The 45,584-nt window shown below is 73.6% G+C and carries 4 protein-coding genes (1 of these 4 only partly in view); all 4 read right to left on the bottom strand.

Going from position 1 to position 45,584, the window contains the following annotated elements:
* On the bottom strand, positions 1–9,016 hold a 9,016-nt coding region (locus ABZ479_RS29605; protein ID WP_500464413.1), incomplete at its 3' end, for a type I polyketide synthase.
* A 414-nt stretch (positions 9,017–9,430) separates the two neighbouring features.
* On the bottom strand, positions 9,431–14,470 hold the full coding sequence (locus tag ABZ479_RS29600) for a type I polyketide synthase (RefSeq protein ID WP_500464412.1): 5,040 nt from the start codon (positions 14,468–14,470) through the stop codon (positions 9,431–9,433).
* 100 nt (positions 14,471–14,570) lie between these two features.
* Positions 14,571–39,113, bottom strand: a complete 24,543-nt coding sequence (locus ABZ479_RS29595; RefSeq protein WP_500464411.1) for a type I polyketide synthase — start codon at positions 39,111–39,113, stop codon at positions 14,571–14,573.
* 21 nt (positions 39,114–39,134) lie between these two features.
* Positions 39,135–45,584: the 3' portion of a type I polyketide synthase gene (locus tag ABZ479_RS29590; protein ID WP_500464410.1), read on the bottom strand. 4,725 nt of this gene lie beyond the right edge of the window; the window shows 6,450 of its 11,175 coding nt (coding positions 4,726–11,175); its start codon lies off the right edge, out of view; its stop codon occupies positions 39,135–39,137.

Here is a 45,584-nt window from a genome sequence, read left to right as displayed (position 1 = left end):
CGCCGCGCCTGCCGACGAGCAGCAGCCGCCGCACACCGTGGCGGCCGGCCAGGTGCCGGGCGACCAGGCCGCCGAGCGCGCCGGTGGCGCCGGTGACGAGCACCGTGCCGTCGGGCCCGAAGGCGGGGCCCCGGTCGCGGGCGGCGTCGTCCCCGCCGGTCGTACGGTTCTCGACGCGGGCCAGGCGCGGCACGAGTACGGTGCCGCCGCGCAGGGCGAACCGCTCCTCGTCACTGGTGAGGGCCGCCTGCAGTGCCTGGCGGGTGCTGTCGTGTCCGTCGGCGTCGATGTCGACGAGGGCGATCCGGCCCGGGTTCTCGGTCTGCGCGGAGCCGAGCAGGCCCCACACGGTCGCCGCGGCCAGGTCGTCCACGCCGACCGTGTCGCCCGTCGTGTCGCCGTCCGGGGCGGTGGCCGCCGCGCCCCGGGTCACGACCACGAGGCGGGAGGCGGCGAAGCGGTCGTCCGCCAGCCAGGCCTGGGCGAGGGCGAGCGCGTCGTGCGCGGCCTCGTGGACGACCGGCGCGGGGACGGTCCCCGGGTGGGCGGCGAGGACGGTGACGACCTCGTCCGGGACGGCCGCCCCGGCGTCGACGGCCGCGGCCAGCGCCGCGAGGCCGGGGTGGGTGTCCGCGTCCGTGCCGGCGAGCAGGGCGCGGGCCGCGTCGCCAAGGGCTGCCCAGCGGACCGGGGAGCCGTCGGTGAGGGCGGCCGGGCCCGGCAGTTCGGTCCACCGGGTCCGGAAGACGGACTCGTGGTGGGCGGGGCGGGCGGCGAGCTGACCGGCCGTCACGGGGCGCAGCCCCAGGGACTCGACGCTCGCTACGGGCGCGCCGGAGGCGTCCGCGATCTCCAGCCGGACGCCCTCGGCGCCGGCCGGGGTCAGACGTACCCGCAGCGCGGCGGCGCCGCCCGCGTGCAGGGACACCCCGCTCCAGGCGAACGGCAGGCGTCCCTGGCCGTCGGCGGCGCCGATGCCGCCGAGGCCGATGGCGTGCAGGGCCGCGTCGAGCAGGGCCGGGTGCAGGCCGAAGCGGCGGGCCTCCTCCTCGACGCCCTGGGGCAGCCGTACCTCCGCGAAGACCTCGTCGTCGCGCTGCCACGCGGCGTGCAGGCCGCGGAAGGTGGGCCCGTAGGCGAAACCGATGGCGTCGAGTCCCTCGTACCGGCCGTCCAGGTCCAGCGGGCGGGCTCCGGCCGGGGGCCAGGCGGTGAGGTCGGCGGCGGACTGCGGCCGGCCCCCCTCGCCGAGCACACCGGCGGCGTGCCGCGTCCACGTTTCGTCGGCGGCGGCGCCCTCGGGGCGCGAGTGCAGGGCGAGCGGACGGCGTCCTGCCTGGTCGGCGGCGCCGACCCACAGCCGCAGTTGGACGCCGCCGGTCTCGGGCAGCACCAGCGGCGCCTCGAGGGTCAGTTCCTCCAGCAGGTCGCAGCCGAGCTGGTCGCCGGCGCGGATCGCGAGCTCGACGAAGGCCGTGCCGGGCAGCAGGACGCTGCCGAGGATGGCGTGGTCGGCCAGCCAGGGGTGGGTGGCCAGGGCGAGCCGTCCGGCGAACACCATCCCGTCGGACTCCGGGAGGGCGACCCCGGCGCTCAGCAGCGGGTGCGCGGTGTCGTCGAGGCCGATCGCCTCGACGTCGCCGAGGTAGAGGGAGGGCAGGGCCGGCCAGTAGCGCTGCCGCTGGAAGGCGTAGGTAGGCAGGTCGACGCGCCGGGCGCCGGTGCCGGCGAAGTACGCCTGCCAGTCGACCGTGACGCCCCGGGTGTGGGCGACGGCGATTGCGGTGGTGACGGTCTCGGCCTCAAGGCGGGTGGAGCGCAGGACGGGGACGAAGGCCGCGCCTTCCCCGGTCACGCACTCCTGGGCCATGGCGGACAGCACGCCGTCGGGGCCGAGTTCGAGGTACGTGGTGACGCCCGCGGCCTCCAGGGCGCGGACGCCGTCCAGGAAGCGGACGGCCTCACGGACGTGGCGGACCCAGAACTCGGGCGAGGCCATCCCGTCGGTGACCACGGCGCCGGTCAGGTTCGAGACGACCGGGATGCGCGGCACCTCGAAGGACAGCCGGGACACCACGTCGCGGAAGGCGTCGAGCATGCCGTCCATGTGCGGGGAGTGGAAGGCGTGGCTGACCGTCAGCCGCTTCGACCTGCGGTCCGCGAACAGCTCCACGACCGCCGTGGCGGCGTCCTCGTCGCCGGCGATCACCACCGACCCCGGTCCGTTGACGGCGGCGACGCTCACCCGGTCCGTCAGCAGCGGCAGGACCTCGTCCTCCGACGCCTGCAGCGCGATCATCACACCGCCCGTGGGCAGCGCCTGCATCAAACGGCCGCGAGCCGCCACCAGCGTGCACGCGTCCTCCAGCGAGAACACCCCGGCAACGTGCGCGGCGGCGATCTCGCCGATGGAGTGACCGGACAGGACGTCCGGCTTCACCCCCCAGCTCTCCAGCAGCCGGAACAGCGCCACCTCGACGGCGAACAGCGCGGGCTGCGTGAACTCCGTCCGGTCGAGAAGCTCCGCGTCCTCCCCGAACAGCACGTCCCGCAGGGGTGCTTCGAGGTGCGGGTCCAGATGGGCGCACACCGCGTCCAGCGCGTCCGCGAACACCGGGTGCGAGGCGTACAGCTCCCGGCCCGTGCCGAGCCGCTGGCTGCCCTGGCCCGTGAACAGGAACGCGAGCTTGCCGGCCGCCGGGGAGTCCGTCACGACCTGCGCGGCGGACCGGCCGTCCGCCAGTGAGGCGAGCCCGGCGAGCAGTCCCGCACGGTCGTCGGCGACGACCGCCGCGCGCCGTTCGAAGGCGGTGCGGCCCGTGGCGAGGGACAGTCCCAGGTCCTCCGGGCGCAGAGCGGGGTCGGCCTCGGCGCGGGTGTGAAGGCGTCGCGCCTGGTCGCGCAGTGCCTCGTCGTCCTTGGCGGAGAGCACCCACGGCACCGCGCCGGGACGGTACGTCGCGGGGGCGGCGGACTCCGCGGTCTCCGGGGCCTGTTCGACGATGGTGTGGGCGTTGGTGCCGCTGATGCCGAACGACGAGACGCCGGCCCGCCGGGGCCGCCCGGTCTCGGGCCACTCCCGTGCGTCGGTGAGCAGGCTGATGTCGCCGGTCGTCCAGTCGACGTGCGGGGTGGGCTCGTCCACGTGCAGGGTCGCGGGGAGCACGCCGTGCTCCATGGCGAGCACCATCTTCATGATGCCCGCGACGCCGGCCGCGGCCTGCGTGTGCCCGAGGTTGGACTTGACTGACCCCAGGAACAGGGGCTGTTCGGGCGAGCGGTCCTGGCCGTAGGTGGCCAGCAGCGCCTGGGCCTCGATGGGGTCGCCGAGCGTGGTGCCGGTGCCGTGCGCCTCGACGGCGTCCACGTCGCCGGCCGCCAGGCCGGCGCTCGCCAGGGCCTGCCGGATCACGCGCTGCTGCGACGGGCCGTTGGGCGCGGTGAGGCCGTTGCTGGCGCCGTCCTGGTTCACGGCCGAGCCGCGCACCAGCGCGAGGACCGGGTGGCCGTTGCGCCGCGCGTCCGACAGGCGCTCGACGAGCAGCATGCCGACGCCCTCGCCCCAGCCCGTGCCGTCGGCCGCGGCGGCGAACGCCTTGATCCGGCCGTCCTCGGCGAGCCCGCGCTGGCGGCTGAAGTCGATGAAGGAGGCGGGCGTGGACATCACGGTGACGCCGCCCGCCAGCGCCATGGAGCACTCGCCGGCCCGCAGTGCCTGCATCGCCCAGTGCAGGGCGACCAGCGACGACGAGCAGGCGGTGTCGACTGTCACCGCCGGGCCCTCCAGCCCGAGGACGTAGGAGATGCGGCCGGAGACCACGCTCGCGGTGTTGCCGGTGCCGATGAAGCCCTCGGCGCCGCCGGGGGCGGCCAGGATGACGTTCAGGTAGTCCTGGCCGTTGGTGCCGGTGAAGACGCCGATCTGCTCGCCGCGGACGGTCGTGGGGTCGATGCCGGCCCGCTCGAAAGCCTCCCAGGAGGTCTCCAGCAGCAGCCGCTGCTGCGGGTCCATGGCCAGCGCCTCACGCGGCGAGATCCCGAAGAACGCGGGGTCGAAGTGGCCCGCGTCCTGGAGGAACCCGCCCTCGCGGACGTAGCTGGTGTCGCCCGCGGCCTCGGGGTCGTAGAGGCCGTCGAGGTCCCAGCCGCGGTCGGCGGGGAAGCCGGTGATCGCGTCGCGGCCGCCGGCGAGGAGCTGCCACAGGTCCTCGGGGCTGCGGACGCCGCCGGGGAAGCGGCAGCTCATCGCGACGATGGCGATGGGGTCGTCGCCGGCGGCCGGGGCGGTGGTGACGGGGGCGCGGCGGGCCGCGTCCGTGACCTGGCCGCCGAGCACCTCGCCGCGGAGGAAGTCCGCGAGGGTGTGGGAGTTGGGGTAGTCGAAGATCAGTGTGGCGGGCAGCCGCAGGCCGGTGCGGGCGGCCAGGCGGTTGCGGATCTCCACGGCCGTCAGCGAGTCGAAGCCGAGGTCGCGGAAGGCGGTGCCGGGGTCGACGGACTCCGGTCCGGCGTGGCCGAGGACGGCCGCGACCTGGGCGCGGACGAACTCCAGGGCGAGGGCGTCGCGTTCGCCTTCCGGGGCGTCGGCCAGCCGGTGGGCGAACGTGTCGGTGTCGCCCGCGGGGTCGGCGGCCGTCCCGGGCGCGGCGGCGAGGGCCTGCGCGGCCTCGGGGAGGTCGGCGATCAGCGGGCAGGGGCGTACGGAGGCGAGGCCGGGGGCGAGCCGTTGCCAGTCGATGTCGGCGACGACGGCGGAGGTCTCGTCCAGGGCGAGCGACGAGCGCAGCGCCGCGACGGCGAGGTCGGGCGGGAGCGCGGGCAGGCCCGCGAGGCGCAGCCGCTCGGTGACGAGTTCGCCGGTGGCCATGCCGCCCTCGGCCCAGGCGCCCCAGGCGAGCACGGTGGCGGGCAGGCCGTCGGCGCGCCGCTGCTCGGCGAGGGCGTCCAGGTGGGCGTTGGCGGCGGCGTAGTTGGCCTGGCCCGCGGCGCCGAAGGTGGAGGCGACGGAGGAGAACAGCACGAACGCGGACAGGTCGAGGTCGCGGGTCAGCTCGTGCAGGACCTGCGCGGCGTACGCCTTGGGCCGCAGGACGTCCGCGAGGCGGCGCGGCGTCATGGCGTCCAGGACTCCGTCGTCGAGGACGCCGGCGGCGTGGACGACGGTGGTCAGGGGGTGCTCGGCGGGGATGCCCGCGAGCAGGGCGGCGACGGCCTCGCGGTCGGCGACGTCGCACGCGGCGAAGGTGACCTCGGCGCCCAGGGCGCCCAGCTCGGCGGCGAGTTCGCCGGTGCCTTCGGCGTCCGCGCCGCGGCGGCTGACCAGCAGGAGGTGGCCGGCGCCGGCGCGGGCGAGCAGGCGTGCCACATGCCGGCCGAGGGCCCCGGTGCCGCCGGTGACCAGGGCGGTGCCGGAGGTGGTCCACTCGGCGGCGGGGGCCTCCTGGCGGGCGGCGCGGGCCAGCCTGCGGACGAGGACCCCGGTGGAGCGCACGGCGAGGTGGTCCTCGGTGCCCGCGCCGCCGAGGATGTCGGCGAGCCGGCCGGCGGCGCGGTCGTCGGCCGTCTGCGGCAGGTCGACCAGGCCGCCCCAGCGGCCGGGCAGTTCGAGTGCGGCGGTGCGGCCGAGGCCCCAGACCGCGGCCTGGGCGGTGCTGGTGAGGCGGTCGGAGCGGCCGGTGGAGACCGCGCCCCGGGTGGCGTTCCACAGCGGCGCCTCGGCGCCGGCGTCGCCGAGCGCCTGGACGAGGGCCGCGGTGGCGGCGAGCCCGGCGGGCAGCGCCGGGTCCTCGGGGTGCGGCCGCTCGTCGAGGGCGAGCAGGGACAGGACGCCGGCGAACTCGACGGAAGCCGTGCCGTCCTCGTCCAGGCGCCGGGCGACGGCCGCGCGGTCGTCGGCGGCGGGGTCGAGGACGAGCGTGCGCACGCCGGCGCCGCGCGCGGTCAGGATCTCCCGGGCGGCGCGCGCCCACGGGTCGTCCTCGTGCGCTGCGGGCAGCACGAGCAGCCACTGCCCGGTGAGCCGTCCGGGCGGCAGGCCGGTCAGCGGCTTCCACTGGACGCGGTAGCGCCACTGGTCGATCCGGTCGCTGTCGCGGTGGCGGCGGTGCCAGGCCGACAGGGCGGGCAGCACGGCGCTGAGCGGCTGGTCGCCGTCGATGCCGAGGGTGTCGGCGAGGGCGGCCAGGTCCTCGCTGTCGACGACCTCCCAGAACCTGGCGTCGGTGGCGGAGGGCCGGCCGTCCTCGGGGAGTTCGGTCAGGTAGGAGAAGGCGTCGCGCGGCCAGTACGCCTCGCGCTGGAAGGCGTACGTCGGCAGGTCGACGCGGTGGGCGCCGGTGCCGGCGAACAGCGCCGTCCAGTCCGGGGAGTGCCCGCGCGCGTGGGCGCCGGCGACGGCCGCCACCAGCGACCGGGCCTCGGAACGGCCGGTGCGCAGCGCGGGCAGGAAGGCCGCGGCCCGGTGCCCGGTGGCGGTCCGGCACTCCTCGCCGAGGGCCGACAGGACTCCCCCGGGGCCCAGTTCGAGGTAGGTGGTGACGCCCCGGCCCTCCAGGCGGCGGACGCCGTCGAGGAAGCGGACGGCCTCGCGCACGTGGCGCACCCAGTAGTCGGCGGAGGCCATGTCCTCGCCGGCCAGGTCGCCGGTGACGTGGGAGACGACCGCGATGCGGGGCGCCTGGAACGTCAGCCGCGCCACGACCTCCCGGAAGGCGTCGAGCATGCCGTCCATGTGCGGGGAGTGGAAGGCGTGGCTGACCGTCAGGCGCTTGGACCGCCTGCCCTCGAACCGCGCCACGACGGCGTCGGCCGCGTCCTCGTCACCGGCGATGACCACAGCGCGGGGGCCGTTGACGGCGGCGATGCCCACCCGGTCGGTGAGCAGCGGCAGGACCTCGTCCTCCGACGCCTCGAGCGCGACCATCACGCCGCCGCCCGGCAGGGCCTGCATCAGCCGGCCGCGGGCGGCGACGAGCGTGCACGCGTCCTCCAGCGAGAACACCCCGGCCACGTGGGCCGCGGCGATCTCGCCGATCGAGTGCCCGGCCAGGTAGTCGGGCCTCAGGCCCCAGGACTCGACGAGCCGGAACAGGGCCACCTCGACGGCGAACAGCGCCGGCTGGGTCCACTCCGTCCGGTCGAGCAGGTCCGTGTCCTCGCCGAACAGCACGTCCTTCAGCGGCCGGTCGAGGTGCGCGTCCAGGTGCGCGCACACCGCGTCGAGCGCCTGCGCGAACGCCGGGTACGTCTCGTACAGCTCCCGGCCCATGCCGAGCCGCTGGCTGCCCTGGCCGGTGAAGAGGAAGGCGAGCTTGCCCTCGCCGGCGCTCCCCTCGACGACGTCGGCGGAAGTGCCCGCTTCGGCCAGCGCCGCAAGCCCGGCGAGCAGTCCGTCGCGGTCCTCGGCGACGACCGCGGCGCGGCGGTCGAGGGCGGCCCGGGTGAGCGCCTGCGAGTACGCGACGTCGGCGACGCGGACGTCCGGGCGGGCGGTGACGTGGGCGTGCAGCGCGGCGGCCTGCGCGCGCAGGACGGCCTCGGTCCGGCCGGACAGGACGACGGGCAGGACGGCCGGCGCGGTCGTCTGGCGGATGGGATCAACGGGTTCGGCCGCCTCCGGCCGGTCGGACGCGGTCTCGGCGCCCTCCAGGATGATGTGCGCGTTGGTGCCGCTCATGCCGAAGGACGAGACACCGATGCGGCGCGGCCGGTCGCCCTCGGGCCAGGGGCGCGCCTCGGCGAGCAGCGACACCTCTCCCGCCTCCCAGTCGACGTGCGGCGTCGGCTCGGTCAGGTGGAGGAGGCGCGGCAGCACGCCGTGCCGCATCGCCATCACGCTCTTGATGACGCCCGCCACGCCGGCGGCGGCCTGGGCGTGGCCGATGTTCGTCTTGAGCGAGCCGACCCACAGCGGCTCGCCGTCGGCGCGGTCCTGGCCGTAGGTGGCGATCAGCGCCTGTGCCTCGATGGGGTCGCCGAGGCTGGTGCCGGTGCCGTGCGCCTCGACGGCGTCGACCTCGTCGGGCGTGAGCCGGGCGTTGGAGAGCGCCTGCAGGATGACGCGCTGCTGCGACGGGCCGTTGGGCGCGGTGAGGCCGTTGCTGGCGCCGTCCTGGTTCACGGCGGACCCGCGGACCACGGCGAGGACGGGGTGGCCCTTGCGGCGGGCGTCGGACAGCCGCTCCACCAGGAGCACGCCGACGCCCTCGGCGAGGCTGAAGCCGTCGGCCTCCGGGGAGAACGCCTTGCAGCGGCCGTCGTCGGCGAGGCCGCGCTGCTTGCTGTAGTCGACGAACGTGCCGGGGGCGGACATCAGCGTGGCGCCGCCGGCGAGCGCGAGCGTGCACTCGCCGTTGCGCAGCGCCTGGACGGCCAGGTGGAGGGCGACCAGCGAGGACGAACAGGCGGTGTCGACGGTGAGCGCCGGTCCCTCGAGGCCGAGGGTGTAGGAGAGCCGGCCGGACGCGACGCTCGCCGCGTTGCCGATGCCGATGTAGCCCTCGATGTTCTCCGACGAGCTGAGCAGCGCCGCCAGGTAGTCGTGGTTGCTGGTGCCGACGAAGACGCCGACCTGCTTGCCGCGCATGGACGTCGGGTCGATGCCGGCCCGCTCGAACGCCTCCCACGACGTCTCCAGCAGCAGCCGCTGCTGCGGGTCCATGGCCAGCGCTTCACGCGGCGAGATCCCGAAGAGCGACGGGTCGAAGCGGGCGATGTCGGAGACGAAGCCGCCCTGGTCGGCGTAGCTGGTGCCCGGGTGGTCGGGGTCCGGGTGGAACACCGCCTCCAGGTCCCAGCCGCGGTCCGCGGGGAAACCGGAGATCGCGTCGACGCCCTCGGCGGCGATCCGCCACAGGTCCTCGGGGGAGGTCGCGCCGCCGGGGTAGCGGCACGCCATGCCCACGATGGCGATGGGTTCCTGGCTCTTGGCCTCGGCCTCGCGCAGCCGCTGACGCGTCTGATGCAGATCCGCCGTCACCAGCTTCAGGTAGTCCCGCAGCGTCTCTTCGTTCGCCATTTAACGCAACCACCTATTTGCCGCGGGCGCCGTCAGAAAATTATCGGAAAGCCGGGAATCGCATCTGGTATTCAGCCGCCTCTTTGGTGATCAAATCGGCTGGCCAGCGGTCAGAATATTCAGCTCGCGATTCCGCGGACAACCCCTAACGGCCCCCTACACACCCCTGCATCGCAGGTTGCACGGGTCATGGCCACCGTGCGGCAATTCAAAGGGTGTCGACCATGGTGACCGGCGGAGGACACCGCCGTCAATAATGCTCCGCCATCTGTTCCGTAATTCCCGGGCCGGGCGGGACGGCGACGGCCCCGGATTCGGGAATTCAGGGCCCCCGAAGGGGCCGGGGGGCGCTGCACCGGGGAACTCCGGGGGGCGGGCCGCCACTGGGCGGCGGCCCGGCCCCCGGACCGCGGTTCAGGCGCGGCCGAGCCCCTTGTTGATGAACGCGAACAGCTCCTCGTCGCTGGCGTCCTGGAGCTGCGCCACCTCGTCCAGCACACCGTCGGACGAGCCCGCCCCGGCACCGTCCTCGGCCTCCGCCGCCACCGGCACCGCCGGACCGGCCGGCTCCGGCTCGTCGCTCTCGTTCCACTTGGCCAGCAGCGACTGCAGCCGCATCGTCACCCGGGCCCGTACGACGTTGTCGCCGGTCCCCCGCTGCAGCACGGCCTCCAGCCTGTCCAGTTCCTCCAGCAGCGGAGCCCCGCCCGCCGCGGCGTCGGGGACGACACCGGCGCGCAGGAAACCGGCGACGGCGGCCGGCGTCGGGTGGTCGAAGACCAGGCTGGCGGGCAGCTTGAGCCCGCTCACGGCCCCGAGGCGGTTGCGGAGTTCGACCGAGGTGAGCGAGTCGAAGCCCAGTTCCTTGAACGCCCGGTTCGCCTCCACGGCCGACAGGTCCGCGTGGCCCAGGACGGCGGCGACGGCGGTGCGGACGAGGTCGAGGAGCAGGCGCTCCTGCTCGGCCTCGGGGAGACCGGCGAGCTGCTTGGCGAGCGGCACGCCCCCCGCCAGGTCGTCTGCGGACTCGCGCTCGGCGGACTCGATCACACGCCGGGCCTCGGGCAGTTCACCCAGCAGCGGCCGGTCGCGGTCCGCGGTGAAGGCGAGGGTGAAGCGCTTCCAGTCCATGTCGGCGACGGTCAGCGTCGTCTCGTCCCGGTCCAGCGCGTGCTGCAGGGCGGACAGCGTGCGCTCCGGCGCCATCGTCAGGATGCCGTGGCGGCGCATGCGGTCGCCCACCGCGCTGCCGTCGCCCTCGCCGCTGCCCCAGGGGCCCCAGGCCACGGACGTGGCGGGGAGACCGGCCGCCCTGCGGTGCTCGGCGAACGCGTCCAGGAAGGCGTTGCCCGGCGCCTGGTTGCCCTGGCCGGGCGCGCCGAAGGTCGCGGCGAAGGAGGAGAAGAGCACGAACGCGGACAGGTCCAGATCCCGGGTCAGCTCGTGCAGGTGCAGCGTCGCGTCGACCTTGACGCGCAGCACCGCCTCCACCTGCTCGGGGCTCAGCGCCTCGATGACCCCGTCGTCCACCGCCGCGGCCGCGTGGACGACGGCGGTCAGGGGGCGGTCGGCCGGGACGGTTTCGAGGAGCGAGGCAAGGGCGTCGCGGTCGGCGACGTCGCAGGCGGCGACGGTCACCTCGGCGCCCAGCGCGGTCAGTTCGTCACGCAGCTCGGCGGCACCGGGAGCGTCGACGCCCCGGCGGCTCGCGAGCAGGAGGTGGTCGGCACCATTGGACGCGAGCCAGCGGGCGACGTGCGCGCCGAGCGCGCCCGTACCGCCGGTCACCAGCACCGTCCCCTGCGGTCGCCACTCGCGCACGGCGCTGGTCTCCGCGAGGCGCGCACGCACCAGACGACGGCCGAGGATCCCGGAAGCCCTCAGCGCGACCTGGTCCTCCGCGCCGTCACCACCGAGGACACCCGCCAGGCGCGCCAGCGTACGGTCGTCCGCGATGTCCGTACCTGGTAGGTCGACGAGGCCGCCCCAGCGGCCGCCCTGCTCCATGGAGGCGACCCGCCCGAGACCCCAGACGAGTGCCTGCGCGGGATCGGTCACCTGCTCGGAGCGGCCGGTGGCGACCGCGCCACGGGTGACGCACCACAGCGGGGCGGTCACCTCGGCGTCGCCGAGTGCCTGGACGAACGCGAGTTCACCGGCGAACGCGCCCTCGCCGCCGAGGGCGAGGAGGGAGAGGACGCCACTGGGCGCGGTGTCGTCGAGTGCGGCCTTCACGGTCGCCGCCAGCTGCTCGCGCTCGGCCGTGCCGTGCTCGACGCGCACGGCACGCACCTGCGCCCCGCGCTCGGCGAGCGTGCGCTCGACGGCGCCCGCCCACTCCTGCTCCGGGCCGGTGAGCGTGTCGGGTACGGCGAGCAGCCATACGCCGGTGAGGTGGGCAGAGGCGGGCTCGGGCACCGGCTTCCACGTCACGTGGTAACGCCAGCCGTCGACGGTGGACTGCTCACGGCTCTGCCGGCGCCACGAGGACAGGCCGGGCAGGACATCGCCCAACGAACCGATCGCTTCCGGCGTGTCCAGAGCGAGGGTGCCCGCGAGGGCGTCGAGGTCCTCGCGTTCGACGGCCTCCCAGAAGCGGGCGTCGACCGTGTTCTCCACCGGCGCGTCGGCCTCGGAACGCGCGGTGATCTCGGGCCAGAACCGCTGCGGCTGGAAGGCGTAGGTGGGGAGGTCGACGTGGCGGGCGCCAGTCCCAGCGAACACCGCCTGCCAGTCCACGGACGCGCCGTGGACGTAAGCCTCGCCAAGGGAGAGCCAGAACCGCTCCAGACCGCCTTCATTGCGGCGCAACGAGCCCAGGACGGCAGCCTCACGGCCCGCGTCCTCGACGGTCTCCTGAAGCCCGACCGTCAGGACGGGGTGGGGGCTGGACTCGATGAACACCCCGAAGCCCTGCTCCAGCAGGGTGCGTACCGCCTGCTCCAGCTCCACGGTCTGACGCAGGTTGCGGAACCAGTAGCCGCCGTCCAACTCCGGGCCGGTCATCCACTCGCCGGTCACCGTCGACAGGAACGGCACCTGCGCCTCACCAGGGGTGATCGGCGTCAGAAGCTTCCCGAGTTCTTCTTCGAGGAGGTCGACCTGCGCGGAGTGCGACGCGTAGTCCACCGCGATCCGCCGCGCCCGCACCCCGTCCGCCTCGCACGAGGCCAGCAGCTCGTCCAGCGCCTCGACCTCACCCGAGACCACGACCGAGGAGGGGCCGTTCACCGCGGCAACGGAGATCCGCTCCTCACCCCACGCAGCGATCCGCTCCCGTACCTGCTCCGCGGGCAGCGCCACCGACACCATCCCGCCCAGACCCGCCAGCACCCGACCGATCGCCTGACTCCGCAACGCGACCACGCGAGCCGCGTCCTCCAGCGGCAGGATCCCCGCCACGCACGCGGCGGCGATCTCACCCTGCGAATGCCCGATCACCGCCGCCGGACGCACCCCCGCGGCCTTCCAGACCTCCGCCAGCGACACCATCACCGCGAACAGCGCAGGCTGGACGACATCCACGCGCTCCAGCGACGGAGCGCCCTCCACACCACGCAGCACATCCACCAGCGACCAACCGGTCAACGGCTCCAGCGCCCGCGCACACTCCCCTATCCGGGCAGCGAACACCGGCGAGGAATTGAGCAGTTCCTCGGCCATGCCGACCCACTGCGAGCCCTGGCCCGGGAACACAAACACCGTCTTGCCACCGACGACACGCCCGGTCACCACACCCGCCGCCGGCACACCCTGCGCCACCGCGGACAACCCCGCCGCATGGTCACCCAGCACCACCGCACGGTGCTCCAACGCCGCCCGCGACGACGCCAACGACCACCCCACATCAGCCACCGACGCCGCCGAACCAGCCTCACCCGCAAGCCAGCCCGACAACCGCTCCGCCTGGCCCCGCAACGCCACCGCACTCTTGCCCGACAGCACCCACGGCACCACATCCGAAGCAAACGACGCGCCCGCGACCTCGGGCTCGGTCGCCGGCTCGGCCTCGGCCCCGGGCTCCGGCGCCTGCTCCACGATCACGTGCGCGTTCGTCCCACTGAACCCGAACGACGACACACCCGCCCGCCGCGCACGCCCCGACTCCGGCCACACCACCGCGTCCGACGCCAACGCCACCGCACCCGACGTCCAGTCCACATGCGGCGACGGCTCGTCCACGTGCAACGACTTCGGCACCACACCATGCCGCATCGCCAACACCATCTTCATCACGCCCGCCACACCGGCCGCGGCCTGCGTGTGACCGATGTTCGACTTCACGGAACCCAGGAGCAAGGGCCGCTCCGCGGGCCGGTCCTGGCCGTACGTGGCCAGCAGCGCCTGCGCCTCGATCGGGTCGCCCAGCGCCGTGCCGGTGCCGTGCGCCTCCACGACGTCCACGTCGGCCGCCGAGAGGCGCGCGTTGGTGAGGGCCGCGCGGATCACCCGCTGCTGCGAGGGACCGTTCGGCGCCGTCAGGCCGTTGCTCGCGCCGTCCTGGTTGATCGCCGAACCCCGCACCACCGCCAGCACCGGGCGGCCGTTGCGCCGCGCGTCCGACAGCCGCTCCAGCAGGAGGAGTCCCACGCCCTCCGCCGGGCCGAAGCCGTCGGCGCCGGACGAGAACGCCTTGCAGCGCCCGTCCGGCGCAAGGCCGCGCTGCCGGGAGAACTCTATGAACAGGCCCGGCGTCGACATCACGTGGACGCCGCCGGCCAGCGCCAGCGAGCACTCCCCCGCCCGCAGCGCCTGCACCGCCAGGTGCAGCGCCACCAGCGAGGCCGAGCAGGCGGTGTCGACGGTCACCGCCGGCCCTTCGAGGCCGAGGGTGTACGAGATGCGGCCGGACATCACACTGGCCGCGTTCCCGGTGCCCAGGTGACCGGCGTAGTCCTCGGCGGCCTCGAGCAGCGGGGTCAGGTAGTCGGATCCGTTGACCCCGACGTACACGCCGGCCTGGCTGCCGCGCAGGGTGCCCGGGTCGATGCCCGCCCGCTCGAACGCCTCCCATGCCGTCTCCAGCAGCAGCCGCTGCTGCGGATCCATGGCGAGCGCCTCACGCGGCGAGATCCCGAAGAACCCGGCGTCGAAGGAGGGGGCGTCGGCGAGGAAACCGCCCTCGCGGGTGATCGACGTGCCGGGTTCGTCGGGGTCGTCCGAGAAGAGCCCCTCGAGCTCCCAGCCCCGGTCCGCGGGGAACGCGGTGAGCGCGTCGCCGCCGGCGGCGAGCAGGTCCCACAGGTCCTCGGGGGAGCGTACGCCGCCCGGGAAGCGGCAGCTCATCGCCGTGACGGCGATCGGCTCGTGAGCCTGGCTCTCGATGTCCCGCAGGCGTCCGTACGCCTCGTCGAGATCGGTCGTGACCTTCTTGAGGTACTCGCGGAGCTTCGCTTCGTTCGCCACTGGCGCTTCACCTATTCGCGTGGTCGAGACCGTGGAGTCTTCTCGCACGTGCTCGGGATCTCGGGATGTCTCGGTTCGGGGGTCGAGGGTTCGGGGGTCGTCGCGGACGCACCGCCGGAGGGCGGCGGTGCGTCCGCGACGTGTCGGGTCAGGCCTTGCCGAACTTCTTGTCGATGAGCGCGAACAGCTCGTCGTCGCTGGCCTCTTCGATCTCGTCGGCCCCGGACTCGCCGGCCGTCCCGCGGGCCTCGTTCCACTGCGCCAGCAGTGCTTGCAGACGCACCGCCACGCGCGCGTGCGCGGCGTCGTCCGACGCCGCCTCGGACAGTTCCTCCGGGGTCAGCGAGGAGAAGGTGCTCTCCAGCCGGCCGATCTCCTCGAGCACCGACAGCCCGCGCTCGGCCGGCTCCGGGGCCATCTCCCCCAGGAGGTGTCCGGCGAGGGCCGCCGGGTTGGGGTAGTCGTAGACCAGGGTGGCCGGCAGTCGCAGGCCGCTGGCGGCGCTCAGCCGGTTGCGCAGCTCCACCGCCGTGAGCGAGTCGAAGCCGAGCTCCTTGAACGCCTGCCCGTCGCCGACGAGATCGGCCGACCGGTACCCGAGGACGGCGGCCACCTGGGTACGCACCAGGTCCAGGACGGTCCGCTCCCGCTCCGCCGCGGGGAGCCCGCTGAGGCGCTCGGTCAGCATGAGCTCGTCCGCACCACCGTCCGTGGCCGTGGCCGCCGCGCTCCCCGCAGCCTGCACCGTCCTGCGCGCGGGGGTGCGCACCAGACCCCGGAACATCGGCAGGAGCGCGCCGTCCGCGGCCCTCGCCCGCAGCGTCGGCAGGTCGATGCCGACCGGTACGAGCACGGGCTCGCCCGCCGTGAGGGCCGCGTCGAGGAGCGCCAGCCCTTCCGCGGCCGAGAGCGGCACGATGCCGCCGCGGGCGACCCTGCCCCGCTCCGCCTCGGTGAGCCGGCCCGCCATGCCGCGCTCCTCGGCCCACATGCCCCAGGCCAGGGACAGCGCGGGAAGACCGTCCCGGCTGCGGTACCGCGCGAGCGCGTCGAGGAAGACGTTCGCCGCGGCGTAGTTGGCCTGCCCGGCGCCGCCGAGCGTGCCCGCAGCGGCCGAGAAGAGGACGAACGCCGACAGGTCGAGGTCCCGGGTCAGTTCGTGCAGGTGGAGGGCGGCCTCGGCCTTGGGCCGCAGCACCCGGTCCATCCGCTCCGGGGTGAGCAGGTCCACGATCCCGTCGTCCAGGACGCCCGCGGTGTGCACGACCGCCGTCAGCGGATGCTCGGCGGGTACGCCCGCCAGGACCGCGGCGAGCGCGTCACCGTCGGCCACGTCGCACGCCGCCCATGTCACCTCCGCACCCGACGCCGTCAGCCGCGCGGTGAGCTCGGGGGCGTGGTCCGCCGCCGCGCCGCGACGGCTGACCAGCAGCAGCCGCCGCACCCCGTGCGCTTCCACGACATGCCGGGCGACGAGCCCGGCCAGGCCGCCGCCGGCGCCGGTGATCAGGACGGTGCCGTCGGGGTCGAAGGGGCGAACGGCGCTGTCCGTGCCCGTCGCCTCGGTCCTGGCCAGGCGGGAGGCGAACACCGCTCCCCCGCGTACGGCGAGTTCGGGCTCCGTGGACGCGAGGGCGGCCGGCAGCGCCCGGCCGGAGGCGTCGGTCCCGTCGACGTCGACGAGGACGAAGCGGTCCGGGTTCTCCGTCTGCGCCGTACGCACCAGGCCCCACACCGGCGCCTGCGCCAGGTCCTCGGCCTCGCCGGCGCCTACGGCCACCGCGCCCCGGGTCACGACGACCAGCCGCGCCCCGGCGAACCTGCCGTTGCCCAGCCAGTCCTGTACCAGTTCCAGCGCCCGGTGCGCCGTGTCGCGCACCTCGCCCGTGAGGCGTGCGACGCCGTCGGCCGTGTCGATGCCGTTCTGCGCGCCGGTCGTCCCGGTCAGCGGCACGAGCACCGTCCTCGGCATCGTCCCGCCCGCCGCGACGGCCGCGTCGAGCGCCGCGAGGTCGGCGTACGTCTCCGTGGCGACGCCGGCCTGCTGCAGCGCGCCGGCAAAGTCCCCGACCACCGCGAAGGGGACGGCGACCGCGGTCGGCGAACCGGTCGTCGGCACCGGGGTCCAGTCGAGCCGGAACAGCGACTCGCGCACACCCACCGGGGCCTGCGTGAACCGGGCGGGGTCGGGCCGCTCCGTCACCAGCGCGTCGACCGTGGCGATGGGCACGCCCTTCAGGTCGGCCACGACGACCGAGACGGTGTCCTCACCGGCCGGTGCGACGTGCAGCCGCAGGGCGTCGGCGCCGACGGCGTGCAGGTGCACGCCGCGCCACGCCACGGACGTCCGGCCCGTGCCGGCGGGGCCGGCCGCCAGCGCCTGCGAGGCGGCGTCGAGCAGCGCCGGGTGCAGCGCGTACCGCCCGGCCGACGCCTGCTGCTCCTGCGGCAGCCTGGCCTCGGCGAAGACCTCCCCGCCCCGCACCCAGGCCCGGGTCAGGGACCGGAAGGCGGGACCGTGGTAGAGCTCGGCACCCGACAACCGCTCACGGACATCGTCCAAGGAGACCTGCTCCGCACCGGCGGGCGGCCACTGCGTCGTCCCTTCTCGGTCCGTGGTGACGGTCGCCGGCAGGTCCGTGACACCGGAGAGGAGACCGTCGGCGTGCCGGGTCCACGCCCCGTCCGCGCCTCCGCCCGTCCCGGTCGCCGCGTCGATCCGGCTGTGCACCTGCACGGGACGCCGCCCCCGTTCGTCCGCGCCGCCCACGGTGACGCGCAGCTGCACGGCGCCCTTGTCCGGGAGGACCAGCGGCGCTTCCAGCGTCAGCTCCTCCACTCCAGGGCACCCGGCCTCGTCGCCGGCGCGCAGCGCCAGCTCGACGAAGGCCGCGCCGGGGAGGACGACCGTGTCGGCCACCACGTGGTCGGCGAGCCAGGGGTGTGTCCGGGTGGACAGCCGCCCGGTGAAGACGAAGCCGTCCGAGCCCGGCAGCTCGACCGCAGCCCCCAGCAGCGGGTGTCCGGCCGCGCCGATGCCGACGGACGCCACGTCCTCGTATTCGGGGAGGTATTCCGCCCAGTAGCGCTCGCGCTGGAAGGCGTAGGTGGGCAGGTCGACGTGGTGGGCGCCGGTCCCGGCGAAGAACCGGGCCCAGTCGACCGTGACGCCCCGGGTGTGGGCGTGGGCGAGGGCGGTGGTGACGGTCTCGGCCTCGGGGCGGGTGGAGCGCAGGACGGGAACGAAGGCGGCGCCCTCTCCGGTCACGCAGTCCTGGGCCATGGCGGAGAGCACGCCGTCGGGGCCGAGTTCGAGGTACGTGGTGACGCCCGCGGCCTCCAGGGCGCGGATGCCGTCCAGGAAGCGAACGGCCTCACGGACGTGCCGCACCCAGAAGTCGGGCGACGTCACCTCGTCGGTGACCAGGGCGCCCGTGAGGTTGGAGACCAGCGGGATGCGCGGGGCGGCGTAGGACAGACCCTCGGCGACCTTGCGGAAGTCCGCGAGCATGGCGTCCATGTGCGGGGAGTGGAAGGCGTGGCTGACCGTCAGGCGCTTCGACTTGCGGTCCTCGAACGACGCCGCAATGCCGACCGCGGCGTCCTCGTCACCCGCGATAACCACCGACCGCGGACCGTTGACCGCGGCGATGCTCACCCGCTCGTCCAGCAGCGGCAGGACCTCGTCCTCAGCCGCTTCGAGGGCGATCATCACACCGCCGCCCGGCAGTGCCTGCATCAACCGGCCACGAGCCGCGACCAGCGCGCACGCGTCCTCCAGCGACAGCACCCCGGCCACATGCGCGGCGGCGATCTCACCGATGGAGTGGCCGGAGAGGTAGTCCGGTCGCACACCCCACGACTCGACGAGGCGGAACAGCGCCACCTCGACCGCGAACAGCGCCGGCTGCGTGAACTCCGTGCGGTTCAGGGCATCGGCGTCGTCCCCGAACAGCACGTCCTTGAGCGGCACTTCGAGATGCCGGTCCAGGTGCGCACACACCGCGTCCAGTGACTCGGCGAACACGGGGTACGTGTCGTACAGCTCGCGGCCCATGCCGAGGCGCTGGCTGCCCTGCCCCGTGAACAGGAACGCGACCCGTTGTTCCGTGTCCGCCACGCCCCGGACCGCCTGCGCGGTGGAGTCCCCGGCCGCCAGGGTGGCGAGTCCGTCCACGAACGCCTCGCGGTGATCGGCGACGATCGCGGCGCGGTGGTCAAGCGCCGCGCGTCCGGTCGCCAGCGCGAAGGCGACGTCGAGCGGACGCGACTCCCCGTGGGCGGCGAGATGGTCGCGCAGGCGTTCCGCCTGGTCGCGCAGGGCGGCCTCGGTCCTGCCGGACAGCACCCACACCGACGGCGTCGCGGCGCCCTCCTCGTCCGTCCGGTCGGGCTCCGCGTCAGCGACCTGCGGGGCGGGCGGGGCCTGCTCCACGATGGTGTGCGCGTTGGTGCCGCTCACGCCGAAGGACGAGATGCCGGCGCGGCGGGGGCGACCGGTGTCCGGCCACTCCCGCTGCTCGGTCAGCAGGGCGATCTCGCCGGCGGACCAGTCCACGTGCGGGGTCGGCTCGTCCACGTGCAGGGTCTGCGGCAGCACGCCGTGCTGCATCGCGAGCACCATCTTCATCACACCGGCGACACCGGCCGCGGCCTGCGTGTGGCCCATGTTGGACTTGATCGAGCCGAGCAGCAGCGGCTGCTCCGGCGAGCGGCCCTGCCCGTAGGTGGCCAGCAGGGCCTGGGCCTCGATCGGGTCACCCAGCCGGGTGCCCGTGCCGTGCGCCTCGACCACGTCCACATCGGTGGCCGACAGACCCGCGCTGGCCAGGGCCTGCCGGATCACCCGCTGCTGCGACGGGCCGTTCGGCGCCGTCAGGCCGTTGCTCGCGCCGTCCTGGTTGACCGCCGAGCCCCGGACGAGGGCGAGGACCGGGTGGCCGTTGCGCCGGGCGTCCGAGAGGCGCTCGACCAGCAGCATGCCGACGCCCTCGGCCCAGCCCGTACCGTCGGCGGCAGCGGCGAAGGCCTTGACCCGGCCGTCCGCCGCCAGACCGCGCTGACGGCTGAACTCGACGAATGCGCCCGGCGTCGACATCACCGTCACACCACCGGCCAGGGCGAGCGAGCACTCGCCGTTGCGCAGCGCCTGCGCCGCGAGGTGCAGCGCCACCAGGGACGCGGAGCACGCCGTGTCGACCGTCACGGCCGGCCCCTCCAGGCCGAAGACGTACGAGATACGGCCCGACACCACGCTCGCGGAGTTGCCGGTGCCGAGGAAGCCCCCGTCGCGATCGGCGGAGTTGAGCACGAGGGAGAGGTAGTCCTGACCGTTCGTGCCGACGAAGACGCCCGCCTGGCTGCCGCGCAGCGAGGCCGGGTCGATCCCGGCCCGCTCGAACGCCTCCCACGACGTCTCCAGCAGGAGCCGCTGCTGCGGGTCCATGGCGACGGCCTCGCGCGGGGAGATCCCGAAGAAGCCGGGATCGAAGTCCGCCACGTCGTAGAGGAATCCGCCCTCCTGGGCGTACGGCGGCACCTCCTCGCCGGCCGTCTGCGAGCCGAACAGCGCCTCCGCGTCCCAGCCGCGGTCCGCCGGGAACTCCCCGACCGCGTCCGTTCCGGTCGCCAGCAGGTGCCAGAGGTCCTCCGGGGTACGGACGTCGCCCGGGAAGCGGCAGCTCATCGCCACGATCGCGATGGGGTCGTCGTCGACCGGTACGGAGGCGACGACCGGGCCGGGCACCACGGGCTGCGTGCCGAACAGCTCCCCGCGCAGGTAGTCGGCGAGGGCCGCCGACGTCGGGTAGTCGTAGACCAGGGTGGCCGGCAGCCGCATCCCGGTCGCCGCACCCAGGTGGTTGCGCAGCTCGACGGCGGTCAGCGAGTCGAAGCCGAGCTCCTTGAACGCCCGCTCCGCACCGACGGTCTCCGTTCCGGCATGACCGAGGACCGCCGCCACCTCCCCGCGCACGAGGTCGAGCAGCGCCCGCTCCCGCTCCGGCTCGTTCAGCTTCCCCAGCCGTTCCGCGAGCGAGTCGGAACCGTGTGCCGCGTCCCGGTCGCCCCGGGCGTCTCCTGCCTCGCCCGTACGCAGAGTGAGGGCTCGCTGGGCCTCGGGCAGATCGGCGAGGAGCTTGCTGTCCCGGACGGAGGTGAAGCCGGGGGCGAACCGCTCCCAGTCGATGTCCGCGATGGCGACGGCCGCATCCCCCGCCTCCAGCGCACGCCGCAGGGCCGAGACGGCAAGCGCCGCGTCCATCGGAGGAATGCCGCCGCGGAGCATGCGGGCGGCCATCGCCTCGTCGGCCGCCATGCCGCCCTGAGCCCACGGACCCCACGCGATCGATGTCGCGGCCAGGCCGTCGGCCCGGCGCTGCTCGGCGAGGGCGTCGAGGTAGGCGTTGGCGGCCGCGTAGTTGCCTTGGGCGGCAGCGCCGATCGTGCCGCTCGTCGAGGAGAAGAGGACGAAGGCGTCGAGGGTGATGCCGAGTTCGGTCGTCAGCTCGTGCAGGTTGAGCGCCGACGTGGCCTTGGCCCGCAGGACGGTCTCGAGACGGTCCGGGGTCAGGGAGTCGAGGACGCCGTCGTCCAGGACGCCCGCCGTGTGCACGATGGCGGTCAGCGAATCGGCGTGCTCGGCGAGCAGTGCCCGCAGCGCATCGCGGTCGGAGGCGTCACAGGCGACGACGGAGACGCCGACGCCCAGCTCGGCAACGAGTTCCGCGGCACCGGGTGCGTCCATGCCGCGCCGGCTGGTCAGCACCAGCCGCTCGGCACCCGCACCCGCCAGCCACCTCGCGATGTGACGTCCGAGCGCCCCCGTCCCACCGGTCACCAGCACCGTGCCCGACGGGATCCACGACGCCGTGCCCTCCGGCAGCGCAGCGCGGACCAGCCTTCGCCCGAACACCCCGGAGGAGCGCACGGCCACCTGGTCCTCACCGGAGGCGGTCAGGACACCGACCACGCGCGAGAGCGCGCGCTCGTCCAGCACCTCAGGCAGGTCGATCAGACCACCCCAGCGCTCCGGCACCTCCAGGGCGGCGACCCGGCCCAGACCCCACAGCTGAGCCTGCTCCGGCGCGGTCAACCTGTCCGACCGGCCGACCGAAACGGCGCCACGCGTCAGGCACCACAACCGGGCGTGCACCCTGGCATCACCCAGCGCCTGGATCAGGCTCACCGTGTCGACGAGCCCCAGCAGCGAGACCACACCGGCGTACTCGCCGGCGACGAGACCCGCCAGCGCCGCACGATCCGTGCCCGGCTCGACCTCGACACGGCGCACCTGCGTACCACGCCCGGCCAGCGCGCCCACGACCGCTGCATCATCAGCGCCCCCGGTCGGCACGACCACCAGCCACGACCCGGAAAGGCGCGCGCCGGGGACCTCGGTCAGCGGCTTCCAGACTGCCCTGTAGCGCCAGCCGTCCACTTCCGACCGCTCCCGGCCCTGCCGGCGCCACGCCGACAGCGCCGGAAGCACCTCGACCAGCGACGCATCGCCGGTGACGTCCAACTCCGCCAGCAGGGAGGCCAGATCCTCGCGCTCGACGGCGTCCCAGAACCGGGCATCGATGGTGTCCACGGTCCCGCCGCCGTGAGCGTTGACGGTCAGTGCCGCCTCCGGCCAGTAGCGCCTGCGCTGGAAGGCATATGTCGGCAGATCGACAAGTCGTCCGCCGGTCCCGGCGAAGAACCCGGCCCAGTCCACCTCCACGCCTCGGACGTACGCCTGCGCGAGTGCCGTGACGGCCGTCTCCGCCTCGGGGCGACCCTTGCGCAGCACCGGGGCGAAGGCCGCGCCCTCGCCCGTGACACACTCCTGCGCCATCGCGGACAGGACGCCGTCCGGGCCGAGCTCCAGGTAGGTCGTGACGCCTTCGGCCTCCAGCGTGCGGACGCCGTCGAGGAAGCGGACGGCCTCGCGGACGTGCCGCACCCAGAACTCCGCCGAGGACATCTCGTCCGTGACGACGGCGCCCGTCAGGTTGGAGACCACGGGGATGCGCGGGGCCTCGAGCGACAGCCCCGTCACCACCTCGCGGAACGCGTCGAGCATGCCGTCCATGTGCGGGGAGTGGAAGGCGTGGCTGACCGTCAGGCGCTTCGACTTGCGGTCCGGGAAGGACTCCACGATCGCCGTGGCGGCGTCTTCATCACCCGCGATGACCACCGAATCCGGCCCGTTGACGGCCGCGATGCTCACGCGGTCGTTCAGCAGCGGCAGAACCTCGTCCTCCGACGCCTGCACCGCGATCATCACGCCACCACCAGGCAACGCCTGCATCAGCCGACCGCGCGCCGCTACCAGCGTGCACGCGTCTTCCAGCGACAGCACCCCTGCCACATGCGCAGCGGCGATCTCGCCAATGGAGTGGCCGGACACGAAGTCGGGCTTCACGCCCCACGACTCGATGAGCCGGAACAGCGCGACCTCGACGGCGAACAGCGCCGGCTGGGTGAACTCCGTCCGGTCCAGCGCCTCTGCGTCGTCCCCGAACAGAACGGTCTGCAGGGGCCGTTCGAGCTGGGTGTCGAGGTGAGCGCTGACCGCATCCAGGGCTTCGGCGAATGCCGGGTAGGTGTCGTAGAGCTGCCTGCCCATTTCCAGGCGCTGGCTGCCCTGGCCCGTGAACAGGAAGGCGAGTTTGCCCGCCACCGGGGATCCGGTCACGGTGCCGTGCACGGGGGTTCCCTCGGCCAGCGCCTCAAGCGCGGCCAGCACATCGTCACGGCCCTGTGCCGTCACCACCACACGCCGTTCGAGAGCCGAACGGCCCGTCGTCAGCGTCCGCCCCACGTCGGACAGCCGCACCTCGGGAGCCGCGACCAACCGCGCACGAAGATTCCCGGCCTGCTCACGCAGGGCACTGTCACTCTTCGCCGAGAGCACCAGGGGGAGGTAGGGCTTCTCCTCGTCCTGCGGAGCTACCTGCTCCACGTCGCCGTTCAGCGGTGCCTGTTCGATGACGGTGTGGGCGTTGGTGCCGCTGAACCCGAACGACGAGATGCCGGCCCGACGCGGGCGACCGGTCTCCGGCCACTCCTGCTGCTCGGTGAGCAGCGCGATGTCGCCCGCCGTCCAGTCCACGTGCGGCGTCGGCTCATCGATGTGCAGGGTCTGCGGCAGCACCCCGTGCTGCATCGCCAGCACCATCTTCATCACACCGGCGACACCGGCCGCGGCCTGTGTGTGACCGATGTTCGACTTGATGGAGCCCAGCAGCAGCGGCCGGTCCTCCGGCCGATCCTGGCCGTAGGTGGCCAGCAGTGCCTGGGCCTCGATCGGGTCACCCAGCCGGGTGCCGGTGCCGTGCGCCTCCACCGCATCCACATCCGTGGCCGACAGGCCGGCACTCGCGAGGGCCTGGCGGATCACCCGCTGCTGCGACGGGCCGTTCGGGGCCGTCAGGCCGTTGCTCGCACCGTCCTGGTTGATCGCCGAACCCCGCACCAAAGCCAGCACCGGGTGGCCGTTGCGGCGGGCGTCGGACAGGCGCTCGACCAGCAGCAGGCCGACACCCTCACCCCACCCGGTGCCATCAGCAGCAGCAGCGAAGGCCTTGACCCGGCCGTCCTCCGCCAGACCGCGCTGACGACTGAACTCCACAAAGGTGCCGGGCGTCGACATCACCGTCACACCACCGGCCAGCGCCAGCGAACACTCACCATTACGCAGCGCCTGCACCGCCCAGTGCAACGCCACCAACGAGGCCGAACACGCCGTGTCGACCGTCACCGCCGGGCCTTCCAGCCCGAACACGTACGACAACCGACCCGACACCACACTCGCCGCGTTGCCCGTGCCCAAGTGGCCTTCCAGGCCCTCGGAATCCTCCAGCAACACCGACAGGTAGTCCTGGCCATTCGTGCCGACGAACACACCGGTCTGACTGCCCTGCAGCGTCACAGGATCAATACCGGCCCGCTCGAACGCCTCCCACGACGTCTCCAACAGCATCCGCTGCTGCGGATCCATCGCCAACGCCTCACGCGGCGAGATCCCGAAGAAGTCCGCATCGAAGTCCGCCGCGTCATAAACGAAGCCACCCTCACGCGCATACGACGTCCCCTGCGCACCAGGATCAGCGTCATACAACCCCGCGACATCCCAACCACGGTCCAACGGCAACCCCGAAACAGCATCCGTCCCCGACGCCAGCAACTCCCACAGATCCTCAGGAGACCGCACACCACCCGGGAACCGGCAACTCATCGCCACAATCGCGATCGGATCATCATCCGCAACGATCACCGCCGGCAAATCCGCATCCGCAACACGGACCGTCCCCAGCACCTCACCCCGCAGATAATCCGCAAGCGCCGCAGACGTCGGATAGTCATAAACCAGCGTCGCCGGCAACCGCAGCTCCGTCGCCGCACCCAACCGGTTCCGCAGCTCGACGGCCGTCAGCGAGTCAAAGCCCAACTCCTTGAACGCACGACCCGCCTCGACATCACCCACACCCCCATGCCCCAGAACCTCGGCAACCAGCCGACGCACCAACTCCAGGACAAACGGAGCACGATCGCCCTCCGCCATCCCCCGCAACCGCACAGCAAACGACGAACCGTCTGCCTGAGAGGACTCATCCGTGTCCTCTTCAGTACGGGCGACCGCCATCGCCTCCGGCAGCTCGGCGAGGAGCCTGCTGGGACGCGCGGACGTGAAGCCGGGAGCGAAGCGCTCCCAGTCCATGTCCGCGACGGCAACGACGGTGTCCTTGGCACCCACCGCGCGGTGCAGGGCGGTCACCGCCGTGGCCGCGTTCATGGGCGATACACCGCCTCGGCGCATCCGGGCGGCCATCGCCTCGTCGGCCGCCATGCCACCCTCGGCCCACGGACCCCACGCGATCGACGTCGCCGCCAAACCATCGGCACGACGCTGCTCGGCAAGAGCGTCCAGGTAGGCGTTCGCGGCCGCGTAATTGCCCTGACCCGCCGCTCCCCATACACCGGCGGCAGAAGAGAAGAGGACGAAGGCGTCGAGGGTGATGCCCAGCTCGATCGTCAGCTCGTGCAGGTTGAGCGCCGACGTGGCCTTCGCCCGCAGAACACCGTCGATGCGCTCCGGCGTCAGGGATTCCAGCACGCCGTCGTCCAGGATGCCCGCCGTGTGGACGACGGCGGTCAGGGAATCGGCGTGCGCGGCGAGCAGCGCCCGCAGCGCGCCACGGTCGAAGGCATCACACGCCACAACGGAGACGTCAACGCCCAGCTCGGCAACGAGTTCCGCGGCACCCGGCGCGTCCATGCCCCGCCGGCTGGTCAGCACCAACCGCTCCGCACCAGCCTCGGCCAACCACCTCGCAACCCGGCCACCCAGCGCACCCGTACCACCCGTCACCAGCACCGTGCCCGTCGGAGTCCACGACGCCGTGCCCTCCGGCAGCGCAGCGCGGACCAGCCGTCGCCCGAACACCCCGGACGAACGCACAGCCACCTGGTCCTCACCGGAGCCGGCCAGCACACCGACCACGCGCGACAGCGCACGCTCGTCCAGCACCTCGGGCAAGTCGATCAGACCGCCCCAACGCTCCGGCACCTCCAGCGCGGCGACCCGCCCCAGACCCCACACCTGTGCTTGCACCGGCGAGGTCAATCGGTCCGACCGGCCGACCGACACAGCACCCCGCGTCAGACACCACAACGAGGCATCCACCTGGGCATCGCCCAGAGCCTGCAGCAGCGACACCGACTCCACAAGCCCGAGCAGGGACACGACACCCGCGTACTCACCGGCAACCAGACCCGCCAGCGCCGCACGATCCATGCCCGGTTCGACCTCGACCCGGCGCACCTCCGCGCCTCGATCCGCCAGTGCGTCCGCCACCAGCGAGTCGTCCCCGGTCGGCACGACCACCAGCCACGTCCCGGACAGACGCGCGCCGGAAGCCTCGGCCAGCGGCTTCCACACCACCCGGTACCGCCAGCCGTCCACCTCCGACCGCTCCCGGCCCTGTCGACGCCACGCCGACAGACCAGGCAGGACGCTCGCCCAAGCAGTGTCGTCATCGGCACCGAGGGTGGTGACCAGTGACGTGAGGTCCTCGCGCTCGACGGCGTCCCAGAAGCGGGCGTCCACGGTGTCCACGGCCCCACCGGCCAGAGCGTTGCCCGGCAGCGCCGCCTCCGGCCAGTAGCGCTTCCGCTGGAAGGCATACGTCGGCAGGTCCACCCGCCGCGTACCGGTCCCGGCGAAGAACTTCCGCCAGTCGACCTCGACGCCTCGCACGTGCACCTGCGCCAGAGCCGTGACGGCCGTCTCCGCCTCCGGGCGGCCCTTGCGCAGCGCCGGAACGAAGACCGCGCCCTCGCCCGTCACGCACGCCTGAGCCATCGCCGACAGCACACCGTCCGGGCCCAGCTCCAAGAACGTGCTGACCCCGGCCGCCTCCAGCGCACGGACACCGTCCAGGAAGCGGACAGCCTCACGGACGTGCCGCACCCAGAAGTCGGGCGAGGCCATCTCGTCGGTGACGACGGCGCCCGTCAGGTTGGAGACCACGGGGATGCGCGGGGCCTCGAACGAAAGCCCTGCCACGACCTCCCGGAAGGCGTCCAGCATCCCGTCCATGTGCGGCGAGTGGAACGCGTGACTGACCTGCAGCCTCTTCGACTTCCGCCCCTCGAAGCGCGCGACGACCGCAACCGCCGCGTCCTCGTCACCGGCGATGACCACCGACTCCGGCCCGTTGACCGCGGCAATGCTCACGCGGTCGTTCAGCAGCGGCAGGACCTCGTCCTCCGCCGCCTGCAACGCGATCATCACACCGCCACCCGGCAGCGCCTGCATCAACCGCCCACGAGCGGCGACCAGCGCGCAGGCGTCCTCCAGCGACAGCACGCCAGCCACATGGGCAGCGGCGATCTCACCGATGGAGTGACCGGCCAGGAAGTCGGGCTTCACGCCCCACGACTCGATGAGCCGGAACAGCGCGACCTCGACGGCGAACAGCGCCGGCTGGGTGAACTCCGTCCGGTCCAGAACCTCGGCGTCGTCCCCGAACAGCACGTCCCTCAGCGGCACATCAAGGTGAACATCCACATGCGCACAGACCACGTCCAAGGCGTCCGCGAAGGCCGGGTACGCGCCGTACAGCTCACGCCCCATCCCCAATCGCTGGCTGCCCTGGCCCGTGAACAGGAAGGCGAGCTTGCCCGCCACCGGAGATCCGGCCACCACACCAGGTACCGGGGCCCCGTCGGCCAGCGCCTCGAGCGCGGCCAGCACATCCTCACGGCCCTGTGCCGTCACCACCACACGACGTTCGAGTGCCGCGCGACCCGTCGTCAGCATCCGCCCCACATCGGACAGCCGTACCTCCGGAGCCGCAACGAGCCGGTCCCGGAGATTCGCCGCCTGCTCACGCAGGGCGATGTCGGTCTTCGCAGACAGTGCCAGCGGCAGGAACGGCATTTCGTCGACGGGCAGTTCCGAGTCATCGAGCTCGGCGGCCTCCGGTGCCTGTTCGATGACGGTGTGGGCGTTGGTGCCGCTGAACCCGAACGACGAGATGCCGGCCCGCCGGGGCCGTCCGGTCTCCGGCCACTCGGCGGCCTCGGTCAGCAGGGAGACAGCTCCGGCCGTCCAGTCCACGTGCGGCGTCGGCTCATCGACGTGGAGGGTCGACGGCAGTACGCCGTGCCGCATCGCCAGCACCATCTTCATCACACCCGCGACACCGGCAGCGGCCTGCGTGTGCCCGAGGTTGGACTTGATCGAGCCGAGCAGCAGCGGCCGGTCCTCGGGCCTGTTCTGGCCGTAGGTGGCCAGCAGCGCCTGGGCCTCGATCGGGTCACCCAGCCGGGTGCCCGTGCCGTGCGCCTCGACCGCGTCCACATCGGTCGCCGACAGGCCGGCACTGGCCAGGGCCTGGCGGATCACCCGCTGCTGCGACGGGCCGTTCGGGGCGGTCAGGCCGTTGCTCGCACCGTCCTGGTTGATCGCCGAACCCCGTACCAAAGCCAGCACCGGGTGGCCGTTGCGCCGCGCGTCGGACAGGCGCTCGACCAGCAGCAGGCCGACACCCTCACCCCACCCCGTGCCATCAGCAGCAGCAGCGAACGCCTTGACCCGGCCGTCCTCCGCCAAACCGCGCTGACGACTGAACTCCACAAACGTGCCCGGCGTCGACATCACCGTCACACCACCGGCCAACGCCAGCGAACACTCACCCTGCCGCAACGCCTGCACCGCCCAGTGCAACGCCACCAGCGAGGCAGAACACGCCGTGTCGACCGTCACCGCCGGGCCCTCGAGGCCGAAGGTGTAGGAGATGCGACCCGAGACCACGCTCGCCGCGTTGCCGGTCCCGAGGTGGCCTTCCAGGCCCTCGGAATCGTCCAGCAGTACCGACAGGTAGTCCTGGCCATTCGTGCCGACGAACACACCGGTCTGACTGCCCTGCAGCGTCACAGGATCAATACCGGCCCGCTCGAACGCCTCCCACGACGTCTCCAACAGCATCCGCTGCTGCGGATCCATCGCCAACGCCTCACGCGGCGAGATCCCGAAGAAGTCCGCATCGAAGTCCGCGGCGTCATAAACGAAGCCACCCTCACGCGCATACGACGTCCCCTGCGCACCGGGATCAGCGTCATACAACCCCGCGACATCCCAGCCACGGTCCAACGGCAACCCCGAAACAGCATCCGTCCCCGATGCCAACAGCTGCCACAGGTCTTCCGGAGACCGCACACCACCCGGGAACCGGCAACTCATCGCCACGATCGCGATCGGATCATCATCCGCAACGATCACCGCCGGCAGATCCGCATCCGCAACACGGACCGTCCCCAGCGCCTCACCCCGCAGATAATCCGCAAGCGCCGCAGACGTCGGATAGTCATAAACCAGCGTCGCCGGCAACCGCAGCTCCGTCGCCGCACCCAACCGGTTCCGCAGCTCGACGGCCGTCAGCGAGTCAAAGCCCAGCTCCTTGAACGCCCGACCCGCCTCGACATCCCCCACACCGCCATGCCCCAGAACCTCGGCAACCAGCCGCCGCACCAACTCCAGCACAAACGGCGCACGGTCGCCCTCAGCCATCCCCCGCAACCGCACAGCAAACGACGAACCAGCAGAATCGGAGCCGTCGTTCGCGTTCTCCTTGTGCGCAGCGGTGGCCGCCTCTTGGAGTTCTACGAGCAGCCTGCTGGGACGCGCGGAAGTGAAACCGGGCGCAAAACGCTCCCAGTCGAAGTCGGCGATCAGAAGGGCCGCCTCCGCAGATCCGGCGGCCTGGTGCATCGCCACCATGGCGAGGTCGGCCCGCATCGGCGGCACCCCGCCACGCCGCATCCGGGCGGCCATCGCCTCGTCGGCCGCCATGCCGCCCTCGGCCCACGGACCCCAAGCGATCGACGTCGCCGCCAAGCCATCCGCACGCCGCTGCTCGGCAAGGGCGTCCAGGAAAGCGTTCGCGGCCGCGTAATTGCCCTGGCCGGCAGTGCCGATCGTGCCGCTCATCGACGAGAACAGGACGAAGGCATCCAGCTCCACGCCGAGTTCGATCGTCAGCTCGTGCAGGTTGAGCGCGGAGGTCGCCTTCGCCCGCAGCACGGTCTCGAGAAGGTACGGCGTGAGGGAGTCGAGGACGCCGTCGTCCAGGACGCCCGCCGTATGGACGACAGCGGTCAGTGAATCGGCATGCTCGGCGAGCACAGCGCGCAGTGCTTCACGGTCAGCGGCGTCACACGCGACGACCGAGACGTCGACCCCCAGCTCGGCCACCAGCTCTGCCGCACCCGGGGCATCCATGCCACGCCGACTGGTCAGCACCAGCCGCTCGGCACCAGCCTCCGCCAACCACCGCGCGACACGACCACCCAGCGCACCCGTGCCACCCGTCACCAGCACCGTGCCCGACGGCGACCAAGACCCCGCGCCCTCCGACAGCACGGCCCGAACCAGCCGCCGTCCGAACACCCCGGACGACCGAACCGCCACCTGGTCCTCACCCGAACCAGCCAGCACGCCTATGAGCCGAGACAGCGCCCGCTCGTCCAGCACCTCCGGCAGGTCGACCAGACCACCCCAGCGCTCCGGCACCTCCAGCGCCGCCACCCGGCCCAGACCCCACACCTGCGCCTGCACCGGCGACACCAGCCGATCCGACCGGCCAACGGAAACAGCGCCTCGCGTCAGGCACCACAGCGGTGCATCCACCCTGGCATCGCCCAGAGCCTGGATCAGACCCGTCGTGTCGACCAGCCCCAGCAGCGACACCACACCCGCGTACTCACCGGCAACCAGACCCGCCAACGCCACACGATCCGTGCCCGGCTCGACCTCGACCCGCCGAACCTCCGCACCACGCCCCGCCAGTGCGTCCACCACCGGCCCGTCAACGTCACTCCCAGCCGGGAAGGCCACCAGCCACGCCCCGGACAGACGCGCGCCGGAAACCTCGCCCAGCGGCTTCCACACCACCCGGTACCGCCAGCCGTCCACCTCCGACCGCTCCCGGCCCTGCCGACGCCACGCCGACAACGCCGGAAGCACCTCACCCAGCGACGCATCGCCGGAGACGTCCAACTCGGCGGCCAGGGAGGCCAGGTCCTCGCGCTCCACCGCATCCCAGAACCTGGCGTCCACCGCGCTCGCCTGGTCCGGCGCCGTGGCCTGCGGGGCCGCCCAGAGGACGGTCTCCGGCCAGAACCTCCGCCGCTGGAAGGCATACGTCGGCAGGTCCACCCGCCGCGCACCCGAGCCGGCGAAGAACCCGGCCCAGTCCACCTCGACACCCCGGGCGTACGCCTGCGCCAGAGCCGTGACGGCAGTCTCCGCCTCCGGACGATCCTTGCGCAGCACCGGAACGAAGGCCGCGCCCTCGCCCGTCACGCACTCCTGCGCCATCGCCGACAGCACACCGTCCGGACCCAGCTCCACAAACGTCGTGACGCCCGCGGCCTCCAGCGCACGCACACCATCCAGGAAGCGGACAGCCTCACGGACGTGGCGCACCCAGAACTCTGCCGACGCCATCTCATCGGTGACGACCTCACCAGTGAGATTCGAGACGACCGGGATACCCGGCGCCTCGAACGACAGCCCGGAGACAACCTCGCGGAACGCTTCCAGCATCCCGTCCATGTGCGGGGAGTGGAACGCGTGACTGACCGTCAGGCGCTTCGACTTCCGGTCCCCGAGGGAATCCACGATCGCGACCGCGGCATCCTCGTCACCCGCGATCACCACCGACGAAGGCCCGTTCACCGCAGCAATGCTCACCCGGTCGGCGAGAAGCGGCAGGACCTCGTCCTCCGACGCCTGCAGCGCGATCATCACACCGCCACCCGGCAGCGCCTGCATCAACCGCCCACGGGCCTCGACCAGCGTGCACGCATCCTCAAGCGACAGCACCCCCGCCACATGCGCGGCAGCGATCTCACCCACCGAATGCCCGGACACGAAGTCCGGCCGCACTCCCCAGCTCTCCAGCAGCCGGAACAGCGCCACCTCCACCGCGAACAACGCCGGCTGCGCGAACTCCGTCCGGTCCAGCGCCTCCGCATCGTCCCCGAACAGCACATCCAGCCCGAGCCGCTCACCCACCGCGTCCAACACCCGCGCGAACACCGGATAGGCCGCATACAACTCACGCCCCATCCCCAGCCGCTGGCTGCCCTGCCCCGTGAACAGGAAGGCGAGCGCGCCGGTCGTCACGGCGCCCTGCACCAGGCCCGGTGCGTGGTCGCCGCGGGCCAGGGCGGCGAGGGCGTCGAGTCGGGCGGCCGGGTCCCCGGCGACAATGACGGCGCGGTGTTCCAGGGCCGCGCGGCTGGTGGCGAGGGAGTGGGCGAAGTCGAGCTCGCCCGTGTCCGCGATGCCGGCGGCCGTCGGGTGCAGGCGCTCGGCTTGGGCGCGCAGGGCCTCCGAGGTCCGGCCGGAGACGAGCCAGGGCACGACGGGCAGGTCGCGGGCCGGTTCCTGCTGAGCAGGTACGACGACATCGGGCGCCTGCTCGATGATCGCGTGGGCGTTGGTGCCGCTGTAGCCGAACGACGAGATGCCGGCGCGGCGCGAGCGGCCGGTCTCCGGCCAGTCGACGGCCTCGGTCAGCAGGGCGATGTCGCCCGCCGTCCAGTCGACGTACGGCGTCGGCTCGTTCACGTACAGGGTCCGGGGCAGGACGCCGTGCCGCATCGCCATGACCATCTTGATGACGCCTGCGGCTCCGGCGACGGCCTGGGTGTGGCCGATGTTCGACTTCACGGAGCCGAGCCACACCGGCCTGCCCTCGGGTCGGCCCTGGCCGTACGTCGCCAGCAGCGCCTGCGCCTCGATCGGGTCGCCCAGGGTCGTGCCGGTGCCGTGGGCCTCCACCGCGTCCACGTCGGTGGCCGAGAGGCCGGCGTCGGCGAGGGCTTCCCGGATGACGCGCTGCTGGGACGGGCCGTTCGGCGCGGTGAGGCCGTTGCTCGCGCCGTCCTGGTTGACGGCCGAGCCGCGCATCACCGCGAGCACCGGGTGCCCGTTGGTGCGCGCGTCGGACAGGCGCTCGACGAGGAGCAGGGCGACGCCCTCGGACCAGCTGGTCCCGTCGGCCGAGGCGTCGAAGGCCTTGATGCGGCCGTCGGCGGCCAAGCCGCGCTGGCGGCTGAACTCGGTGAACGCGCCCGGGGTGGACATGATGGTGACGGCGCCGGCCAGTGCCATCGAGCAGTCGCCGCGGCGCAGTGCCTGCGCCGCCAGGTGCAGGGTGACCAGGGACGACGAGCAGGCGGTGTCGATGGTGACGGCCGGGCCCTCGAGGCCGAAGGTGTAGGAGATGCGGCCGGAGACGACGCTGGCGGCGTTGCCGGTCCCGAGGTGGCCTTCCAGGCCGTCGGCGTCGTTGAGCCACAGGTGCAGGTAGTCCTGGGCGTTGGAGCCGACGAAGACGCCGGTGCGGCTGCCGCGCAGCGTGGTGGGGTCGATCCCGGCGCGCTCGAACGTCTCCCAGGTGGTCTCCAGCAGCAGGCGCTGCTGCGGGTCCATGGAGAGCGCCTCGCGCGGCGAGACGCCGAAGAAGTCGGCGTCGAACTCGGCGGCGTCGTGGAGGAAGCCGCCTTCGCGGGCGTAGCTGGTGCCCTCGCTGTCGGGGTCGTCGCTGTAGAGGTGGTCGAGGTCCCAGCCGCGGTCGGCGGGGAAGCCGGTGATGCCGTCGCGCCCGGCGGCCAGGAGCTCCCACAGGTCCTCGGGGCTGCGGACGCCGCCGGGGAAGCGGCAGCTCATCGCGACGATGGCGATGGGGTCGTCGTCCGCGCCCGATCCGGTCGCTCCGGCGCGCGAGCCGGCCGGCGCCGGGTCGCCGGCCCGGTGGGTGGTGATGGAGGAGCCGTCCGTCAGGTCGCCGACGAGTTCCTCGCGCAGGAAGCCGGCGAGCGCGGTGGCCGTCGGGTAGTCGAAGACGAGGGTCGCGGGCAGGCGTCGGCCGGTGGCGGCGCCGAGCAGGTTGCGCAGCTCGACCGCCGTCAGGGAGTCGAAGCCGAGCTCCTTGAACGAGCGTCCGGGCTCGACGGAGGCCGGTCCGGGGTAGCCGAGCGCGGTGGCGACCTGCTTACGGACGAGGTCGAGCAGGGCGCGGTCGCGTTCGGCCGGGGCGAGCCCGGCCAGCCGCTGCGGCAGGCCGTCCTCTCCTGCGGTGCCGGTGGTGGCGGCTGCCCGGCGGGCGGGCACTCGGACGAGGCCGCGCAGGAGCGGTGACAGGGCGCCGGACCCGGCCTGGTTGCGCAGCGCGGCCAGGTCGGCGTGCATGAGGACGGGTGTCGCCTCGTCGACGCGGTGCGCGAGGTCGAAGAGTTCGAGGCCTGCTGCGGTGGTCAGCGGGGGCAGGCCCGCGCGTCGCATGCGGCTGATGTCGGCCTCGTCCAGGGTGCCGGCCATGCCCGCGCCGCCAGTGGCGTCGTCGGCGTCGCCGGCCCACAGGGCCCAGGCCATGGAGGTGGCGGGGAGGCCGTGGGCGCGCCGGTGGTGGGCGAGGGCGTCGAGGAAGACGTTGGCGGCCGCGTAGTTGCCTTGGCCGGGGCCGCCGAAGACGCCGCCGATGGAGGAGAAGAGGACGAAGGCCGAGAGGTCGAGGGCCCGGGTGAGCTCGTGCAGGTTGAGCGCCGCGTCGGCCTTGGGACGCAGGACGGCGGAGAGCCGCTCCGGGGTGAGGGACGTGATGACGCCGTCGTCGAGCACACCCGCGGTGTGGACGACCGCGCCCAGCGGGTGTGCGGCGGGGATGCCGCGCAGGACGTCGGCGAGCGCGTCGCGGTCGGCGACGTCGCACGCCGCCCAGGTGACGGTGGCGCCGAGCGCGGTCAGTTCGGCGCGCAGCCGCTCGGCCTCGGGGGTGGTACCACCCCGGCGTCCCACGAGCAGCAGGTGGCGTACGCCGTGCTCGGTGACGAGGCGGCGGGCGACCAGGCCGCCGAGCATGCCGCCCGCGCCGGTGATGAGCACGGTCCTGTCCGGTGCGTAGGCGGTGACGGCGGCGTCATCGTCCAGCCGGGCAACGCGGGCCAGCCGCAGGGCGTGCACGGAGCCCGCGCGCAGGGCGAGTTGGGGTTCGTCCGCCGCGAGGGCCGCGTCGAGGGCGTACGGGAGGGCGCGGGCGGAGTCCTCGTGTCCGTCGGTGTCGACGAGCAGCAGCCGGTCGGGGTACTCGGACTGCGCGGAGCGCAGGAGGCCGACAACGGCGGCGTGCACGGGGTCGGTGCTCCCGGCGCCGTCTCCGGTGCTGACCGCGCCCTGGGTGACGACGACCAGACGGCAGCCGGCGAAGGCCTCGCCCGCGAACGGCTCGTCCGCGCACCACGCCTGGGCGAGCGCGAGCGCGTCGTGGGCGGCGGCGTGCACGGCCTGGGCCGACAGCTCCTCCGCCGGGCCGTATCCGACGACCACGGCGTCCGGCATGGGCGCCCCGGCTTCGACGGCAGCGGCGAGGGCGGCGAGGTCCGCGTGCACGTCGACCTCGCCGGGCAGTGCCCCCGGCAGCGAGGCGACAGCGGCGGCCCCGCCCACGACGGCCCAACGGCGCGGCGCGGAGGCGGTGTCGGGGATACCCGGCAGGGGGGTCCACTCGGCGCGGAACATCGACTCGTGGTGGGCGGTGCGGGCGGCCCGCACCTGCTCGGCGGAGACGGCGCGCAGCACGAGGGCGTCCACGGTGGCGACGGGCGCGCCGGAGGTGTCGGCGATCTGAAGCCGGACGCCGTCGGTGCCCGCCGGTGCCAGGCGGACGCGCACGGCCTCGGCGCCCGCGGCGTGCAGGGTCACCCCGGTCCAGGAGAACGGGAGGCGTCCTTCGCCGTCGTTGCCGCCCAGCTCGCCGAGGGCGAGCGCGTGCAGGCAGGCGTCGAGCAGGGCGGGGTGCAGGCCGAAGTCCCGGGCGGCCGTGGCGTTCCCCTCGGGCAGTTCGACCTCGACGTAGACGCTCTGCCCGTCCCGCCACGCGGCGGTCAGTCCGCGGAAGACGGGGCCGTAGGCCATGCCGAGCGCGGAAAGCTCCGCGTACAGGTTCTCCGTCGGAACGGCCTCGGCGCCCGCCGGGGGCCACTGGGCGAGCTCGAAATCCGGGCGTGCCGCGCCCTGGGCGAGGACGCCGTCGGCGTGCCGCACCCACGACTCGTCGGCCGCGCCGCCTTCGGCGCGGGAGGAGAGCGTGAAGGTGCGGCGGCCGGTGCCGTCCGCGTCCGGCGCGGACACGTGGATCTGCACCTGCACGCCGCCCCGCTCGGGCAGCACGAGCGGTGCCTGGAGGGTGAGTTCCTCCAGTACGTCACAGCCGACCTGGTCACCGGCGCGTACGGCCAACTCGACGAAGGCGGTACCGGGCAGGAGCACGGAGCCCATGACGGCGTGGTCGGCGAGCCAGGGGTGCGTGTCGAGCGAGAGGCGGCCGGTGAAGAGGAAGCCGTCGGAGTCGGCGAGCGCAACGGTGGCGCCCAGCAGCGGGTGGCCCACGGGCTCGAGGCCGACGGCGCGCAGGTCCCCGGCACCGCGGCACGACTCGATCCAGTAGCGCTGCCGCTGGAAGGCGTAGGTGGGCAGGTCGACACGGCGGGCGCCGGTCCTGGCGAAGTACCCGGCCCAGTCCACCGGCACCCCGCGGACGTGGGCGTGGGCGAGCGCGGAGGTGACGGTCTCGGCCTCGGGCCGGCCCTTGCGCAGGACGGGCACGAAGGCGGCGCCCTCGCCGGTCAGGCACTCCTGCGCCATCGCCGACAGCACGCCGTCCGGGCCGAGTTCGACGTACGTGGTGACGCCCGCGGCCTCCAGCGCGCGCACACCGTCGAGGAAGCGGACGGCCTCGCGCACATGCCGCACCCAGAACTCGGGCGAGGACATCTCATCCGTGACGACGGCACCGGTCAGGTTCGAGACCACAGGGATGCGCGGAGCCTCGAACGACAGCCCGGACACCACCTCGCGGAACGCGTCCAGTATCCCGTCCATATGCGGGGAGTGGAATGCGTGACTGACCGTCAGGCGCTTGGACTTCCGGTCCGCGAGGGAATCCACGATCGCAACCGCGGCATCCTCGTCACCGGCGATGACAACCGACGAAGGCCCGTTGACCGCGGCGATGCTCACGCGCTCGTTCAGCAGCGGCAGGACCTCGTCCTCCGACGCCTGCACCGCGATCATCACACCGCCCGTGGGCAGCGCCTGCATCAAACGGCCCCGAGCCCCGACAAGCGTGCACGCGTCCTCCAGGGACAACACCCCGGCAACATGCGCGGCGGCAATCTCACCCACCGAATGCCCGGAGACGAAGTCCGGCTTCACACCCCAGCTCTCCAGCAGCCGGAACAGCGCCACCTCCACCGCGAACAACGCAGGCTGCGCGAACTCCGTCCGATCCAACGCCTCCGCGTCATCCCCGAACAGCACATCCAGCCCGAGCCGCTCACGCACCGCGTCCAACACCCGCGCGAACACCGGATAGGCCGCATACAACTCACGCCCCATCCCCAGCCGCTGGCTGCCCTGCCCCGTGAACAGGAATGCCACCTTGCCCGCGACGGGAGAGCCGGTCACCACGCCCGGCACGGCTTCGCCCTCGGACAGGGCGGCGAGTCCGGACAGCAGGCCGGCGCGGTCCTCGGCGACGACGACGGCGCGGTCCTCGAAGGCGGCGCGGGTCGTGGCCAGGGAGTGCGCGACGTCCACCGCGCGCGCCCCGGAGTTCTCCTCGGCGTACGCGTGGAGGCGGCGGGCCTGCTCACGCAGCCCGTCCCGTCCCTTCGCCGAGAGCAGCACCGGCACCACGCCCCCGAAGGCGGCGGGCGCCGGGGCGTCCGTCTCCTCGGGCTCCGGGGCCTGCTCGATGATGGTGTGCACGTTGGTGCCGCTGACGCCGAAGGCGGAGACGCCGACGCGGCGCGGGCGGCCGGTCTCCGGCCAGTCGACGGCGTCGGTGAGTAGGGACACCGCGCCCGACGACCAGTCGACGTGCGAGGTCGGCTGGTCGACGTGGAGGGTGCGCGGCAGCACGCCGTGCCGCATCGCCATGACCATCTTGATGATGCCCGCGACACCCGCGGCGTTCTGGGTGTGGCCGATGTTGGACTTGAGGGAGCCCAGGAGCAGCGGCCGGTCCTCGGGCCGCTCCTGGCCGTAGGTGGCGAGGAGGGCCTGCGCCTCGATGGGGTCGCCCAGGGTCGTACCGGTGCCGTGGGCCTCGACGGCGTCGATGTCGGCGGCGGTCAGGCGGGCGTTCTCGAGGGCCTGGCGGATGACGCGCTGCTGGGACGGGCCGTTGGGCGCCGTCAGGCCGTTGCTCGCGCCGTCCTGGTTGACCGCCGAACCCCGCACCACCGCCAGCACCGGGTGGCCGTTGCGGAGCGCGTCGGACAGCCGCTCGACGAGGAGCACGCCGACACCCTCGGACCAGCCGGTGCCGTCGGCCGCCTCGGCGAAGGACCTGCACCGCCCGTCGGGGGACAGTCCGCGCTGGCGGCTGAACTCGACGAAGACGTCGGGACCGGCGAGCACGGTGACGCCGGCGGCCAGGGCCAGGGAGCATTCGCCCTGGCGGAGCGCCTGGACGGCCATGTGCAGGGCGACAGAGGAGGACGAGCAGGCGGTGTCGATGGTGGCGGCGGGGCCTTCGAGGCCGAAGACGTAGGCGAGACGGCCGGAGACGACGCTGGAGGCCGTGCCGGTCAGGAGGTGGCCCTCCACGCCGTCGGGGAGGTCCCCGGCGCCCGCGCCGTACGCGTTGGCGGAGGCGCCGACGAAGACGCCGGCCCGGCTGCCGCGCAGGGTGGCCGGGTCGATGCCGGCCCGCTCGAACGTCTCCCAGGTGGTCTCCAGCAGCAGGCGCTGCTGGGGGTCCATGGCGAGGGCCTCGCGCGGCGAGATCCCGAAGAAGGCGGGGTCGAAGTCGCCCGCGTCGTGGAGGAAGCCGCCGTGGCGGGCGTAGGTGGTGCCCTCGTGGTCGGGGTCCGGGTCGTACAGCGACTCGATGTCCCAGCCCCGGTCAACGGGGAAGCCGGTGATGCCGTCGCCGCCGCTGTCGACGAGGTTCCACAGGTCCTCGGGCGAGCGGACGCCGCCGGGGAAGCGGCAGCCCATGGCGACGATGGCGATCGGCTCGCGCGAGGCGTCGGTCAGTTCCCGGTTCCGGCGGCGCAGCCGCTCGGTCTCCTTCAGGGATGCCCGCAGCGCTTCAACGACTTTTTCGTTCGGGGTGGTCATCACATACTCCGCACTTCGGGCACGTCAGGATCGGTTGCTGTCGTCGTCGGTGGCGCCGCCGTGGGACCCGTCGGGGTCGCCGTGGCCGTCGAGTGCCAGGTCGAGGAGGGCTTGGAGGTCCATCGCGTCGATGGAGTCCGCGGCGTCCGCGGGGTCGGCGGTGTCGGCCGCGCCGGCGGGTGTGTCGTCCGGGGCGGCCAGCCGCAGCAGGGTGTCCAGCAGCCCGGCTTCGCGGATCCGGCCCAGCGGGATGGTGGCCAGTGTCCGGCGTAGTTCGGCGTCCTGCGGGTCGGTGTCCACGGGGTGGGCGGTCGTGGTGCCGGCGGCCTCGGGGAAGAGGCTGTGCAGCAGGTGCCCGGTGAGGGCCCGGGGGTTGGGGTAGTCGAACACGAGGCTGGAGGGCAGTCGCAGCCCGCACGCGGCACCCAGGCGGTTGCGCAGTTCGACGGCGGTCAGGGAGTCGAAGCCGAGGTCCTTGAAGGCGCGTTCGGCGGCCACCGCGTCGGCGGAGGCGTGTCCGAGGGCTGCGGCCGCGTGCTCGCGCACGAGGTCCAGCAGGGCCGCCTGCCGGTCGTCGCCGGTGAGTTCGGCGAGGCGCCGGAGCGTCGCGGAGGACGGGTCGTCGGTGCCGTCCGCGGCGGCCGGCGGGTCGGCGCGCAGCGCGTCCCGGACCTCGGGAAGGTCCGCGACCAGGGGGCGGGGCCGGGCCGCGGTGAAGGCGGGTGCGAAGCGCGCCCAGTCCACCTCGGCGACGGTCACGGCCGCCTCGCGGCCTGCGACGGCGCGTTCCAGCGCCAGCAGGTTGTCGGCCGGGGCCATGGGCGGCAGGCCGCGGCGGCGCAGCTGCTCCTCCGCGTCGCCCTCGGCCGCCATGCCGCCGTCGGCCCACGGGCCCCAGGCGACCGCGGTCGCGGGCAGGCCCTGGGCCCTGCGGCGCTCGGCCAGCGCGTCGAGGAACGCGTTCGCCGCCGCGTACGCGCCCTGTCCGCCACTGCCCCAGACACCGGCGATGGACGAGAAGAGGACAAAGGCGTCGAGGGAGTCCGGCGTCCCGAAGAGCGCGTCCAGGTTCACGGCTCCGGCGGTCTTCGCGGCCACGACGTGGGAGAGGCCGGGCAGATCGGTGTGCGCCCCGGGGGGCTGGGAGACTCCGGCGGCGTGCACGACGGCGCGTACCGGGCTGCCCTCGGCGGCCAGTCCCTCGACGAGCGCCGCGAGCGCGGTCCGGTCGGCGACGTCGCAGGCGGCGAGCGTCACTTCGGCGCCGAGCCCGGACAGTTCCTTCTCGAGCTCCGCCGCGCCGGGCGCGTCGGCTCCCTTGCGGCTGACGAGGACGAGCCGCTGCGCGCCGTGCTCGGCGAGCCAGCGGGCCGTGTGGCGGCCGAGCGCGCCCGTACCGCCGGTGACCAGCACGGTGCCGCGCGGGGTCCAGGTCCCGGCGACCGGTCCCTGGGGCACGGCGTGCTCCAGGCGGCGTACGAAGGTTCCGGACGCGCGGACGGCGAGCTGGTCCTCGTCGCCCGCTCCGGCGAGCAGCGCGGCCAGGCGGTCCAGCGTCCGTTCGTCGCAGTCGGCGGGCAGGTCGACGAGCCCGCCCCAGCGGTCGGGGTACTCCAGGGCGACAACCCGGCCGAGGCCCCAGACGTGGGCCTGGGCGGCGCCGGTGAGCCCGTCCGCGGCGACGGCCGCGACGGCGTCGCGGGTCACGCACCACAGCGGCGCGTCGACCCCGGCGGCGTCGCCCGTCAGCACCTCGGCGAGCGCGGAGGTCAACGCGAGGCCGACGGGGACTCCGGGGTGCTCCGGGTGGGGTCGCTCGTCCAGCGCGAGGAGGGACAGGACTCCGGTGACGGTGTCGTGTCCGCGCAGGCGAGCGGCAATCGCCTCCGGGTCGGCGTCGGCGGAGTCGAGCACGACGGGTACGACGCGGGCACCGCCGGCCTCGATGCGCGCCGTCACGGCACCCACCCAGGGATCGTCGGCGTGGGCGGCCGGGAGGGCCACCAGCCAGACACCGGTGGTGGTGCCATCGCCGGTGCCGTTCCCGTTCGACCACGGTTTCCACGTGACGCGGTAGCGCCGGGCGTCCACCTGGGTACGCGCCTGCTGGTCGCGGCGCCAGAGCGAGAGGGCGGGCAGCAGGGCACTCAGCGGCTGGTCGGCGTCGATGCCCAACTCGTCGGCGATCCCCTTGGGGTCGGCGTTCTCGACGACTTCCCAGAAGCGGGCGTCCACCGCGTCACGTGTGCCGTCGACCGCGGGACGCGACGCCGCGGGCTCGGGCCAGTAGCGCTGCCCTTGGAAGGCGTAGGTGGGCAGGTCCACGCGGCGGGCGCCGGTCCCGGCGAAGAACCGGGCCCAGTCGACGGTGACGCCACGGGTGTGGGCCTGCGCGACGGCGGTCACGGCCGTATCCGGCTCGGGGCGGCCCTTGCGCAGGACGGGGACGAAGGCGGCGCCTTCCCCGGTCAGGCAGTCCTGGGCCATGGCGGAGAGCACGCCGTCCGGGCCCAGTTCCATGTAGGTGGTGACACCGGCCGCCTCCAGCGCACGGACGCCGTCCAGGAAGCGCACGGCCTCCCGCACATGCCGCACCCAGAAGTCGGGCGACCTCACCTCGTCCGTGACCAGGGCGCCGGTGAGGTTGGAGACCAGCGGAATGCGGGGCGCGCCGTAGGACAGCCCTTCGGCGACCTTCCGGAAGTCCGCCAGCATGCCGTCCATGTGCGGGGAGTGGAACGCGTGACTGACCGTCAGCCGCTTCGACTTCCGGTCCGGGAACGCCTCCACAATCCCCGCGGCAACGTCCTCGTCACCCGCGACGACCACCGAGCGCGGCCCGTTGACCGCAGCGATGCTCACCCGCTCGGCCAGCAGCGGCAGGACCTCGTCCGCCGACGCCTCCAGCGCGATCATCACACCGCCACCCGGCAGCGCCTGCATCAACCGCCCACGAGCCTGGACCAGCGCACACGCATCGTCCAGCGAGAACACCCCCGCCACATGCGCGGCAGCGATCTCACCCACCGAATGCCCCGACACGAAGTCGGGACGCACCCCCCACGACTCCAGCAGCCGGAAGAGGGCGACCTCCACCGCGAACAGCGCGGGCTGCGCGAACTCCGTCCGGTCCAGCGCCTCCGCGTCATCACCGAACAGCGAGTCCATTGCGAGCCGTTCACCGATCGCGTCCAGCGCCTCCGCGAAGACCGGATAGGCGTCGTACAGCTCGCGTCCCATCCCGAGCCGCTGGCTGCCCTGCCCCGTGAACAGGAACGCGAGCGGGCCGGCGGTGACCGTCGCCTGGACGAGGCCGGGGGCCTGCCGCCCCTCGGCGAGCGCCACGAGGGCCGTCTTCAGCCCATCGGTGTCGCCGGAGACGATCGCGGCCCGCTCGCCGAGGGCCGCCCGGGTGGTCGCCACCGAGTGGGCCAGGTCGGCGAGAGGCGCGGCGCCGGACTCGACCACCGGCAGCAGGCGTCGGGCCTGGTCGCGCAGGGCCTCGGGGGTCCTGGCCGAGAGGACGTACGGGAGGAGGCCGGGCGCCTGCGCGGGGACCTCGGCGGCCTCCGCGACGTCGCCCGGCGGCTGCTCGATGATCGTGTGGGCGTTGGTGCCGCTGATGCCGAACGACGAGATGCCGGCCCGACGCGGACGGCCCGTCTCGGGCCACTCCCGCTGCTCGGTGAGCAGGTCGATGTCCCCCGTCGACCAGTCGACGTGCGGAGTCGGCTCGTCCACGTGGAGCGTGCGGGGCAGCGCGCCGTGCCGCATCGCCATGACCATCTTGATGATGCCCGCGACACCGGCCGCGGCCTGCGTGTGCCCGAGGTTGGACTTGATCGAGCCGAGCAGCAGCGGCTGCTCCGGCGAGCGGTCCTGGCCGTACGTCGCCAGCAGGGCCTGCGCTTCGATCGGGTCCCCGAGCCGGGTGCCCGTGCCGTGCGCCTCCACCGCGTCCACGTCCGAGGCGGACAGCCCGGCGCTCGCCAGGGCCTGGCGGATCACCCGCTGCTGCGACGGGCCGTTCGGCGCCGTCAGGCCGTTGCTCGCACCGTCCTGGTTCACCGCCGAACCGCGCACCAGCGCCAGCACGGGGTGCCCGTGGCGCCGCGCGTCCGACAGCCGCTCCACCAGCAGCATGCCCACGCCCTCGCTCCACCCCGTGCCGTCGGCCGCGGCGGCGAACGCCTTGCAGCGGCCGTCGGGCGAGAGGCCGCCCTGGAGGCTGAACTCGCTGAAGGTGGCGGGGGTGGACATGACGGTCACGCCGCCGGCCAGCGCCACGGTGCACTCGCCGTTACGCAGCGCCTGCACCGCCCAGTGCAGCGCCACCAGCGAGGACGAGCACGCCGTGTCCACGGTCACCGAGGGGCCTTCGAGCCCCAGCGCGTACGAGACACGCCCCGACATCACACTGCCCGCGTTGCCCGTCATGACATGGCCCAGAACGCCGTCGGTGCCGTTCCGCTCGAGCTGTGCGTCGTACCCGGTGTACGCGGCTCCCACGAAGACGCCCGCCTGGCTGCCGCGCAAGGTGGTCGGGTCGATGCCCGCGCGTTCGATCGTCTCCCAGGCGGTCTCCAGGAGGAGCCGCTGCTGCGGATCCATGGCCAGCGCCTCACGCGGCGATATCCCGAAGAAGTCGGCGTCGAAGGTGTCGGCGTCGTAAAGGAAGCCGCCCTGGAAGGTCTGCGCGTCGCCGTGGGCGAGGAGTTCCGCGGTGTCCCAGCCCCGGTCGCCGGGAAGGCCGGAGATCGCGTCGCCGCCGGTCTCGACGAGGTGCCACAGGTCCTCCGGGCTGCGGACGCCGCCCGGGTAGCGGCAGCCCATGGCCACGATCGCGATGGGGTCGTCGTCTGCGCCGACCGTGCGCGATCCGGTCGGCGCGAGGGCGGTCCCGACCCCGTCCGCGTTCCCGTCGGTGACGTCGCCGACGAGTTCCTGGCGCAGGTGGCCGGCGAGCGCGGTGGCGGTCGGGTAGTCGAAGACGAGGGTGGCCGGCAGGCGCCGGCCGGTCGCGGCACCCAGCAGGTTGCGCAGTTCGACGGCGGTCAGCGAGTCGAAGCCCAGTTCCTTGAAGGAGCGGTCCGGCTCGACGGAGGCCGGACCCGGGTAGCCGAGCGCGACGGCGACCTGCTTGCGGACCAGATCCAGCAGGGCACGGTCGCGTTCGGCCGGGGCGAGAGCCGCCAGACGTGCCCGCAGCCCGTCCTCCCCTCCGCCGCCACCGGCGGCGGCCGCGGCCCGGCGCGTGGGGGCACCCACGAGACCGCGCAGCAGCGGCGCCAGGGCACCTGACCGGGCCTGACCGCGCAGGACCGCGAGATCGAGCTTCATCGGCAGGAGCACCGCCGCGCCGACGGACAGCGCGGTGTCGAAGAGGGCGAGGCCGTCGTGGCTGGAGAGGGCGCCCACGCCGTCTCTGGCCATGCGCTGGAGATCGCTCTCGTCCAGGTGGGTCGCCATTCCGCCCACCTGCGGGGCCCACAGGCCCCAGGCGAGGGCGGTGGCCGCGAGTCCCTGGGCGCGCCGCTGCTCCGCGAGGCCTTCCAGGAACGCGTTGGCGGCGGCGTAGTTCGCCTGCCCGGGCGCTCCGAGGGCCGCGGCGATCGCCGAGAAGACGACGAAGTCGGCGAGGTCGAGCCGGCGGGTGAGGTCGTGCAGGTGGAGCGCCGCGTCGACCTTCGGACGCAGGACCCTCTCGAGGCGCTGCGGGGTGAGGGAGTCGATGACGCCGTCGTCGAGGACGCCCGCGGTGTGCACGACGGCGGTCAGGGGGTGCTCGGCCGGGATGGAGTCGAGCAGGGCGGCCAGCGCGTCGCGGTCGGCGGTGTCGCAGGCGGCGACGGTGACCTCGGCGCCCAGGGCGCGCAGTTCGTCCGCGAGTTCGCGGGCGCCGGCCGCGGATTCACCGCGGCGGCTGGTCAGCAGCAGGTGGCGGGCGCCGCGCGCGGTGACGGCGTGCCGGGCGACGAGACCACCGAGGGCACCCGTTCCGCCGGTGATGAGGACGGTGCCGTCCGGGTCCCAGTCACGGGGAACCGTGAGCACGATCTTCCCCACATGGCGTGCCTGGCTCAGATGACGGAACGCCTCGGGCGCCTGACGCAAGTCCCACGCCGAGACCGGGAGCAGGTGCAGGGCACCGGACCGGAACAGGGCCAGCAGCTCGGTGAGCATCTCCTGGATGCGGTCGAGGCCGGCCTCGGTCAGGTCGAAGGCCTGGTAGGTGACGCCGGGGTGGGCGGCGGCGACGTCCTGCGGCTCACGGACGTCGGTCTTGCCCATCTCCACGAAACGTCCGCCGCGCGGCAGCAGCCGCAACGAAGCATCCACGAACTCCCGCGCCAGGGAGTCCAGAACGACGTCGACACCCCGCCCGCCGGTCGCGGCGCGGAAGGCGTCCTCGAAGTCGAGGGTGCGGGAGGAGGCGATGCGGTCGTCGGCCAGACCCAGCCCGCGCAGGGTGTC

Source organism: Streptomyces sp. NPDC005722 (genome assembly GCF_040630935.1).
Classification (GTDB): Bacteria; Actinomycetota; Actinomycetes; order Streptomycetales; family Streptomycetaceae; genus Actinacidiphila.
Note: the sequence above shows the minus strand (reverse complement) of the source record. Positions and strands in the feature narration are given on the sequence as shown.